General features: G+C 72.5%; 53 protein-coding genes (1 of these 53 running past the window's edge). 40 read left to right on the top strand and 13 right to left on the bottom strand.

What is annotated here, in order from left to right:
• On the bottom strand, nt 1-1432 hold the 5' portion of the coding sequence (locus ACTWLT_RS15490; RefSeq protein WP_445318993.1) for an alkaline phosphatase D family protein. The gene continues 278 nt to the left of window position 1, outside the view; the window shows 1432 of its 1710 coding nt (coding positions 1-1432); its start codon is at nt 1430-1432; the stop codon falls past the left edge of the window.
• Nucleotides 1433-1517: 85 nt separating this feature from the next.
• Here ACTWLT_RS15490 and ftsY point away from each other — a divergent pair, with 85 nt between their 5' ends.
• From ftsY to ACTWLT_RS15445, 9 genes are all read left to right on the top strand, one after another.
• A complete protein-coding gene (gene ftsY / locus ACTWLT_RS15485; RefSeq protein WP_445318992.1) occupies nt 1518-2708 on the top strand; it encodes a signal recognition particle-docking protein FtsY in 1191 nt (396 codons plus the stop codon).
• A 6-nt stretch (nt 2709-2714) separates the two neighbouring features.
• A complete protein-coding gene (locus ACTWLT_RS15480) occupies nt 2715-3578 on the top strand; it encodes an aminoglycoside phosphotransferase family protein (protein WP_252416721.1) in 864 nt (287 codons plus the stop codon).
• Between the two features lie 243 nt (nt 3579-3821).
• On the top strand, nt 3822-5234 hold the full coding sequence (locus ACTWLT_RS15475) for an ammonium transporter (RefSeq protein ID WP_445318991.1): 1413 nt from the start codon (nt 3822-3824) through the stop codon (nt 5232-5234).
• A 25-nt stretch (nt 5235-5259) separates the two neighbouring features.
• Nucleotides 5260-5598, top strand: a complete 339-nt coding sequence (locus ACTWLT_RS15470) for a P-II family nitrogen regulator (RefSeq protein WP_174537509.1) — start codon at nt 5260-5262, stop codon at nt 5596-5598.
• Between the two features lie 17 nt (nt 5599-5615).
• Nucleotides 5616-7946, top strand: coding sequence for a [protein-PII] uridylyltransferase (locus ACTWLT_RS15465; protein WP_445318990.1), 2331 nt, complete (start codon nt 5616-5618; stop codon nt 7944-7946).
• A 264-nt stretch (nt 7947-8210) separates the two neighbouring features.
• Entirely contained in the window at nt 8211-9377 is a 1167-nt protein-coding gene (locus ACTWLT_RS15460; protein WP_445318989.1) for a sensor histidine kinase, read from the top strand.
• Nucleotides 9374-10030 carry a response regulator transcription factor gene (locus tag ACTWLT_RS15455; RefSeq protein WP_252416717.1) on the top strand — a complete coding sequence of 219 codons (657 nt, stop codon included), beginning with the start codon at nt 9374-9376 and terminating at the stop codon, nt 10028-10030. The genes ACTWLT_RS15460 and ACTWLT_RS15455 overlap by 4 nt, the downstream gene beginning before the upstream one ends.
• A 159-nt stretch (nt 10031-10189) precedes the next feature.
• On the top strand, nt 10190-11749 hold the full coding sequence (ffh, locus tag ACTWLT_RS15450) for a signal recognition particle protein (RefSeq protein WP_252416716.1): 1560 nt from the start codon (nt 10190-10192) through the stop codon (nt 11747-11749).
• Nucleotides 11750-11808: 59 nt separating this feature from the next.
• Complete coding sequence (locus tag ACTWLT_RS15445) at nt 11809-12888, top strand: amidohydrolase family protein (RefSeq protein ID WP_445318988.1); 1080 nt, start codon at nt 11809-11811, stop codon at nt 12886-12888.
• Between the two features lie 136 nt (nt 12889-13024).
• Here ACTWLT_RS15445 and ACTWLT_RS15440 read toward each other — a convergent pair whose 3' ends face one another.
• Complete coding sequence (locus tag ACTWLT_RS15440) at nt 13025-13627, bottom strand: TetR/AcrR family transcriptional regulator (protein ID WP_445318987.1); 603 nt, start codon at nt 13625-13627, stop codon at nt 13025-13027.
• A gap of 131 nt (nt 13628-13758) precedes the next feature.
• Between ACTWLT_RS15440 and proS the strand changes: the two genes are divergently transcribed.
• From proS to ACTWLT_RS15380, 12 genes are all read left to right on the top strand, one after another.
• A complete protein-coding gene (gene proS / locus ACTWLT_RS15435; RefSeq protein WP_445318986.1) occupies nt 13759-15165 on the top strand; it encodes a proline--tRNA ligase in 1407 nt (468 codons plus the stop codon).
• 49 nt (nt 15166-15214) lie between these two features.
• Nucleotides 15215-15835, top strand: coding sequence for a DUF402 domain-containing protein (locus ACTWLT_RS15430; protein ID WP_445319095.1), 621 nt, complete (start codon nt 15215-15217; stop codon nt 15833-15835).
• Between the two features lie 242 nt (nt 15836-16077).
• Nucleotides 16078-16581 (top strand): 30S ribosomal protein S16, encoded by a 504-nt coding sequence (gene rpsP, locus ACTWLT_RS15425; RefSeq protein WP_445318985.1) that lies wholly within the window; start codon nt 16078-16080, stop codon nt 16579-16581.
• Entirely contained in the window at nt 16556-16816 is a 261-nt protein-coding gene (locus ACTWLT_RS15420; RefSeq protein ID WP_172862164.1) for an RNA-binding protein, read from the top strand. Before rpsP ends, ACTWLT_RS15420 begins: the two co-directional genes overlap by 26 nt.
• Complete coding sequence (gene rimM / locus ACTWLT_RS15415) at nt 16816-17376, top strand: ribosome maturation factor RimM (RefSeq protein ID WP_445318984.1); 561 nt, start codon at nt 16816-16818, stop codon at nt 17374-17376. The genes ACTWLT_RS15420 and rimM overlap by 1 nt, the downstream gene beginning before the upstream one ends.
• Before the next feature lie 19 nt (nt 17377-17395).
• Complete coding sequence (trmD, locus tag ACTWLT_RS15410; protein WP_252416710.1) at nt 17396-18169, top strand: tRNA (guanosine(37)-N1)-methyltransferase TrmD; 774 nt, start codon at nt 17396-17398, stop codon at nt 18167-18169.
• A 143-nt stretch (nt 18170-18312) separates the two neighbouring features.
• On the top strand, nt 18313-18669 hold the full coding sequence (rplS, locus tag ACTWLT_RS15405; protein WP_007456548.1) for a 50S ribosomal protein L19: 357 nt from the start codon (nt 18313-18315) through the stop codon (nt 18667-18669).
• A gap of 181 nt (nt 18670-18850) precedes the next feature.
• Nucleotides 18851-19720, top strand: a complete 870-nt coding sequence (lepB, locus tag ACTWLT_RS15400) for a signal peptidase I (protein WP_252416709.1) — start codon at nt 18851-18853, stop codon at nt 19718-19720.
• 10 nt (nt 19721-19730) lie between these two features.
• The gene (gene lepB / locus ACTWLT_RS15395) at nt 19731-20366 is read left to right on the top strand and encodes a signal peptidase I (RefSeq protein ID WP_252416708.1); all 636 of its coding nucleotides are present in this window, start codon (nt 19731-19733) and stop codon (nt 20364-20366) included.
• A gap of 48 nt (nt 20367-20414) precedes the next feature.
• Nucleotides 20415-20903 carry an NUDIX hydrolase gene (locus tag ACTWLT_RS15390; RefSeq protein ID WP_445318983.1) on the top strand — a complete coding sequence of 163 codons (489 nt, stop codon included), beginning with the start codon at nt 20415-20417 and terminating at the stop codon, nt 20901-20903.
• The gene (locus ACTWLT_RS15385; RefSeq protein WP_445318982.1) at nt 20897-21709 is read left to right on the top strand and encodes a ribonuclease HII; all 813 of its coding nucleotides are present in this window, start codon (nt 20897-20899) and stop codon (nt 21707-21709) included. The genes ACTWLT_RS15390 and ACTWLT_RS15385 overlap by 7 nt, the downstream gene beginning before the upstream one ends.
• Nucleotides 21706-22029, top strand: a complete 324-nt coding sequence (locus ACTWLT_RS15380; protein WP_007075222.1) for a DUF2469 domain-containing protein — start codon at nt 21706-21708, stop codon at nt 22027-22029. Before ACTWLT_RS15385 ends, ACTWLT_RS15380 begins: the two co-directional genes overlap by 4 nt.
• A gap of 54 nt (nt 22030-22083) precedes the next feature.
• Here the strand turns inward: ACTWLT_RS15380 and ACTWLT_RS15375 are convergent, their stop codons facing one another.
• Together ACTWLT_RS15375 and ACTWLT_RS15370 are read right to left on the bottom strand one after the other, a co-directional pair.
• On the bottom strand, nt 22084-23262 hold the full coding sequence (locus ACTWLT_RS15375; protein ID WP_445318981.1) for a sulfite oxidase: 1179 nt from the start codon (nt 23260-23262) through the stop codon (nt 22084-22086).
• 71 nt (nt 23263-23333) lie between these two features.
• Nucleotides 23334-23966 carry a class I SAM-dependent methyltransferase family protein gene (locus tag ACTWLT_RS15370; protein ID WP_445318980.1) on the bottom strand — a complete coding sequence of 211 codons (633 nt, stop codon included), beginning with the start codon at nt 23964-23966 and terminating at the stop codon, nt 23334-23336.
• A gap of 142 nt (nt 23967-24108) precedes the next feature.
• On the opposite strand from ACTWLT_RS15370, the gene ACTWLT_RS15365 reads away from it, so the two are divergent.
• Entirely contained in the window at nt 24109-24777 is a 669-nt protein-coding gene (locus ACTWLT_RS15365) for a murein hydrolase activator EnvC family protein (RefSeq protein ID WP_445318979.1), read from the top strand.
• Here the strand turns inward: ACTWLT_RS15365 and ACTWLT_RS15360 are convergent.
• The 5 genes from ACTWLT_RS15360 to ACTWLT_RS15340 form a co-directional block, all read right to left on the bottom strand.
• Nucleotides 24711-25892, bottom strand: coding sequence for an aminotransferase class V-fold PLP-dependent enzyme (locus ACTWLT_RS15360; protein ID WP_445318978.1), 1182 nt, complete (start codon nt 25890-25892; stop codon nt 24711-24713). The two genes, ACTWLT_RS15365 and ACTWLT_RS15360, sit on opposite strands and share 67 nt — an antisense overlap.
• Before the next feature lie 142 nt (nt 25893-26034).
• Complete coding sequence (locus tag ACTWLT_RS15355) at nt 26035-27090, bottom strand: tyrosine recombinase XerC (RefSeq protein ID WP_445318977.1); 1056 nt, start codon at nt 27088-27090, stop codon at nt 26035-26037.
• Between the two features lie 74 nt (nt 27091-27164).
• Nucleotides 27165-28508, bottom strand: a complete 1344-nt coding sequence (locus tag ACTWLT_RS15350) for a DNA-processing protein DprA (RefSeq protein ID WP_445319094.1) — start codon at nt 28506-28508, stop codon at nt 27165-27167.
• Nucleotides 28418-29938, bottom strand: coding sequence for a YifB family Mg chelatase-like AAA ATPase (locus tag ACTWLT_RS15345; protein ID WP_445318976.1), 1521 nt, complete (start codon nt 29936-29938; stop codon nt 28418-28420). Before ACTWLT_RS15345 ends, ACTWLT_RS15350 begins: the two co-directional genes overlap by 91 nt.
• Nucleotides 29939-29986: 48 nt before the next feature.
• Complete coding sequence (locus ACTWLT_RS15340; RefSeq protein ID WP_445318975.1) at nt 29987-30346, bottom strand: YraN family protein; 360 nt, start codon at nt 30344-30346, stop codon at nt 29987-29989.
• 295 nt (nt 30347-30641) lie between these two features.
• On the opposite strand from ACTWLT_RS15340, the gene ACTWLT_RS15335 reads away from it, so the two are divergent.
• The 8 genes from ACTWLT_RS15335 (at nt 30642) to ACTWLT_RS15300 (ending at nt 39779) form a co-directional block, all read left to right on the top strand.
• Nucleotides 30642-31835, top strand: coding sequence for a bile acid:sodium symporter family protein (locus ACTWLT_RS15335; protein WP_445318974.1), 1194 nt, complete (start codon nt 30642-30644; stop codon nt 31833-31835).
• Nucleotides 31836-32109: 274 nt separating this feature from the next.
• Complete coding sequence (gene rpsB, locus ACTWLT_RS15330) at nt 32110-33000, top strand: 30S ribosomal protein S2 (RefSeq protein ID WP_445318973.1); 891 nt, start codon at nt 32110-32112, stop codon at nt 32998-33000.
• A 135-nt stretch (nt 33001-33135) separates the two neighbouring features.
• Nucleotides 33136-33963, top strand: coding sequence for a translation elongation factor Ts (gene tsf, locus ACTWLT_RS15325; RefSeq protein ID WP_252416697.1), 828 nt, complete (start codon nt 33136-33138; stop codon nt 33961-33963).
• Between the two features lie 154 nt (nt 33964-34117).
• The gene (gene pyrH, locus ACTWLT_RS15320; protein ID WP_252416696.1) at nt 34118-34885 is read left to right on the top strand and encodes a UMP kinase; all 768 of its coding nucleotides are present in this window, start codon (nt 34118-34120) and stop codon (nt 34883-34885) included.
• Between the two features lie 88 nt (nt 34886-34973).
• On the top strand, nt 34974-35531 hold the full coding sequence (gene frr / locus ACTWLT_RS15315) for a ribosome recycling factor (RefSeq protein ID WP_088946658.1): 558 nt from the start codon (nt 34974-34976) through the stop codon (nt 35529-35531).
• A gap of 369 nt (nt 35532-35900) precedes the next feature.
• The gene (locus tag ACTWLT_RS15310; RefSeq protein WP_445318972.1) at nt 35901-37322 is read left to right on the top strand and encodes a phosphatidate cytidylyltransferase; all 1422 of its coding nucleotides are present in this window, start codon (nt 35901-35903) and stop codon (nt 37320-37322) included.
• 104 nt (nt 37323-37426) lie between these two features.
• Complete coding sequence (gene rlmN, locus ACTWLT_RS15305; protein ID WP_252416693.1) at nt 37427-38587, top strand: dual-specificity RNA methyltransferase RlmN; 1161 nt, start codon at nt 37427-37429, stop codon at nt 38585-38587.
• Nucleotides 38588-38618: 31 nt separating this feature from the next.
• Nucleotides 38619-39779: a DivIVA domain-containing protein gene (locus ACTWLT_RS15300; protein ID WP_252416692.1), complete on the top strand. Its 1161-nt coding sequence runs from the start codon at nt 38619-38621 to the stop codon at nt 39777-39779.
• Nucleotides 39780-39864: 85 nt separating this feature from the next.
• On the opposite strand, the gene ACTWLT_RS15295 is transcribed toward ACTWLT_RS15300, so the two are convergent.
• Entirely contained in the window at nt 39865-40086 is a 222-nt protein-coding gene (locus ACTWLT_RS15295) for a DUF2631 domain-containing protein (protein WP_252416691.1), read from the bottom strand.
• A gap of 198 nt (nt 40087-40284) precedes the next feature.
• On the opposite strand from ACTWLT_RS15295, the gene ACTWLT_RS15290 reads away from it, so the two are divergent.
• Nucleotides 40285-41865 (top strand): Rieske 2Fe-2S domain-containing protein, encoded by a 1581-nt coding sequence (locus ACTWLT_RS15290; protein WP_445318971.1) that lies wholly within the window; start codon nt 40285-40287, stop codon nt 41863-41865.
• 9 nt (nt 41866-41874) lie between these two features.
• Nucleotides 41875-42573 carry a TMEM175 family protein gene (locus ACTWLT_RS15285; RefSeq protein ID WP_445318970.1) on the top strand — a complete coding sequence of 233 codons (699 nt, stop codon included), beginning with the start codon at nt 41875-41877 and terminating at the stop codon, nt 42571-42573.
• Here ACTWLT_RS15285 and ACTWLT_RS15280 read toward each other — a convergent pair.
• A complete protein-coding gene (locus ACTWLT_RS15280) occupies nt 42562-44157 on the bottom strand; it encodes a phytoene desaturase family protein (protein ID WP_445318969.1) in 1596 nt (531 codons plus the stop codon). The two genes, ACTWLT_RS15285 and ACTWLT_RS15280, sit on opposite strands and share 12 nt — an antisense overlap.
• 111 nt (nt 44158-44268) lie before the next feature.
• Nucleotides 44269-45108, bottom strand: coding sequence for a YhjD/YihY/BrkB family envelope integrity protein (locus ACTWLT_RS15275; RefSeq protein ID WP_445318968.1), 840 nt, complete (start codon nt 45106-45108; stop codon nt 44269-44271).
• 51 nt (nt 45109-45159) lie between these two features.
• Here ACTWLT_RS15275 and ACTWLT_RS15270 point away from each other — a divergent pair, with 51 nt between their 5' ends.
• The 6 genes from ACTWLT_RS15270 (at nt 45160) to ispG (ending at nt 54656) form a co-directional block, all read left to right on the top strand.
• Complete coding sequence (locus ACTWLT_RS15270; RefSeq protein WP_252416686.1) at nt 45160-45711, top strand: GNAT family N-acetyltransferase; 552 nt, start codon at nt 45160-45162, stop codon at nt 45709-45711.
• 438 nt (nt 45712-46149) lie between these two features.
• Nucleotides 46150-50073 carry a CARDB domain-containing protein gene (locus tag ACTWLT_RS15265; protein WP_445318967.1) on the top strand — a complete coding sequence of 1308 codons (3924 nt, stop codon included), beginning with the start codon at nt 46150-46152 and terminating at the stop codon, nt 50071-50073.
• A gap of 251 nt (nt 50074-50324) precedes the next feature.
• Nucleotides 50325-50969, top strand: coding sequence for a Uma2 family endonuclease (locus ACTWLT_RS15260; protein WP_445318966.1), 645 nt, complete (start codon nt 50325-50327; stop codon nt 50967-50969).
• Between the two features lie 43 nt (nt 50970-51012).
• A complete protein-coding gene (gene dxr, locus ACTWLT_RS15255; RefSeq protein ID WP_445318965.1) occupies nt 51013-52224 on the top strand; it encodes a 1-deoxy-D-xylulose-5-phosphate reductoisomerase in 1212 nt (403 codons plus the stop codon).
• Complete coding sequence (locus ACTWLT_RS15250) at nt 52224-53474, top strand: M50 family metallopeptidase (protein WP_252416682.1); 1251 nt, start codon at nt 52224-52226, stop codon at nt 53472-53474. Before dxr ends, ACTWLT_RS15250 begins: the two co-directional genes overlap by 1 nt.
• 9 nt (nt 53475-53483) lie before the next feature.
• Nucleotides 53484-54656 (top strand): flavodoxin-dependent (E)-4-hydroxy-3-methylbut-2-enyl-diphosphate synthase, encoded by a 1173-nt coding sequence (gene ispG, locus ACTWLT_RS15245; protein WP_130408231.1) that lies wholly within the window; start codon nt 53484-53486, stop codon nt 54654-54656.
• Nucleotides 54657-54764: 108 nt separating this feature from the next.
• Here the strand turns inward: ispG and ACTWLT_RS15240 are convergent, their stop codons facing one another.
• The gene (locus ACTWLT_RS15240) at nt 54765-55340 is read right to left on the bottom strand and encodes a PadR family transcriptional regulator (protein ID WP_445318964.1); all 576 of its coding nucleotides are present in this window, start codon (nt 55338-55340) and stop codon (nt 54765-54767) included.
• A 109-nt stretch (nt 55341-55449) separates the two neighbouring features.
• Here ACTWLT_RS15240 and ACTWLT_RS15235 point away from each other — a divergent pair, with 109 nt between their 5' ends.
• Both ACTWLT_RS15235 and ACTWLT_RS15230 read left to right on the top strand, forming a co-directional pair.
• Nucleotides 55450-56673, top strand: a complete 1224-nt coding sequence (locus tag ACTWLT_RS15235) for an MFS transporter (protein WP_445318963.1) — start codon at nt 55450-55452, stop codon at nt 56671-56673.
• A 57-nt stretch (nt 56674-56730) separates the two neighbouring features.
• Nucleotides 56731-57570, top strand: coding sequence for a GNAT family N-acetyltransferase (locus tag ACTWLT_RS15230; RefSeq protein ID WP_252416679.1), 840 nt, complete (start codon nt 56731-56733; stop codon nt 57568-57570).
• Nucleotides 57571-57671 lie beyond the last annotated feature (101 nt).

The following is a 57671-nucleotide window of genomic DNA, read 5'->3' as shown; positions in this document are numbered from 1 at the left end:
TGAGCTGGTGCACCGGAGTGACCACCGCCGGGTCGGCGAACCGGGCCCTCGCCACGTACGAGTGGTGCACGTCGCCGGAGAGCACGCTGATCGACGCCGGAGGGGCGTACGCCGGCCCGGCGCCGACCCGTACGCCGGACCGCCCGGGTGTGCCGGTGCCGATCCGGGCGAAGGTCTCGGCGAGCGCCTCGAACGAGCGCCGGAAGGCCGCCCAGTGCTCCAGATCCAGCGCGCGACGCAGCTTCTCCGCCCCGCGGGCCACCCAGGGGCGGTGCGAGTCGGCGAGCTTCTCGTTCCACGCCTCGATGTGGTGGATGCCCTGCGGCAGCAGCCACGGCAGCGAGGCGCCGACCACCAGGTGGTCGTAGACCCCGTGCGCCTGGTCGAGGAACCAGGACCACTCGCCCGGCGGCAGCATCGCCCGATTGCCGGGGTCGAGCACCCGACTGCCCCGGTTGTCCAGCATGACCAGCCGGGTCCGGCCCAGGTCCAGCGCGTAGCTCCACTGGTACTGCACCGCCCGCCAGCGCTCGGTGTCGTGCGCGAGGTCGGACTCCTGGTCGACCCGGCGGCCGAAGTCGCGCAGCACGCCGGTGGCGTCCTCGGCGGCGGCGACCTTGGCGAAGAGCGGGTCGGCGGCGACCTCGTCCGGCGAGAGGTTGCCCAGGTGCTGGTAGACCCAGTAGGAGGCGAGCCCGCTGCCAATCCGCTCGGCCCACCACGGCTGCTCGCGCACCTCGGCCCGCCAGGCCGCCGACGTGTTCCAGTCGTCGATGATCTCGTGATCGTCGAAGATCATCACGCTCGGCACCGTGGAGAGCAGCCAGCGGATCTCCGGATCACGCCAGGACTCCAGGTAGAGCTTGGTGTACTCGTCGAAACTCACCACCTGGTCGGCCGGGGCGCCCTTCGGCCGCCGCCGTCGACGCTTCAGCAGCCGGCGCACCGTCGGCGACGTGACGTCGGCGTAGACCTGGTCGCCCAGCAGCACCAGCAGGTCGGGCAGCGCCTGCTCCGGGTCGGCCATCAACCGCCGGGCGTACGCGTCCAGCGCGTCCGGCGGGAGCTTGCGGGTGGTGGCGTGCTGGGTGGTCTCCCGGCACGAGCCGAAGATCAGGCTGACCGGCTGGTCCCGGTCGTCGGCGGCCCGGGTGCGGATCACGCTCGGCGGGAAGCCACTGCTCGGCACCGGCCAGACCACCTCGTCGTCGACCAGCACCTCGTAGGTCGTCGCGCTGTCCGGGGTGAGCCCCTCCACCACCACGAGCGCGTAGTGGTGGTCGTACGCCGAGAAGGTGGGTGCGGTGCCGGTGGCGCCGTCGGCGGTGCGGACGGTGACCACGGCGGGCGCCGCCGTCTCCACCCAGATGGTCGCCCGGGTGTCCACCACGCGCCGCAGAAGAGGGCCGATGAGCAGGTGTGCGGCGGGCATGCGGCCGAGCCTACCGCCGGTTACCGGACAGCGGCCGGGTGGCGGTGGCTGGGACGGCGTCGCCGGCATCTGGAAGGATTCCGGCATGGCCGAATATCTCGTCCTCGCCTTGGTCCTGCTCGGTGTGCTGATCGTCGGCACAGTCGGGCTGGTCGTGCCGCGCCTGCGGCGACGGCCCGAGCCTCCGCTACCGCGCACCGAGGTCGACACCCGGGCCGAGGAGGATCTCGCCGGCCCACCTGTCGAGGCACCGGAGTCCGATCTGTCCACCGGTGTCCTGGTCGAGCCGCCGCCGGTCATCGAGGTGCCCGCGCCGGCCGTGGAGGTGCCCGAGCCGACCGCCGGGCGGCTGGTCCGGCTCCGCTCCCGGCTGTCCCGCTCACAGAACGTCTTCGGCAAGGGTCTCCTCGGCCTGCTCGCCCGGGACCACCTCGACGAGGACGTCTGGGAGGAGATCGAGGACAGCCTGATCGGTGCCGACGTCGGCGTCGACGCCACCCGCGACATCGTCGACCGGCTGCGCGAGCGGACCCGCGTGCTGGGCACCCGCTCGGCCTCCGAGCTGCGCGCGCTGCTCGCCGCCGAGCTGGTCAACGCGCTCGACCCGAGCCTGGACCGGTCCCTGCGGACCGCGCCGAAGGACGGCACGCCGGCGGTGCTGCTGGTCGTCGGCGTCAACGGCGCCGGCAAGACCACCACCTGCGGCAAGATCGCCCGGGTGCTGGTGGCCGACGGCCGCACCGTGCTGCTCGGCGCGGCCGACACCTTCCGGGCCGCCGCCGCCGACCAGCTGGAGACCTGGGGCTCGCGGGTCGGCGCGGAGACCGTCCGCGGCCCGGAGGGCGCCGACCCGGCCAGCGTCGCCTTCGACGCGGTCAAGCGCGGCATCGACACCGGCGTGGACACCGTGCTCATCGACACCGCCGGCCGCCTGCAGAACAAGATCGGCCTGATGGACGAGCTGGGCAAGGTCAAGCGGGTGGTGGAGAAGCAGGGCCCGATCGACGAGACACTGCTCATCCTGGACGCCACGACGGGGCAGAACGGCCTGGAACAGGCCCGGGTCTTCACCGATGTCGTCAACGTGACCGGCGTGGTGCTGAGCAAGCTCGACGGCACCGCGAAGGGCGGCATCGTGATCGCCGTGCAGCGCAAGCTCGGCATCCCGGTGAAGCTCGTCGGCCTCGGCGAGGGCAAGGACGATCTGGCCCCGTTCGACCCGGCGCAGTTCGTCGACGCGTTGCTGGGGACCGAGGCCGCCGGACGGGACGCGTAGTCTCGGGTGACCACTGACGATCGCGCGTACGCGGGCTGGCGCGACCCCGGCCACCCCTCGCAGCGCCTCGGGAGACCGTACGTGACTTCGCAGGAGATCCCGCTGCACGGCGGCAACGTGAGCACCGTGGTCCGGGTCGGCGACACGGTCCGCCGCAACGCCGGGCCGTGGACCCCGTCCGTGCACGCCCTGCTGCGGCACCTGGAGTACGTCGGCTTCACCGGCGCCCCCAGGGCGCTCGGCATGGACGAGCGCAACCGCGAGGTGCTGTCGTACCTGGAGGGGGAGTGCGGGGAGTATCCGCTCGCCCCGCACTGGGTGACCGACGAGGCGCTGGTCACCGTCGCCACGATGCTGCGGATGTTCCACGACGCGCAGTACGGGTTCACGCCGCCGCCGCAGGCGGTGTGGCGCTCCTTCGGGCCACCGCCGCCGGACACCGAGGTGATCTGTCACCACGACGCCGCCCCGCACAACGTGATCTGGCGGCCGGACGGCACCCTCGGGCTGATCGACTTCGACCTCGCCTCGCCCGGCGCCCGGATCTACGACGTGGCGTACGCGGCCTGGACCTGGGTGCCGATCTTCGCCGACCGGGACTCGATCACCCTGGGCTGGAAGCGCCCGGACCGGCCGCGCCGGTTGCGGCTCTTCGCCGACGCGTACGGGCTGATCCCCCGGGACCGGCACCGGCTCATCCGGACCATCCGCAAGCGGATCGTGGACCACGTCGAGGGGATCCGCCGGATGGCCGCGGCCGGTGAGCCGGCGTTCGTCCGCATCGTGCACAAGGGGCACCTGCGCCGGCCGATGCGCGACCTGCGGCTGCTCGACTACGAGCGGCACGCCCTGGAGAACGCCCTCCGCTGAGCGCCCGTCGGTCGATGGGTCTGACCGGTCGGCCATCGACGAACGCCGTCCGGGTGATCCACCACCGTCCATGCCGCCGGCTGTGCGGACTTCGTGACACGTACGAAACAACCCGTCACGAAACGGAAACCGGCACGGGACCGTGGGTGAAACAGCCGGCCGCGAAGCTTCCGCGCAACCGGCCTACGGGCGACGCTGCCCCGGAAAGCCGCGAAGGAGGAAATTCACCTTTAGGAGGCCAGCGTGCCTGAAGCACCGACGATCGACGGCGCCAATACCGTTTGGCTGCTGGTTTCGACCGCGCTCGTGCTGCTCATGACCCCCGGACTGGCGCTGTTCTACGGCGGCCTCAACCGGGCCAAGGGCGTACTCAACATGATGATGATGAGCTTCTCCGCCATCGGGCTCATCTCTGTTCTGTGGTGGTTCTACGGCTTCAGCGTCGCCTTCGGGACCGACGTGAACGGATTCTGGGGCGACCCCGGCGCGTACCTCGGCACCAAGACCTTCCTCGCCGAGACCGACCTGTGGGGCGCGACGGCGGAGAACCCCAGCGGCATCGGTGTTCCGCTCTACGTCTTCATGGCCTTCCAGATGGTCTTCGCGGTGATCACCGTCGCGCTGATCAGTGGTGCCATCGCCGACCGGGCCAAGTTCGCCGGCTGGCTGCTGTTCGCCTTCGGCTGGGCCACCCTGGTCTACTTCCCGGTCGCCCACTGGGTCTGGGGCGGCGGGATCATCGGCGGTGACATCCACGCGCTGGACTTCGCCGGTGGCACCGCGGTGCACATCAACGCCGGTGCGGCCGCGCTGGCCGTGGCGCTGGTGCTCGGCAAGCGGCTCGGTTGGCCGCGCGAGGGCATGAAGCCGCACAACATCCCGCTGGTCGCGCTCGGTGCCGGCCTGCTGTGGTTCGGGTGGTTCGGCTTCAACGCCGGCTCGGAGCTGACCGTCGACTCGGTCGCCGGGCTCGCCTTCATCAACACGCAGCTCGCCACGGCGGCGGCGGTGCTCGGCTGGATCGCGGTCGAGTGGGTCAAGGACCGGAAGCCGACCATGGTCGGCGCCTCCTCCGGGGCCGTGGCCGGCCTCGTCGCCATCACCCCGGCCTGTGGCTTCGTCGCCCCCTGGGCGGCCGTCCTGCTCGGTATCGTCGCCGGGGTCGTGTGTGCGCTCGCCGTCAGCCTCAAGTACAAGCTCGGCTACGACGACTCCCTCGACGTGGTCGGTGTGCACTTCGTCGGCGGTTGGATCGGCTCGCTGTGGCTCGGTCTCTTCGCCACCAACTCGGTCAACGCCGCGATCACCGACGTGGTGGGTGCCTCGGACGGCCTCTTCTACGGCGGCGGCGCGACCCAGCTGGGGCGGCAGGCGCTCGCCGGCCTGATCGTCACCGTCTGGTCGTTCGGCATCGCCTGGGTGCTCGCCTTCGTCATCGAGAAGACGATCGGCTTCCGCGTCAGGGGCGAGGCCGAGGTCGAGGGCATCGACATCGCCGAGCACGCCGAGAGCAGCTACGACCTGTCCCCGGCGGGCGGCGGCACGGGCAGCGCGTTCGCGATGGCCGGCATCGGCACCCCCGGTGGCGGCGCGACGAGCGGTGCCAAGCCGGAGGCGGACTCCGCCGAGCCGGTCAGCGCGAAGGTCGCCGGTTAACGTTCCTGGGATGGAGGGGTTGGACATGAAGCTGGTGACCGCGGTCATCAAGCCGTACCAACTGGACGCGGTGAAGGAGGCTCTGCACGCCCTCGGGGTGGCCGGGCTGACCGTCAGCGAGGTGCAGGGGTACGGACGGCAGAAGGGGCACACCGAGGTCTACCGGGGTGCCGAGTACACGGTCGAGTTCCTGCCCAAGATCCGGGTCGAGGTGCTCACCGACGAGATCGACGTGGACAAGATCGTGGACGCCATCGTCGGTGCTGCCCGCACGGGCAAGATCGGCGACGGCAAGGTCTGGGTCACCGGTGTCGAGGAGGTCGTCCGGGTCCGTACCGGCGAGCGCGGCCTCGACGCCCTCTGACCAGGACGACGACCGACATGACCTCGTTGATCAGGGGGAACGCGTCAGGGAACGCCGGTGACGGCGACGCGCACCTCCTGATCAACGAGGTCGTCGGCGTTCCCGGGGGGATCGGCGAGCCGGCCCGGCTGGCCCGGGCGGCGGCGTACGACGAGTTCCTGCGGGGGTTGCTGCCCGCACGCGAGGGAGTGGCGCTGCTCGCCGTCGGCGGGCTGGGTCGACGGCAGTGCGCCCCGTACGGCGACCTCGACCTCGTGCTGCTGCACTCCGGGGTGCCCGGCAGGGACGAGCTGGCCGCCTCGGTCTGGTACCCGATCTGGGACGCCGGCCTGCGGCTGGACCACTCGGTGCGCACCGTCGCCGAGGCGCTCTCGGTGGCCCAGGACGACGTCAAGGTGGCCCTCGGTTTGCTCGACGCCCGGCTGGTCACCGGCGACCGGGCGCTGGCCGACGCGCTGATCCGTACCGCCGCCGACCACTGGCGGCGGACCGCCGTCCGCCAGTTGCCCGGCCTGCGGGAGGTCACGGCCGCCCGCTGGCAGGCCCACGGCGAGCTGGCCTTCCTGCTGGAGGGCGACCTCAAGGAGGCCGCCGGCGGGCTGCGCGACGTGGGGCTGCTGCGCGCGATCTCCGCGGCCGGGATCACCGACGCGCTCCGCCCCGCCGTGCGCGCCGCCCACCTGCGCCTGCTGGACACCCGCGACGCCCTGCACCAGCAGGTCGGCCGCCGCGTCGACCGGCTGGTGGCGCAGGAACGTGACGGGGTGGCCGCGCTTCTCGGCCTCCGGCAACTCCAGCTCGGCACGTCCGACGCCGGGCGGGGCCCGGGCGCCGTCGTCGAGGACGGCGACACTCTGCTGCGCCGCGTCGCCGGCGACGCGCGCACGGTCAGCCACGCACTGGACGACGCCTTCCGGGCGGCCGACCGGCTGCGCTCCGGCCGCTCCCGAGGCGGGAACGGCCACCCCGTGCGCCGCCCGGTGGCCCGCGACGTGGTCGAGCACGACGGCGAGCTGGTCCTCGCCCGCACGGCGATCGGCGCCCGCCCCGACCCGAGCCTGTCACTGCGGGTGGCCGCCGCAGCGGCGGCCACCCGACTGCCGATCGCCCGGGCCACCTGCGAGTGGCTGGCGGCGTACTGTCCGCCGCTGCCCGCGCCCTGGCCGGCCGAGGCCCGGGCCGCGCTGACCACCCTTCTCGGCGCCGGGCCGGGCCTGGTCCCGGCCTGGGAGACCTGCGACCGGTACGGGCTGATCGACGGCTGGCTGCCCGAGTGGACACGGCTGCGGAGCCTGCCCCAGCACAACCCGGTGCACCGGTACACCCTCGACCGGCACCTGGTGCAGACCGCCCACGAGGCCAGCCGGTACGCCCGCGAGGTGGAACGGCCGGACCTGCTGCTGCTGGGCGCCCTGCTGCACGACATCGGCAAGGGGTTGCCCGGCGACCACAGCACGGTCGGTGTGCCGGTGGCCGAGGCGGTGGCGACCCGGATCGGTCTGCCCGCCGGAGAGGCCGAACTGATCGGCACGCTGGTCCGGCTGCACCTGCTGCTGCCCGACGTGGCCACCCGCCGGGACCTGGCCGACCCGGTCACCATCGCCTCGGTGGCCGAGGCCGTCGGCGACACCGGCACCCTCGACCTGCTGCACGCTCTGGTCCGCGCGGACGCGGCGGCGACCGGGCCGGCGGCCTGGTCGGACTGGAAGGGCCGACTGGTCGCCGAGCTGGTCGCGCGGGTCCGCACCGCCCTGGACACCGGCGTGCTGCCCGAACCGCCGGCCCCGGACCCGGCGCTGCTGGCCGGGCCACTGCCGGTCGTCCACCTGACCGGGGACCGCGTGGCGGTGGCCGCGGCGGACCGGCGCGGCCTGCTCGCCACGGTGGCCGGCTGCCTGGCCCTGCACCGGCTGGAAGTGATCTCCGCGGACGCCTCCGCGGTCGACGGCCGTGCCCTGGTCGAGTGCCGGGTGCAGCCCCGCTACGGGCTGCCGCCGGACCCGGTCCCGCTCCGCGCCGACCTGCGCCGGGCGGTCGCCGGCGACGTGTCGGTCACCCAGCGGCTGCGCGGCCGTGCGCTCGCCGCCCGGGGCGGTGGCGCGGCCCCCCGGGTGGTCTGGCACCGCGAGGCGGCCACCGACGCCGTGCTGCTGGAGCTGCGCGCCGCCGACGCCGCCGGGCTGCTCTACCGGGTCGCCTGCGCGCTCGACGAGGCGGGCGCCCTGGTCCGCGCGGCCCGCATCTCCACGCTCGGAGCCGACGTGGTCGACGCCTTCTACCTGGTGGGCGGCTGGCCGGACGACGCCACCCGAGCCCGCCTGGAGGCCGCGGTCCTGGCCGCCGTGTGACCCACGCCGGAATATGGCTCGCCGCCGGATCCCGTCCCGCTGGGTCACCGACGCCCGTGCCGGCCGGTCACCACTGGGAGCGTGATACCTCACGGTCATATTTATGCCGCTGAGGTATCACGCTCGCGAGACCCACCGGGCCAGGAGGGCGGCGGCCGGCGGGATGCGCGGTCGACGCTCGGCGGCGGGTACGTCCGGGGGCGTAGTGGCGGTGCCGCCCGTGGACGCACGCCGGCCGGCCTCGACGCCGGCAGAATGGCGGCCATGCGGTGGTCACGTGGGCAACGGGTGCGGCAGGCGGCTCCCGACGCCGTGCTCGCCCTGGTGCTGCTCGCCTTCGGCCTGCTCGCCACCGGCCTGGCCGGGGACAACCAGCCGGGGTCGAGAGCGGTGGACGCCACCTGCCGGGTCCTGATCGCGCTGGCCGCGTTGGCCCTGCTGGCCCGGCGGCGTGCCCCGGTTGCCACCCTCGCCGTGGTCACCGTGGCGACGGCGACGTACCTGATGCTCGGTTACCCGTACGGGCCGATCCTGCTCACCTTCCTGGTGGCGGTCTACACGGTGGCGGTGCGGCTGCCGGTGCGCCCGGCGGCGCTCGCCACCGGTGGCGCGTTCCTGCTGCTGCTGGCCCACGTCTTCTGGTCCCGGGGCCCGGCGCCGGGCTGGGCCGGAGTGCTGCCCGCGTCGGCGTGGGTGGTCGTACCGTTCGCGGTGGGGGTGGTCGTGCGGGTCAACCGTGAGGCGGCCGAGCGCGGTCGCGCCGAGCAGGCCCGCAACCGCGCCGAGCAGGCCCGGCGACAGGCCGACGAGGAACGGCTGCGCATCGCGCAGGAGGTGCACGACGTGGTGGGACACGGCCTGGCGGCTATCAGCATGCAGGCGGAGATCGCCCTGCACCTGCTGCCGAAACGGCCCGAGCAGGCGGAGACCGCGTTGACCGCGATCAGTCGGACGAGCCGGGAGGCCCTCGACGAGCTGCGGGTGACCCTGGGCGCGGTACGGCGGGGCGCCGAGCGGGGACCGGTGCCCGGCCTGGCCCGGCTTCCGGCGCTGCGCGACCGGCTCGCCGGTGCCGGGCTCGCCGTCGACCTGCACGTGGACGGTGATCCCCGGGAGCTGCCCGCGGCGGTGGACCTGGCCGCGTACCGGGTGGTGCAGGAGGCGCTGACGAACGTGCTGCGGCACGCCGGCGTGCCCGACGCGGAGGTGACCGTCGGCTACCGCCCCGACGAGGTGACCGTCGAGGTCGCCGACCGGGGCACGGGTGCCTCCCGCACCGGGACCGATCCGGCCGGCGAGGACAGCGGCGGGCACGGGCTGGCCGGGATGCGGGAGCGGGTCGACGCGCTGGGCGGGCGGCTGGTCATCGGCCCACGACCCGGCGGTGGTTTCCGGGTGCACGCCCGGCTGCCGGTGGGGCCGACCCGATGATCCGGGTGCTGATCGCCGACGATCAGGACCTGGTCCGGCTCGGGCTGCGCGCGCTGGTGGAGAGCGAGGACGACCTGGCGCTCGCCGGGGAGGCGGCCGACGGGCTGCGCGCGGTGGAACTGGCCCGCCGGGAACGGCCGGACGTGGTGCTGATGGACATCCGGATGCCCGGCATCGACGGGATCGAGGCGACCCGACGGATCGTCGCCGACCCCGACCTGGTCGGTACGCGGGTGGTGGTGCTCACCACCTTCGAGCTGGACGAGTACGTCTTCGACGCGCTGCGGCACGGCGCCAGCGGCTTCCTCACCAAGGACACCCGACCCGCCGAGCTGCTGCGGGCGATCCGGCTGGTCGCCGAGGGGGAGGCGCTGCTGTCGCCGTCGGTGACGCGTCGGGTGGTGCGGGAGTTCGCCACCCGTCCGTCGCGGGTGCCCCGTCCGCACCCGCGACTGGACGCGCTCACCGACCGGGAGCGCCAGGTGGTCGGGTTGGTCGGTGAGGGGCTGAACAACGAGGAGATCGCCGCCGCTTTGGTGGTCAGCCCGGCGACCGCGCGGACGCACGTCAGCAGGGCGATGGGCAAGCTGGGAGCCCGGGACCGGGCCCAGCTCGTCGTGTTCGCGTACCAGTCGGGGCTGGTGTCGGGGTGAGGTCGTGCGGGCGCCGGCGGGGCACGGCCGGGGTGCCGGGTAGGCGGGCAGGGCCGGGCGACAGCGGCCGTGCGGCCGGCCGGCTACCCTTGCGGTGGCCGGACTCCGCATCACCGGCCGGGTTGTGCCCGCCGAAACACTGACAAACGGGATGTTCGCGTGTTTGACACCTTGAGTGACCGCCTGTCCGGGATCTTCACCAAGCTCCGTGGCAAGGGTCGGCTCACCGACGCCGACATCGACGCCACCGCGCGCGAGATCCGCCTCGCGCTGCTGGAGGCGGACGTCGCGCTGCCGGTGGTCAAGGGCTTCATCGCGAACGTCAAGGAGCGGGCGCGCAGCTCCGAGGTCTCCCAGGCGCTGAACCCGGCCCAGCAGATCATCAAGATCGTCAACGAAGAGCTGATCAACGTGCTCGGCGGTGAGGGCCGGCGGCTCCAGTTCGCCAAGCAGCCGCCGACGGTGATCATGCTGGCCGGTCTCCAGGGCTCCGGTAAGACCACCCTCGCCGGCAAGCTGGCCCGCTGGCTCAAGGGTCAGGGGCACCAGCCGCTGCTGGTCGCCGCCGACCTCCAGCGCCCCAACGCCGTCGGGCAGCTCCAGGTGCTCGGTGGCCGGGCCGGCGTCGAGGTGTACGCCCCGGAGCCCGGCAACGGCGTCGGTGACCCGGTGCAGGTGGCCCGCGCCTCGATCGAGCACGCGAAGCGGGCGGCCCGCGACATCGTCATCGTCGACACCGCCGGCCGACTCGGCATCGACACCGAGATGATGCAGCAGGCCGCCGACATCCGCGACGCCGTCGACCCGGACGAGGTCATCTTCGTCATCGACGCGATGGTCGGTCAGGACGCCGTCCGCACCGCCGAGGCGTTCCGCGACGGCGTCGGCATCACCGGCGTCGTGCTCTCCAAGCTCGACGGCGACGCCCGCGGTGGTGCCGCTCTGTCGGTGCGTGAGGTGACGGGTCAGCCGATCCTGTTCGCCTCCACCGGCGAGAAGCTGGAGGACTTCGACGTCTTCCACCCCGACCGGATGGCCAGCCGGATCCTCGGCATGGGCGACGTCCTCACTCTGATCGAGCAGGCCGAGCAGGCCTTCGACTCCGATCAGAAGGAGAAGATGACCGCCAAGCTGATGGGCGGCGAGCAGTTCACCCTGGAGGACTTCCTCGACCAGCTCATCGCGGTGCGGCGGATGGGCCCGATCGCCAACGTGCTGGCCATGATGCCCGGCATGGGGCAGATGAAGGACCAGCTCGCCGATCTGGACGACACCCACTTCGACCGGGTCACCGCGATCATCCGGTCGATGACCCCGGCCGAGCGCACCACCCCCAAGATCATCAACGGCTCCCGGCGGGCGCGCATCGCCAACGGCTCCGGGGTCACCGTGATGGACGTCAACCAGCTGCTCAACCGCTTCGCCGACGCGCAGAAGATGATGAAGCAGATGGGCGGCATGATGGGCCTGCCCGGTGGCGGCCGGCGCAAGGCGACCAAGAGCCCGAAGAACAAGCGCAAGGGCACCAAGGGTGGCGGTCGGCCGCGTACCGGGGCGGGCGCCGGGATGCCGGGCGGCTTCCCGGGCGGCATGCCGCAGCTCCCCCCGGGGATGGACCCGAACGACCTGGCCGGCGGTCAGGGCCTGCCGCCCGGCTTCAAGCTCCCGAAGATCGACTTCAACAAGCTCGGCAAGGGCGGCGACAACCGTCCCCGTTGACGGGTCGGTGACGGCGGGCGACGTCGCAGACGGCCGGATGATCCGGTAGGACTGTGCACATGGCTCTTCACGTGCGCGGTGTGCTGCTTCCCGACGACGAGGTCCGGGATCTCTGGCTGGTCGGCGACCGGGTGACCTTCACCCCGGTGCCCGGGGCGGAGACGGTCTCCGACGGTGGCTTCGTCCTGCCCGGGCTGGTCGACGCGCACTGCCACATCGGCATCGCCCGTGGCGGCGCCCCGATCACCTCCCTCGACCAGGCCCGCGAGCTGGCCCACGTCGACCGGGACGCCGGGGTGCTGGCGATCCGCGACGCCGGCTCGCCGTACCCGTATCCCGAGTTGGACGACGAGCCGGACCTGCCGCGGCTGGCCCGCGCCGGCCGGCACGTCGCCCCGCCGAAGCGCTACCTGCGCGACATCGGGGTGGAGGTCGGCGCCGCCGAGGTGGCCGCGACGGTGGCCGCGCAGGCGCGGGCTGGCAACGGCTGGGTCAAGCTGGTCGGCGACTGGATCGACCGCGGTGTGGGCGACCTGGCGCCGGCCTGGGACGCGGACACCCTCACCGCGGCCGTGCGGGCCGCGCACGACGCCGGGGTACGCGCGGCCGTGCACACCTTCTCCGAGTCGGCCGTGGAGATCATGGTGCGGGCCGGGGTGGACTCGGTGGAGCACGGCACGGGGTTGAGCCTCGACCTGATCGACGAGATGGCCCGCCAGGGCACCGCACTGGTCCCCACGATGATCAACATCGCCACGTTCGGCGGGATCGCCGAGCAGGCACGGGCCAAGTTCCCCGGGTACGCCGACCACATGCTCTCGTTGCGGGACCGCTTCCCCGAGGTCGTGCGAGCGGCGCACGAGGCGGGCGTGCCCATCTACGTGGGCACCGACGCGGGCGGCGGCATCAACCACGGGCTGGCCGCCGAGGAGATGCTGCTGCTGCATGAACAGGCCGGCCTGGCGCCGCTCGACGTGCTGGCCTCCGCCTCCTGGGCCGCCCGGGAATGGCTCGGCTTCCCCGGCCTGATCGAGGGCGGCCTCGCCGACCTGACCGTCTACCCCGAGGACCCCCGCCAGGACCTGCGCGTCGTCCGCGCCCCGTCCCGGACCATCCTCCGCGGCCGCGTCATCCGCTGAGGGGGCTGCGCGCCCGCCTCGCCTCGCCTCGCAAGATCGCGCTCGATCGTGGAAGTAGGGGCCTCGGGGTCACGCGGATACCACTACGTCCAGGAAGCAGCGCGATCTTGCGAGGCAGCCCTCGTGTGCCGGGTGGTCAGCGGGGCGGGCGGGCGGCCGCCGCGAAGAGGCGTACGGCCAGGTCGGCCAGGGCCGCGGCGGTCTGGTCGATCGGGTCGCGGGGGAGCACGATGTGGCTGACCACCAGGCGGACGATGGTGTCGGCGGCGAAGGCCAGTGCGGCCGGGTCGGCTCCCGGCAGGTGGTCGCCGACCCACTCGATCAGCGCACCGGACGCCTCGGTGAGCACCACCTCGGCCCGGGTGGTCAGGTACGGCAGCAGCTCGTCCGAGCCACCCCGGGCGCTCGTCAGGATCGCCTTGACCAGAGGGTTGTCCGCCGCCGCGGTGAGGGTGTGCGCGATCGCCGCGTACGCGCCGGCCCGGACGTCTGGACCGTGCGCCACCAGAGCGGCCCGGACGTCGCCGACGAACCGGTCGACCTCCTGCCGGGCGAGCGCCTCGGCCAGGCCGGCCTTGCTGCCGAACTCGTTGTAGACGGTCTGCCGGCTCACCCCGGCGGCGGTGGCGACCCCGCCCATCCGGACCGCGTCCCAGCCCGCGGCGATGGTCCGTGCGCGCGCCGCATCCACGATCGTGTCCCGCAGCCTCTGCCGCGACGAGGTCGTCGATTCAACCATGGTGGTCGAAGTCTACGGTCGTCCCGCGCGCCAGCCCAGGGGCCGCGATGGCGGCGGCGCAGGGGGAACCGACACGGCGCGACGCCTCCCGGGCGCGGCCGCACCCCGCACGACGCATAGGATGTGCGGTCATGGCACGCGTGCTCACTCCCCGTGCGGAGGACTTCCCCCGCTGGTACCAGGACCTGATCGCCAAAGCGAAGCTGGCCGACAACGGCCCGGTCCGCGGCACCATGGTCATCCGACCGGCCGGCTACGCCATCTGGGAGCGGATGCAGGCCGAGATGGACGCCCGGATCAAGGCGGCCGGGGCGGAGAACGCGTACTTCCCGCTGTTCATCCCGGAGAGCTATCTCAAGCGCGAGGCCGAGCACGTCGAGGGCTTCTCGCCGGAGCTGGCGGTGGTCACCCACGGTGGCGGCAAGCAGCTCGCCGAGCCGGTGGTGGTGCGCCCCACCAGCGAGACGGTCATCGGCGAGTTCATGGCCAAGTGGATCGACTCGTACCGGGACCTGCCGCTGCTGCTCAACCAGTGGGCCAACGTGGTCCGGTGGGAGCTGCGCCCGCGGATCTTCCTGCGTACCAGCGAGTTCCTCTGGCAGGAGGGGCACACCGCCCACGCCACCCGTGCGGACGCCCGCGCCTACGCCCGGCGGATCCTGCACGAGGCGTACGAGGACCTGATGGTCAACGTGATCGGCATCCCGGTGGTGGTGGGCCTGAAGACGGCCCGCGAGCGGTTCGCCGGCGCGACCGCCACGTACACCTGCGAAGGCATGATGGGCGACGGCAAGGCGCTGCAGCTGGGCACCAGCCACGAGCTGGGCCAGAACTTCGCCAAGGCGTTCGACATCAGCTACTCCTCGGCCGAGGGCGGCCGGGAGCACGCGTGGACCACCTCCTGGGGCACGTCGACCCGGATGCTCGGTGGCCTGATCATGACCCACGGCGACGACAACGGCCTGCGCGTGCCGCCGAAGCTGGCGCCGGTGCAGGCGTACGTCATGATCGTCAAGGACGGCGACGGCGTGGGTGCGGCGGCGGCCAAGCTGCGCGACGGCCTGCGCGACGCCGGTGTCCGGGTCGTCCTCGACGACCGGACCGACACCCCGTTCGGCCGCCGTGCCGTCGACGCCGAGCTGCGCGGCTATCCGGTACGCGTCGAGGTCGGCCCCCGCGACCTGGCCGCCGGCAACGCGGTGGTGGTGCGCCGGACCGACGGGTCGAAGACTCCGACGCCGGTGGCCGACGTGGTCGGCGCGGTGCTCGCCGCCCTGGAGACCGACCAGCAGGTGCTGCACGACCAGGCGCTGGCCAACCGCGAGTCGCGCACGGTGGAGGTGGCCACGCTCGCCGAGGCGATCGAGGCCGCCGCGACCGGCTGGGCGCGGGTGCCGTGGTCGGCGGTCGGCGTGGCCGGCGAGGCCGAGGCGAACGGTCAGGGCGTCACCGTGCGTTGCCTGTTGCGCGCCGACGGCTCGGTGCCGGATTCCGAGGACGAGCCCGACCTGGTCGCGATCCTCGCCCGCTCCTACTGAAGTGCGCCCGGGCGACCCCGTCGACCGGTTCGCGCCCGGTCGGCTGATCATGCACCGCAACGTGCGGCACGGCCGGATCGGATGGGTCCGGCCGGGCCGGGTGGTCAGCGACGACGAGCGCGGCCTGCTGGTCTGGATCGCCCGGGACTCGCCGGTCGCCCACGAGGTGACCGAGGCGGGGCTGGGGATGCGGGCCATGCCGTTCGCCGAGTGGATCTCGTCGGCGTACCGGCTGGCACACGGCCGATGGAACGGGCCGCCGCTGCTGAAGTTCCTGCCCACCGGGGCGGCGCACTCCGTCTGGTGGTTCCGCGACGAGCAGGACCGGTTCGCCCAGTGGTACGTCAACCTGGAGGAGCCCGGTGTCCGCTGGGACGACGGCACGGTGGCCGGCGTCGACGTGGTGGACCAGGACCTCGACGTGGTGGTTCGCCCGGATCGCAGCTGGCGGTGGAAGGACGAGGACGAGTTCGTCGAGCGTCTCGCCTTCGGAGACGACTACTGGGTGACCGACGAGAAGGCGGTCCGGGCCGAGGGGGAGCGGGTGATCGCGCTCGCCCAGGCGGGCGAGTTCCCGTTCGACGGCACCTGGTGTGACTTCACACCGCCCGCCGACTGGGACGCACCGGACGAACTTCCACCGGGCTGGGACCGCCCGCCGGTGCGCTGAGAGGTGTCGCCGGTCACCGCTCGGGGCGGGCCGGGGCGTGGTGTCCGGGTCCGGTGCGAGAGATCGGCTCCGGATCTGGCAGAATGGGTCGCTGGTATCCGGCACGCGTCCGGCGCCCTCTAACCCGGGCGCGTCGCCAGTCCACCGAGTAGTCTCCGGCCCAACCCCACTGTGCCGTCGGCGCTCACCCATACACACCGCCCGTGCCGGGCTGGTGAGATCGCAACAGGAGCGAAACAACTGTGGCCGTAAAGATCCGGCTCCTGCGGATGGGTAAGATCCGCAACCCGCAGTACCGCATCGTCATCGCCGACTCGCGCACCAAGCGTGACGGCCGGGCGATCGAGTTCGTCGGGGTGTACCAGCCGAAGGAGGACCCTTCGGTCATCGAGGTCAAGTCGGAGCGGGTCCAGTACTGGCTGTCCGTCGGCGCTCAGCCGAGCGAGGCGGTGCAGCGGCTGCTGGAGCTGACCGGTGACTGGCAGAAGTTCAAGGGCCTGCCGGCCCCGCCGCCGCTGCTGGTCGCGCCCGAGCGGGCCGACCGTAAGGCGGCGTACGAGGCTGAGGCGAAGGCTGCCGCCGGGCTCGCCCCGGAGACCCCGGCCAAGCCGGCGAAGAAGGCCGCCAAGGCCGCCGAGGCTCCGAAGACCGAGGCTCCGGCCGAGGCTCCGAAGACCGAGGCTCCGAAGACCGAGGCTCCGGCCGAGGCCCCGGCTGCCGCTGCCGACGCCGGTGAGCAGGCCTGACATGCCTCTGCGTCCGGCGTTGGAGCACCTGGTCAAGGGCATCGTCGACCACCCGGACGACGTCCGGGTGCGGATGGTTGATTCCCGTCGGGGCAAGCGGCTGGAAGTCCGCGTGCACCCCGAGGACCTCGGCACGGTGATCGGGCGGTCCGGTCGGACCGCCAAGGCGCTGCGCCAGGTGATCGGCTCCATCGGCGGGCGCGGGGTACGCGTCGACATCGTCGACTCGTACTGATGCAGCTCGTCGTCGGCAGGATCGGCAAGCCGCACGGTGTCCGCGGTGAGGTCACCGTGGAGGTGCGGACCGACGAGCCCGAAGCGCGGTTCGCCCCCGGCCTGGTGCTGCGCACCGAGCCGGGGGCGGTTCCGCCGCCCGAGCCGGCGGACGGGCGGCCCGGCGTGCCGTTCCGGGTTCCCCCGGAGCTGACCATCGAGGCGGCCCGCTTCCACCAGGGCCGGATGCTCGTCGCGTTCGAGGGCGTGCTGGACCGCGACGGCGCCGAGGCGCTGCGCGGCACCCTGCTCCTGGTGGACAGCGCGGACGTGGAGCCCCCGGAGGACCCGGAGGAGTTCCACGACCACCAGCTGGTCGGGCTCGCCGTGGTCACCCCGGCCGGTGAGCGGCTGGGCGAGGTGGCCCGGATCGACCACGCGCCCTCCTCCGACCTGCTGGTGCTGCGGCGCCCCGAGGGTCGTACCGCGCTGATCCCGTTCGTCCGGGCGATCGTTCCGGAGGTCGACCTGGCCGGTGGACGAGTGATCGTCGACCCGCCGGCCGGACTGCTCGATCTCTAGCCCGCTGGAGCACCCCCGCATGCGCGTCGACGTCGTGTCGATCTTTCCGGAGTACTTCGCCCCGCTGGACCTGTCGCTGATCGGGCGTGCCCGGGCCAACGGCGTACTCCAGTTGGCCGTGCACGACCTGCGGACCTGGACGCACGACGTGCACCGCACGGTCGACGACACCCCCTACGGCGGCGGGCCGGGAATGGTGATGCGCCCCGAGCCGTGGGGTGAGGCGCTGGACGCGCTCGCGCCGGCGCAGGCCCCGCCGCCCCGGCTGGTGGTGCCCTCGCCGGCCGGTGTCCCGTTCACCCAGGCCATGGCGTACGAGCTGGCCGCCGAGCCGCACCTGCTCTTCGCCTGCGGCCGGTACGAGGGGATCGACCAGCGGGTGCTGACGCACGCCGCGACCCGGATGCCGGTCACCGAGGTGTCGCTCGGTGACTACGTGCTCTTCGGCGGCGAGGTGGCCGTGCTGGTGATCCTGGAGGCGGTCACGCGACTGCTGCCCGGGGTGCTCGGCAACGCCGGTTCGCTGGACGAGGAGTCGCACGCCCACGGGCTGCTGGAGGCGCCGATCTACACCAAGCCGCCGAGCTGGCGCGGGCACGAGGTGCCGGAGGTGCTCCGCTCCGGCGACCACGGCAAGATCGCCCGCTGGCGGCGCGAGGAGGGGCTGCTGCGTACCGCCGCCCGGCGCCCGGACCTGCTCGCCGCGCTGCCCGCCGATCAGCTCGACAAACGGGACATCGCGGCACTGGACCGGGCCGGATTTCAGTCACCCCCGGGGGATGTGGCAAAGTAGGGGGGTTGCCGCATCTGCCCGCGCCCGCGGGTGGCTGCGAGGATCACCGACCGGGGTCGGCCCGCCGACCGCCACCCGGGGATCAGAATCACCCACCCGCGCACCGAGTGACGGTGCGCCGTGAGCCTTACGAGGACGCAGCGATGAACATCCTGGACGCCCTTGACGCCCAGTCGAAGCGGACCGACCTTCCCGACTTCCGGGCCGGTGACACCGTCAAGGTGCACGCCCGCGTCGTCGAGGGCAACCGGTCCCGTGTCCAGATCTTCCAGGGCGTCGTCATCCGCCGCCAGGGTGACGGGCTGCGCGAGACCTTCTCGGTCCGCAAGGTCAGCTTCGGTGTCGGCGTCGAGCGGACCTACCCGCTCAACGGTCCGGGCATCGACCGGATCGAGATCGTGACCCGCGGTGACGTGCGCCGCGCCAAGCTGTACTACCTGCGCGAGCTTCGCGGCAAGAAGGCCAAGATCAAGGAGAAGCGGGAGAAGCAGCCCAGCTGACTTCCCGCTCGCCACGCCGCCTGAGCTGCGCGTATGCCGTACCGACCGGACCGCACTACCCTGGTCGTACGGGCGCAGCGAGGCGGCGGCCCCGCCCACGTGGCGGGCAGCCGTCCACAACCGCCCGTGGAGCCTCGACGAGGCTCCCGGGCGGTGGTGTTTCTGCGGACCGGGGAGTGGCGTGGTGCAGACGCTTGACGAGGACGGCACCGTCGATCCGTGGCGCCGTCGAGCGCGCCGTGCGCGCCGGCAGATGCCCCTCTGGCAGGAACTCCCGCTGCTGCTGGTCGTCGCGTTCTGCCTCGCGGTGCTGATCCGCACCTTCCTGCTCCAGGCGTTCTTCATCCCGTCCGGCTCGATGGAGGACACCCTCCTGATCGGCGACCGGGTGCTGGTCAACAAGGTCGTCTACGACGTCCGTGACCCGCAGCGCGGCGAGGTGGTGGTCTTCCGGGGCACCGACCGCTGGGCGCCGCAGGTCGACGAGCAGCCGGAGCCGGGCTTCGTCGGCAAGCTCACCCGGACCGTCGGTGACCTGGTCGGGGTGAGCCGCCCCGGCGAGAAGGACTTCATCAAGCGGGTGATCGGCCTTCCCGGCGACCGGATCAAGTGCTGCGACAGCCAGGGCCGGGTCACCGTCAACGGCACCCCGCTCAACGAGTCGTACGTGCTGCGGGACTCCCCGCTCGACCTGCCGCCCAACCCGGGCGAGTGCCGCTCCCGGCGTTTCGACGAGGTGGTCGTGCCGCCCGGCCAGATCTTCGTGATGGGCGACCACCGTGAGGTCTCCCAGGACGCGCGCTGCCAGGGCCCGGTGCCGATCGACAACGTGGTCGGCAGGGCCTTCATGGTGGTCTGGCCGTCGTCCCGGTGGGACACGCTGCCGGTGCCGTCGACGTTCGACGACGTGTCCGCACCGGCCACCGCCGCCCCCGGTGCGCCTCCGGTCCGACCGACCCCGCAGGGCGGTGTGCTGCTGCTTCTCCCGTTGGTCGCCGCGCTGCGTGGTTCCCGCGCGTTCCGGACGGTGACGTCCGGTCCGGCAACGTAGGCTCCTTGGCGTGATTGACGAGCAGACCGACAAGCCCCGCAGCTCCTTCTGGAAGGAGCTGCCGATCCTGCTGGGTGTGGCGATCCTGGTCGCGGTGCTGGTCCGCGCCTTCGTGCTGCAGACCTTCTTCATCCCCTCCCCGTCCATGGAGAACACGCTCAAGATCGATGATCGGGTGCTGGTCAACAAGCTGGTCTACGACTTCCGGTCACCGCACCGCGGCGAGGTGATCGTGTTCAAGGCGCCGACGGAGTGGAGCGGCAACCCCGACGGCGAGGACTTCATCAAGCGGGTCATCGGCGTCGGCGGCGACCACGTGGTCTGCTGCGACCCGCAGGAGCGGCTGATGATCAACGGCAAGTCGCTCGACGAGCCGTACATCTTCTCGATGGACGGCGTCCGCGACAAGCCGGCCGACCAGGAGTTCGACATCACCGTGCCGAAGGGCCGGCTGTGGGTGATGGGCGACCACCGCTCCGCCTCCGGTGACTCACTGGAGCACTGGCAGCAGTCCGGGCAGAACATCACCGAGGCCACGATCCCGGAGGGCGAGGTCGTCGGGCGGGCGTTCACCGTCTTCTGGCCGGTCGACCGGGCCACCTGGCTGACCGTGCCGGAACAGTACGAGGGCATCCCGAAGCCGTAGTCCGACCGGGGCGTGGGCGATCCGCCGCCGGTCTGGCAGGCTGGGGCCGTGACCGTCTACACCCCTCGACGCGCGGCCCGCGTGCTGCTCGTCGACGCGGCCGGCCGGGTGCTGCTCTTCCACGGCTTCGACCCGGCCCGACCCGGGCACCACTACTGGTTCACGCCCGGGGGCGGACTGGACCCGGCGGAGGAGCCGGCGGCCGGCGCCGCCCGGGAGTTGGCCGAGGAGACCGGGTTGCGAGTCGACCCGGCCGAGCTGGGCGAACCGGTCTGGTCCGACACGACCGAGTTTCCGTTCGACGGCCGGTGGTACCGCCAGGAGCAGGACTTCTTTCTGCTCCGGGTGCCGTCCTGGCAGGTCGACACGGCGGGCTTCGACGACATCGAGCAGCGCAGCATCGCCGGTCACCGGTGGTGGCCGCTGGACGAGCTGGCGGCCAGCGGTGAGCGGTACTACCCGCCCGACCTGCCCGCCCTGCTGACCCGGCTCCTGCCCCCGACCGCCGACGCCGCCCGGGACGAGGCGTCGTGCTGACCCCGCCGCGCACCGTCGTGCGCCGGGAGGCCGGGCTGTACGCGCTGGAGCGGGCGCTGCAGCGGCGCGGGTTCCGGCAGGTGGCCGGCGCCGACGAGGCCGGACGGGGAGCGTGCGCCGGCCCCCTGGTGGCCGCCGCCGCGATCCTGCCCGAGGGGCGGCGCGGCGAGATCGAGGGGCTGGCCGACTCCAAGCTGCTGACCCCGGCCAGCCGGGAGCGGGTGTACGCGGAGGTCGTGGACCGGGCGCTGGCGTACGCCGTGGTGGTCATCCCTGCCGAGGAGGTCGACGCCCGGGGGCTGCACGTGTGCAACCTGGCCGCGATGCGCCGGGCGCTCGCCCTGCTCACGACCCGCCCTGAGTACGTGCTGACCGACGGCTTCGGCGTCGACGGCCTGGGCGTGCCGGGGCTGGCGGTGTGGAAGGGCGACCAGGTGGCCGCGTGCGTGGCGGCCGCCAGTGTGCTCGCCAAGGTCACCCGGGACCGGATCATGGTGGAGCTGGACGAGGTGTTCCCGGCGTACGGCTTCGCCGAGCACAAGGGCTACATCACCCCGGAGCACACCGCGGCGCTGCGGGAGCACGGGCCGTGCCGGGAGCACCGTTTCTCGTACGTCAATGTCGCGACGGTCTCCGGCCGTGACGGCCGGCCGCCGCGTGCCCGTCGGCCCGCCGGACCCGGCCCGGACGAGCCGATGGAGCGCTCCTCGGCGTCAGGGGGTACCGTCGGCGTGGCGTTGGGCGAGCAGCCTCGGCCTCCGGCGCCGGTGGGGGAAGATGTGGTCATGGAAGGCGGAGTGCGATGAGCGCGGAAGATCTCGAAAAGTACGAGACCGAGATGGAGCTGCAGCTCTACCGGGAGTACCGCGACATTGTCCGCCAGTTCTCCTACGTGGTGGAGACGGAACGCCGGTTCTACCTGGCCAACCAGGTCGACCTGCACGTGCGCAACTCCGACGGCGAGGTCTACTTCGAGGTCGAGATGCACGACGCCTGGGTGTGGGACATGTACCGTCCTGCCCGCTTCGTGAAGAACGTCCGAGTAATGACCTTCAAGGACGTCAACGTCGAAGAGCTGGAGAAGCCCGACATCTCGCTGCCCGCCGACTCCGGCTTCGGCGGCTGACCGCACCCGGCCGCGCCACCGGCCCCCCACCGGTGGCGTAGCCCACGCGGCCGGTCACTCGGCCGGCACCACGACCTCGACCCGCTGGACCAGGTTGTTGGCGAAGCCACCACGGTTCCACGGCTGCTCGACCGGCTGGGTCCGCCCGGACGCGTCGGTCGCCCGCGCGCCGAGGACGTACCGGCCCGGCGTCGCGGTCCACTCGTGCCGCCACCGCCGCCAGGCGAACTCGCCGCCCACCGCCGGGTCCAGCTCGGCCGGTGCCCAGCTCGCCCCGCCGTCGGTGGTCACCTCCACGGCGACCACCGGCGCGTGCCCCGACCACGCCCGACCGTCCAGAGTGCACGGCCCCGGGCGCAGCACCCGGCGGCGGGACATGAAATCGGGGAAGCCGGGTGGGCGGACCAGCGCGCGCGGCTCGATCCGGGTGACCGGTACGCCCGGGTCGTCGGCGTCGCGGCGCACCCGGTAGGCCACCGCGTTCTGGTAGCCCTCGAACGGCTCGGTCCGGACGTCCACCGAGTGGACCCACTTCACGTGCGCCATGCCGTACCAGCCCGGCACGATCAGCCGCAGCGGCGCACCGTGCTGCGGCAGCAGGGGAGCGCCGTTCATCTCGTACGCCAGCAGCACCTCCTCGCGCAGCGCGTCGGCGACCGGCAGCGCCCGCTGGTAGTCCTGCTCCACCCCACGCTCGACGCCGTGGTCGGCGCCGGTGAAGACCACGTCGACGGCGTCCGGCCCGAGGCCCGCCTCGCGCAACAGCGGCGCCAGCGGAGTGCCCGTCCACTCGGCGTTGCCGACCGCCTCGACCAGCCACGGCTGGCTGACCGGTCGCGGGTGCAGCAGAGCGCGACCGTTGCCGGCGCACTCCAGGGTGACCTGGTGGGTGACGCGGGGCCGCTCGCGCAGCTCGGCCAGGGTGACGGTCAGCGGCCGTTCCACGGCGCCGCCGATGCTCAGCGCGTGCGTGGCCGGGTCCAGCTCCGGGATGTCGTAGTGGATGAGCAGGTAGTGCAGCCCCGCCGGGGTGACGTCGTAGCGCAGCGCCTCCAGCGGGATGCCGTGGTTGCGGGCGGCGAGCTGCAACTCCTCGGCACTGATCGCCTCGTCCGGCTCGGCCAACCGCGACGGGCCGCTCACGTCGGCCACCGTCGGACCGCCGAGCGTCCCGCCGAACGGCGGACGATCGTCCTGATCCGGTCCCGGCGTCCGGTCATCGACAGTGGTCACAGTGGCCTCCCCGGTCCGAACGGCGGCGTCACGCCGTACGCGGCCCAGCCTAGGCCCTTGCCAACGCGGGGTCAGCGGGCCAGGAAGCGGAACATCGTCACACCGGGCGGCAGCGGCCGCGGCCGGCCGAGCTGACGGTGCACGCCCACGCCCACCCGGTCCGCCGGGGTGCCCACCGCGACCTGTGCGAACCCCTCCTGGGTGAACCAGTCACAGATGGTGGGTACCAGATCGGGCGCCCGTCGGTGCCTGGTCCAGATCACCGTGCCGCCACTCGCGCACAGCGCGGCGCTGTGCCCGACGATGGCACGCACGTCGGCGTCCGAGACGTTGCCGAACACGCCGCAGAGCAGCACCAGGTCGGCCGGAGCCAGATCGGCGTACGTGTCGGTCGCGGCCGCGTCGCCGACCACCACCTGAACGCCGGTGAGACCGGCCGCCTCGGCGGCGTCGACGGCAACCGTGACGTTGCGCGGGTCCAGCTCGACCAGGCGGGCGGTCACGTCCTCGCGGCGCGGGTGCGTGGCGAGCACCGGGATCAGGTCCCGGCCCTGGCCGGCACAGACGCTGATCACGCGCAGCGGCCCGGCCGGTGCCCGGTCCAGGGCCGCCCGCACCTGCCCCTGCACCTCGACCAGGCGGGCCGCCAACGCCGACCCCGGCCGGTCGTAGTCGTCGTGCCAGGCGAGCCAGTCCCGGTCCATCGGCCCAGCATAGGTAGCCTCGGGCGACCTCCGACATAGCAGATCATCGACGGCTCCAGGTGGTTGTCCACAGCACCGCTGGTCATCCACAGCTTCGGCGCTCGGGGTGGTGGACGGCCGGGCCCGGTCGGAGGCTGCCCTCATGCGACCGCCACCCGCCCCGCGTACCGGCGCGATCCGCCGCCCCCTGTTGCTCTGTGCCACGTTGCCGCTCACGCTCACCGTCCAGCTCTGCTGCCTCGCGGTGCTCGACGCGGCGCTGCTCGACCGTCCAGCGGCACCGGTCGTGCCGGTCGCGGTGGTCGCGCCGGTACCGGCGGATGACGGGCCGGGGCGGTTCCGGTGGCCGCTCGACGGGCCGCCACGGCCGGTGCGCCGGTTCGACCCGCCGCCCCGGCCGTGGCTGGCCGGGCACCGCGGAGTGGACCTGGCGGCGCCGGCCGGAGCGGTGGTCCGCAGCGCCGGGCCGGGCACGGTGCTCTTCGCGGGCCTCGTCGCCGGCCGACCGGTGGTCACCGTGGGGCACGCCGGCGGCCTGCGGACCACCCACGAGCCGGTGCGACCGGCGGTACGCGCCGGCCAGCCGGTCACCGCCGGCGCACCGCTGGGCGAGCTGCTGCCCGGTCACCCGGGTTGCCCGGCCGTGGCCTGCCTGCACTGGGGGCTGCTGCGGGGCACCGAATACCTCGACCCGCTGGCACTGCTCGGCCTCGGGCCGGTCCGACTGCTGCCCGTCGCCGGGGGTCAGCGCTGGGCGAGCAGCGGCGGCAGCCGTACGGCCAGCCGTTCGTACTCGTCAGCGGTGTTGTAGACCTGACCGGCGAGCCGCAACCACCCTCGCCCGTTCCAACTCATCACCGCCACCTCGGCGGCCAGCCGCTCGCCGATCCGCGTCTGCAGCGCCCGCGCCGCGTCGATGGTGGTGGCGGTGCCGTCCGGCAGCGGAATGAGACGCAGAGCAACCGCCGGCCCGCCCGGGTCGGGCAGGTGAGCGGGAGGCACCCCCAGGGCGTCGCCCACCACCCGCTGGCCGTACCCGGCGAGCGCGGCGTTGTGCGCCCGCACCCGGTCGACGCCGAGACTGCGCAACGTGAACAAGCCCGCCGGGGCGGCCAGCCAGGACGTGTAGTCGAGGGTGGCCTGCCACTCGACCCGAGCCGGGAAGCCGGCCTCCTGCTCCCAGGAGACCACCAGCGGCTCGATCCGGTCCCGCCACTGCGCGGCCACCGCCAGCAGGGCGGTCCCGCGCGGGGCGTACGCCCACTTGTGCAGGTTGCCCGCCCAGAAGTCGGCGCCGATGCTGCTCACCGGGGTGGGCAGCATGCCCGGCGCGTGCGCGGCGTCCACCAGGACCGGCACGCCGTGTTCATGGGCCACCCCGACGATGGCTGCGGTCGGGAAGAGTCTGGCGGTCGCCGAGGTGAGCTGGTCGACGACGAGCAGACGGGTCCGACCCGGGCGCAGGCCCGCGCGGATGATCTGCACGACCTGCTCGTCGGTCGCGGCCAACGGGACCGGCAGCACCCGGCTGACGGCTCCGGTGCGGCGGCACTCCCGCTGGATGGCCAGGCTCACCGCGCCGTACCCGTGGTCGGTGCTGAGCACCTCGTCGCCCGGTTGCAGACCCAGCGACTGGAGCACCACGGCGACGCCCGTGGTGGTGTTGCCGACCAGGGCGCTGCCGTCCGGGTCCGCACCCAGGAACCCGGCGAGGTGCCGGCGGGTGTGTGCGATCCGGTCGACCAGCCCCTGCGTGAAGAAGCGCAGCGGGTTGGCCTCCATCTCGTCGCGCAGCCGCTGCTGGGCCCGCTGCACGCCGATCGGCACCGCCCCGAACGAGCCGTGGTTGAGGTGGCTGACCGCCGGGTCGAGGGAGAAGAGCAGGCGGGCGCCCGGGATCGGCTCGGGGGGCTGCGGGACGCTCACCCGATGATCGTAACCGTCGGTCGATCAACGCCGACCGGTTCGCCGACTGGGTGCGCGGGGCGGCGACCAGCCCTTTGGCACAGTGGGCTTCGTGCGTGTCCCGCGCGTGCCGCCGCCTCGCGGCGGGCCGGCCCGCTCGGGGTCAGGCGCGGGGGTGGGCCTGGCGGTAGGCGGCGCGCAGCCGCTCGACCGAGACGTGCGTGTAGATCTGGGTGCTCGCCAGCGACGAGTGGCCCAGCAGCTCCTGCACGGCACGCAGGTCCGCACCGCCCTCCAGGAGGTGCGTGGCGGCGGAGTGGCGCAGCCCGTGTGGGCTGGTCGGGGGAAGACCGGTGGCTTCGGCGTACCCGCCGACGATCTGGCGGGCGGTGGTCGGGTTGAGCCGGCCACCCCGCGCGCCGAGCAGCAGGGCGTCAGCCGAGCGGGTGCCCGCCAGCGCCGGCCGCCCTCGACGCAGCCAGTCGTCCAGTGCCCGCTGTGCGGGCACCCCGTACGGCACCGAACGTTCCCGGCCGCCCTTGCCGAACACCCGGATCACCCGGCGGCCGTGGTCGACGTCCCCGACGTCCAACCCGCAGGCCTCGCTGATCCGCACGCCGGTGGCGTAGAGCAGCTCCAGCAGCACCCGGTCACGCAGTGGCACCGCCTCGGCCGCCGCCGCCTCCAGTGCGGTGCCCGGCCCCGCCGCGCTCGGCGTCGCCTCAGCCGGTGACGGCCCTGCCTGCGTCGGAGCAGTCGGTGGGTGACCCGTCGACACCGGGACCGGTAGCCGGCTCGGTGCTTCGACCAGGGCGGCGGCCTGATCGGCGCGCAGGACGGTGGGTAGCTCCCGGTGGGCACGAGGGCTGGCCAGCGCGGCGCCCACGTCGGCGGGGAGCAGGCCCGCCCGGTGCGCCCACGTACTGAACGCCCGCGCCGAAGCGGCTCGCCGTGCCAGTGACGTACGGGCGGCACCGGTGGTCCGCTGTCGGGCCAGCCAGCTACGCAGCACCGACAGGTCCAGCTCGGCCAGGTCGACGCGACCCATCCGGACGGCGTGGTCGAGCAGGGAGACCAGGTCGGTGACGTACGCGCGGACGGTGTGTGCCGACCGGTTGCGAACCCGGGACAGGTGTTCGGCGAAGTCGTCGACCGCGTCGCGCAGCGCGGGCGGCAGCTCCTGGTGGGTGACCCGGGTGCTCCGGGCAGGCCGGCTCATCGACGCCGGACCGGTGGCGTCCCGGCCCGTCGACCGGCCCGCGTAAACCCGCTGACAGCTGGCACGGCACCAGCCTACGGCTGGGCGCTGTCCATCGCCGGCCGCGCCGCTGCCGGTGTCGTCGGAGTCCGGGGCGCTGGTCCGGGCGTCCCGCGTTCCGGGCGGGCGGGCGGGACGAGGGCGTAGCCGTCCTCGCGGCGCACCACCAGGGACAGCTCCTCCAGAAGGGACAGCTTGCGCAACGCGGTCCGCACGTCGACCCCGGCCCGGGAGGCGAGCCCGTCCACGCCCAGCGTGCCCCGGCGGGGCAGCGCCTCCAACACCGACCGGGCGTCGTCGTCGAGCCCGTCGGCGGGCCGCTGCGGCCCCCGGGCCAACGGTGCCAGGTCGGCGCCGATCCGGCCCACCTCCTCGAGGACATGGCCCACCCCGGTGACCAGCCGGGCCTTGGGAAACTCGCGGAGCAGTTCGTGCGCGCCGACGGACATCGCCGACGTCACCGGCCCGGGCACCACCATGGCCGCCCGGCCGGTGTAGATGGCCCGTCGAGCCGTCTGTGTCGCGCCGCTGCGCGCCGACGCCTCGACCACGACGGTGCCCAGGGTGCCGCCGGCGATCACCCGGTTGCGGATCAGGAACCGGGGCCGCAGCGGCTCGGCGCCGGGTGGCCACTCGCTGACCAGCAGGCCGGTGTCGGCGATCCGGTCGAAGAGCGCGGTGTTGCCCACCGGGTACGGCCGGTCCAGCCCGCAGGCCAGCACCGCGACGGTCAGCCCGCCGGCGTTGAGAGCGCCCCGGTGCGCGGCCGCGTCGATGCCGAACGCGCCACCGGAGACCACCGTCCAGTCCCGCTCGGCCAGCCCGTATCCCAGCTCGGTGGCGACGTGCTGGCCGTAGCCGGTGGCCGCCCGCGCCCCGACGACGGCCACCGAGCGTTCCAGCGCCTCGCCCAGGGGCCAGCCTCCGCGCACCCAGAAGCACAGTGGCGGCGCCGTCTCGCCGTCCACCCGTCTGGTGGTGTCCGGCAGTTGCAGCGTGGCCAGGCCGGCCACCCGCGTCGGCCACTCCTCGTCGTCGGGTGTGACCAGCCGGGCGCCGAGACGGTCCGCCCGGGCCAGTGCCTCGGCCGCCACCGCCCGGGCGTCGCCGGCGGCGGAGCGGGCGGCCACCGTGGTGTGCAGCCAGCCGTCCGGGCTGCCGCCGTCGAGCAGCAGGTCCAGCGTCGCCACCGGGCCCAGCCGCTCGACCAGACGGTGCACCGCGCGGGTGCCCGGCTCGGCCAGCCAGGTCAGTGCGACCCGGGCCAGCCTGTGCTCCTCGTCGCTGCTCACGTCGCCTCTCCTGTCCGTAGTTGGATCGCCTCCCGCACGTCGTCCTGGTCCGGGCGGTCCCGGCCGTCCAGGTCGGCGATCGTCCAGGCCATCCGGATCACCCGATCGAAGCCGCGTGCGGACAGCGAGCCGGAGTCGAGCCGTCCGCGCAGCTCGGCGGTGTCCCGGTTGGGCAGCCGCCACGGCGGTCGGCGCAGGAGGGGACCGTCCACCTCGGCGTTGAGTCGCCGCCCGAGGCCGGCCCAGCGAGCGGCCGCCGCCTGCCGGGCCACCAATACCCGTGCCGCGACCGTGGCCGAGGACTCGGCGTCGCTCGCGGCCGCCATCAGCTCCGCCGCCCGTACCGGCATCAGCCGCACCTGGACGTCGATCCGGTCGAGCAGTGGCCCGGAGAGCCGGCCCAGGTAGCGGCGGCGGACCAGCGGCGTGCACTCGCAGTGCGCGTCGCCGGCTGGCTTCGCGCAGGGGCAGGGATTGGCGGCCAGCACCAGTTGTGTCCGGGCCGGATATTCGGTGGCACCCCCGCTGCGGGCCAGTCGGACGCGGCCGTTCTCCAGCGGCTGGCGCAGCGCCTCCAGCGCGCCCTTGCTGAACTCCGGTGCCTCGTCCAGAAAGAGCACCCCGCGGTGGGCCAGTGACACCGCGCCGGGCCGGGCCAGCCCTGAACCGCCACCGACCAGCGACGGCACTGTCGCCGTGTGGTGCGGTGCCTGCAGCGGTGGGCGGCGCAGCAGCCGGCCGCCCGGCGGCAGCAGCCCGGCGACCGAGTGCAGCGCGGTGACCTCCAGCGCGGCCTCGTCGTCCAGCTCCGGCAGGATCGACGGTAGTCGTTCGGCGAGCATCGTCTTGCCGGCGCCCGGCGGGCCGAGCAGCGCCACGTGGTGCCCGCCCGCAGCGGCCACCTCCAGGGCCCGTCGCCCCAACTGCTGCCCGGCGACCTCGGCCAGGTCCGGGCCACCGGTGACCGCGGTCGGGGTGTCCTGTGGGGGCTCGATCAGTGGGCTGCCGTCCCGGACGAAGGCGACCAGCCGGTGCAGCGTGTCGACCGCCCGCACCCGTACCCCGGGGATGACCGCGGCCTCGGCGGCGTTGCCGGCGGGGACGATCACCCGCCCGATGCCCGCCTGGGCGGCGGCGGCGACCATCGGCAGCACCCCGCGCACCGGCCGGACCGTCCCGTCCAGGCCCAGCTCGCCGAGGACCACCACCCCCTCCAGGGGAAGCAGCGGCAGCTCGCCCGACCCGCCCAGCAGCGCTGCCGCGATGGCCAAATCGAAGGCCGAGCCGAACTTCGGCAGCGTGGCCGGCAGCAGGTTGAGGGTGATCCGCCGGTTCGGCCAGCGCTGGCCGGAGTTGACCACGGCTGCCCGGACCCGGTCCCGGGCCTCGTGCAGGGCGGTGTCCGGCAGCCCGGAGATCACCACCGCCGGCAGGCCGGCGGCCAGGTCGGCCTCCACCTCGACAAGGTGACCGGTGACCCCGACCAGCCCCACGCAGAGCACCTTCGCGTAGCTCACGGCCGGTCACCGCCCGGCCTGCCCGTCCGACCTCGCGCGGCGCGCACCTCAGAAGGCGCCCTTCAGGTGGTCGACCCGGGCGGGGCCGGCGTCGGGCAGCCGGACCGACAGCACATCGAACCGCACCTCGTCGGCCGTCGTCCCGGTCTCGGCCAGCCAGCGGGCGGCGAGCCCTCGCAGCCGGCGAGCCTTGGTCGGCACGACCGCCTCGGCCGGGGTGCCGAAGCTGTCGCCCCGGCGGGTCTTCACCTCGCAGAAGGCGAGCACCGGCCCGTCCCAGGCGATGATGTCGATCTCCCCGTCCGGGCAGCGCCAGTTCCGGGCGATGGGCCGCAGCCCCGCGCCGATCAGGTGCCGGGTCGCACAGCGCTCGCCGTACGCGCCGACCGCCTGGTTCCGCTTCGTCATGCCCGGCACGGTGCCTTCCGAGGCACGAGAACCGCGACCCTGGCGTCGGTCCGCTGTGGACAACCGGGGTCCTGTGGACGACCGAACGATCTAGCCCGACGTGTGCTAGCCATGCGCGGCCACCCGGCCACGATCGCCCGTGGTCAGGTGGCGGAACTCTGCTCCACGCGGCGTCGTCCACCACCCCGCTCGCGTGACCTGCCACACCGCCGCACCCGTCTGCGGGTCGGCGGCGGCGGTGGCCAGCGCCGGGGTGAGATGGCGCGGGCGCAGCCGGTCGCATACGGTGCCGGACGTGGACGGACGACGGAGCTTTCCGGAAGATCAGGAGTCGCGCTGGTATCCCGACGAGCGGGGTCGCGGCTACGGCGAGTCGGAGTGGCGTGGCGCGGGTGAGCCGCGGTACCGGGACAACGACGTTCCCGAGCAGCGCGGTGCCGGCGACGACCGCTACGGCGAGGACAGCGCCGGCGGCAGGCGCCGGGAGTCGGCTCGGGCCGGCTCGACCGGGAGCGACCCGACGCCGCCGGAGAGCGACTCCGGCCGGTTCGCGGCCGTGCCCGACCGGCTCGGGGAGCCCGACTCCGGTCGCTTCGCCGCCGTGGACAGCGGTCGCTTCGGCGCCCCGGAGCCCGACTCCGGTCGCTTCGCCGCAGTCGACAACGCCCGCTTCGGCACCCGCGAGCCGGACTCCGGGCGCTTCGGCGCCGTCGACGCCCAGGCAGGCCGTTTCGGCACGCCCGAGGCTGACTCGGGACGGTTCGGTGCGGCCGACCCGTTGACCGACCGGCCGGAACCCGACGCCTACCGGGCCGTCCGCTCGCGGCGGGCCGACCGCGACCCGTCCGAGGTCTCCGGTGAGCTGCCCGGTCGTCGGGCCGCCCGCGAGGCGTCGGCGGGCTCGCCGCTGACCGCGGGCCGGGAGTCGACCCCGCAGGTCGCCGCCCGGGAGACGCCCCTGGCCGGTTCCCGCGAGGCGACGCCCGCCGGAGAGGTGCCGGCCGCCGTGCTCGCCGACCAGACCCGTCCCGCCCCGCTCGGCGGGTACCCGATCGTCGAACCCGCCCGGAGTGGCGACCAGCCGCACCCGCTGGAGATGCCCACCGGCCCGATGACGCCCATCGGCCCTTGGGGCGGCGAGCTGCCGGTGGCAGGGGAGCCCTCGGCGTACCCGCCGGTGGCCGACGGTGTCTACCGGACCCGCCGCCCGGCGCTCGCCGTGCTCTTCGCCCTGCTGGTGCTGATCTTCGAGGTGCCGGCGTTGCGGGTGCTGCTGGCCGGGGTGACGGGCGATCCGCTCTCCGCCGGGAACGTGGTGGTGGGCATCGCCCTGGTCGCCGGGCTGCCGATCTTCGCAACCGGGCTGTACGGGCTACGAACCGGCGGTCTCGCGCTCTCCGACAGCGGTCGGGGCTGGCTGCGCCCGCCGACGGCGTACCTGACCGTCGGCCTGGTGCTGTTCATCGCCGCCGCGCTCGCCGCCGGCTGACCCGCGCGGGTCACGTTCGCACGCAGTAGTGCGGATCATGGCGCCAGCAGCCCGCCGCGCACCCCGGGGCGGTGGGGCGGGTGAGGGGCGTACACTGGCCAACTGGCGACCGCCTTGCGCGGTCGACCTCGCGCGCCCTCTTCACGAATCGTCGTGAAGCGACGGCCTCCCTGGTCCCGATCTCGGTCGGGAACACCATGGCCGGCGACCAGGCGCCAGGACGCCCGGCCACCGGCCGGGCGTGACAACCAGGGATCTTGAGGAGTACCCCACCATGGCCGTCGTGACCATGCGTCAGCTGCTGGAGAGCGGTGTCCACTTCGGGCACCAGACCCGGCGCTGGAACCCGAAGATGAAGCGCTTCATCATGACCGAGCGCAACGGCATCTACATCATCGACCTGCGCCAGACCCTCGACTACATCGAGAAGGCGTACGAGTTCGTCCGTGGCACCGTCGCCGAGGGCGGCAGCATCCTGTTCGTCGGCACCAAGAAGCAGGCCCAGGAGGCTATCGCCGAGCAGGCGACCCGGGTCGGCCAGCCGTACGTCAACCACCGCTGGCTCGGTGGCATGCTGACCAACTTCCAGACGGTGTACAAGCGGCTCCAGCGGATGAAGGAGCTGGAGGGTCTGGGTGACCTCAGCGGCACCGCCGCCGGGTACACCAAGAAGGAGACGCTGCAGCTCTCCCGCGAGAAGATCAAGCTCACCCGCACGCTGGGTGGCCTGCGGGACATGCAGAAGCTGCCGGCCGCGGTCTGGATCGTCGACACCAAGAAGGAGCACATCGCCGTCGACGAGGCCCGCAAGCTGGGCATCCCGGTGATCGCGGTGCTGGACACCAACTGTGACCCGGACGAGGTCGACTTCCCGATCCCGGGCAACGACGACGCGATCCGCTCGGCCGAGCTGCTGACCAAGGTCGTCGCCGCCGCCGTCGCGGACGGTCTGATCGCGCGTTCCGGCCGTCGCCGGGGCACCGACGAGAAGCCCGAGCCGGGCGTCGCGAGCGACGAGCCGCTGACCGAGTGGGAGCGCGAGCTGCTCGAGCCGAAGAAGGCCGACGAGTCGGCCGTCCCGGCCGAGCAGGCCGCCCCCGCCGCCGTCGAGCAGCAGCCGGCGCAGGTCGCCACCGAGCAGCCGGCGGCCGCCACCGCGGAGTGACCGCACCGTCGCTGCCCCGCCGTCCGTTTTTGCGTACCCCGGGGCAGCGGCGGTACGCCGGGCACGATCGGCCCGGATCCGGGTAACCGGCACCTCTGACCATCCACACGCCGTCTCAACACCGAAGAGAGAGCCATGTCCCAATTCACCGCCGCGGACGTCAAGAAGCTCCGCGACCTCACCGGCGCCGGCATGATGGACAGCAAGAAGGCGCTGACCGAGGCCGAGGGCGACTTCGAGAAGGCCACCGAGATCCTGCGCGTCAAGGGCGCCAAGGACGTCGGCAAGCGGGCCGGCCGGACGGCCGCCAACGGCCTTGTCGCCCACTCGGGCCAGGCGCTGCTGGAGCTCAACTGCGAGACCGACTTCGTGGCCAAGACCGAGTCGTTCATCGCCCTGGCCCAGCAGTTGGTCGAGCACGGCGAGCGCTCCGGCGTGACCAACGCCGAGGAGCTGCTGGCCAGCGAGCTGAACGGCAAGCCGGTCGCCGACCTGATCCAGGAGCAGTCCGCCAAGATCGGCGAGAAGCTGGTGCTCAACCGCTTCGCGAAGCTGGACGGCACCACCGCCGTCTACCTGCACCGCAAGGCCCAGGACCTGCCCCCGGCGGTCGGCGTGCTGGTGCAGTACGCGGGCAAGTCGGACGAGGCCGGTGACGCCGACGCTCGTGGCGTCGCCATGCAGATCGCCGCGATGCGGCCGAAGTACCTCACCCGTGACGAGGTGCCGGCCGAGGTCGTCGAGTCCGAGCGGCGCATCGCCGAGCAGACCGCCCGCGAGGAGAACAAGCCCGAGGCGGCGCTGCCGAAGATCGTCGACGGCCGGGTCAACGCCTTCTTCAAGGACTACGTCCTGATCGAGCAGGCGTCGGTCACCGACAACAAGAAGTCGGTGAAGCAGGTGCTGGCCGAGGCCGGCATCGAGGTCACCCGCTTCGTGCGGTTCGAGGTCGGCCAGGCCTGAGCCGCCACCGGGCGCCGCACGCGCCCGTGGGCAGGAAACGTCGACGAGGAGGCCGCCGGTGTACGTGACAGGCACCGCGGCCTCCTTGTCACATAGGGTCGGCAGCGGCAGGTTCGCGGCGCGCGGGGCGTACGCGTGGGGAAGGGCGGGGCGGATGACGCAGGTTGTGAGTGACCGGACGCTGGCGGTGGACGATCCGACGGCGCCGCCGCCCGGTCGGGCCCGCCGGGTGGTGCTGAAGCTCTCCGGTGAGGTGTTCGGTGGCGGCGCGATCGGCGTCGACCCGGACGTCGTCCAGGCCATCGCCCGCCAGATCGCCACCGTGGTCCGTCGCGGCGTGCAGGTCTCCGTGGTGGTCGGCGGGGGCAACTTCTTCCGCGGCGCGGAGCTGCAGAAGCGGGGGATGGACCGGGCCCGCGCCGACTACATGGGCATGCTCGGCACCGTGATGAACTGCCTCGCCCTGCAGGACTTCCTGGAGAAGGAAGGCATCGAGACCCGGGTGCAGAGCGCCATCACGATGGCTCAGGTCGCCGAGCCGTACATTCCGCTGCGGGCGATCCGGCACCTGGAGAAGGGCCGCGTGGTCATCTTCGGCGCCGGGGCGGGCATGCCGTACTTCTCCACCGACACCGTTGCCGCTCAGCGGGCGCTGGAGATCCGGGCTGACGTGGTGCTGATGAGCAAGAACGGGGTGGACGGCGTGTACACCGCCGACCCCCGGCTCGACCCGACCGCCAGCAAGTTCGACTCGATCACCTTCTCCGAGGTGCTGCGCCGCAACCTGCGGGTTGCCGACGCGGCGGCGTTCAGCCTCTGCATGGAGAACGGCCTGCCGATGCTGGTCTTCGGCGCGCAGGGTGACGACACCATCATCCGCGCGGTGGGTGGCGACAAGATCGGCACCCTGATCACCGCCTGAGCCCCGCCCCGCCCGCGGCGACGGCAGCGGCGGTCCCGGCGACTTTCAGCAGAGCCCACGACGAGCACAGAAGGAGGCGAGGAGACCGGTGATCGACGACACCCTCCTCGAGGCCGAGGAGAAGATGGAGCGTGCGGTCGAGCACGCCAAGGAGGAGTTCGGCGCCATCCGTACCGGTCGCGCCAACGCCGCCATGTTTTCCAAGGTCATCATCGACTACTACGGCACGCCCACGCCGCTGACCCAGATGGCGTCCATCGCCGTCCCCGAGCCGCGGATGGCCATCATCAAGCCGTACGACAACTCGCAGATCAACGCGATGGAGAAGGCGATCCGCGACTCGGACCTCGGGGTGAACCCGAACAACGAGGGCAACCAGCTGCGCATCCTGCTCCCGCAGATGACCGAGGAACGCCGCCGCGACATGATCAAGGTGGCTCGGCACAAGGGTGAGGAGGCCAAGGTGGCGATCCGCAACGTCCGCCGCCGTGGCAAGGAGGAGCTGGACCGGATCGTCAAGGACGGCGAGGCCGGCGAGGACGACGGCCGCCGCGCCGAGAAGGAGCTGGACGACCTGACCCAGCGTTACGTGGCGAGCATCGACGACCTGGTCAAGCACAAGGAGACCGAGCTGCTGGAGGTCTGACCCCCGGCCCGGGTGTCCGCCCCGGCAGGCAGTCGACGTGAGGCCCGACCCCGCTTTCGGGGACGGGCCTCGTGCCGTTTGCCAGCTCGGGATCCGGACGGTCCGGGTGGTCTCGGGTCAGGGTCGTTCCGAGGTACGCGTGGACGCCGTCGTCCCGCTCGCCGCCCGGGTGGGAGGCCGGGGCCGATCGTCCACCTCGCCCCGGCGGCGGGTGCAGTAGGCTCGGCAGGATTCCCGGCCACCGGGCGGTGAACACCGGGGATCGACCGACCGTAGGGGCGGTCGACCGGAGGAACAAAAGTCACGCGTGTAGGGGATGCTTGTGGTCTTGCGTCATGTGGTGGTACTCGTGCCGCGTCGCGGTGCGTGATGTCCCACCCCGACCCCTACGGTGGCGAGCCTCGCGGCTGGGAGCGGCCGGAGCGCCCGACGGCCCTGCCCTGGCCAGAGCCGGAACTCGAACCGGGCCAGTGGAGCCGCCGTCCGGCCGCCGGCGCTGAGCTGTACGCCGAGCCGCGTACCCGCCCGCCCGCCGACCCGTACCCCGCGGATCCCTACGACGACCGTGGGCGGCCGGCCCGCCCGGACGACCGGGACCGGTACCAGGACGACCGCAACCAGCCCGACCGGTACGACGAGCGGGGCCGGGGCGGCCGGTACGACGCCCGCCCGCCCGCCGGCGGCGACGGCCCGTCCCGCTTCGACGGCCCGCCCGGTCATGCCGGCGCCGAGCGGTACGACGAGCCCGGCCGGTACGACGGTCACCCGATGCGCCACGACGACCCGATGCGCCACCACGACCCGGTCCGCTACGACGACGATGCCGGTTATCCGACCGCGCAGCTCGCGCCGATCGGCGCCGACGTCGGCCCGGACGAGGACCTGATGTCCGAGCCGGAGCCTCCGGCCGGCCGACGGTCGAAGGGCCGACGCCGGGCGAGCGCCGACCGACCGGCCACCCAGCAGGTGGGCTCCGGGCGCGCCGGCCGTAACCTGCCGGCGGCGATCGGGGTGGGTCTGGGGCTCGGCGCGCTGATCGTGGTGCCGCTGGTCTTCTACCCGCTGGCGTTCCTCGTGGTGATCGCCGCGGCGATCGGCGTCGGCATCTGGGAGATGGCCCGGGCGGTCCGGCGCAGCGGCGCCCACCCACCGCTGGTGCCGCTGGTCGCCGGCGGCGTGCTGACCGTGGGTCTGGCCTGGTTCGCCGGCCCGGACGCGCTCAGCCTGGGGCTGCTGGTCACCGTCCTGGGCACGATGATCTGGCGGTTGGGCGACGGCCCGGGCGGCTTCCAGCGGGATCTCACCGCCGCCACCCTGATCGCCGTCTACGTGCCCTTCCTCGGCGGGTTCGCGGCGCTGCTGGCGGCGGCCCCCGACGACGGCCCGCTGCGCATCCTGGCCACACTCATCGCGGTGGTCCTCTCCGACACCGGCGGGTACGCCGCGGGCGTCTCGTTCGGTCGGCACCCGATGGCGCCGTCGGTGAGCCCGAAGAAGTCGTGGGAGGGCTTCGCCGGCTCGGTCACGGCGGCGGCCCTGGGCAGTGCCCTGCTGCTGTGGCTGATGTTCGACCTGGCGCCGTGGTGGGGTGCGGTGTTCGGGGTGGCCGTCGCCTGCGCGGCGGTCCTCGGCGACCTCGCCGAGTCGATGATCAAGCGCGACCTCGGCATCAAGGACATGAGCAACCTGCTGCCGGGCCACGGTGGCCTGATGGACCGGCTGGACTCGATCCTGTTCGCGGTGCCGACCGCGTACCTGTTGCTGGCGATCTTCGTGCCGATGGTGAAGTGAGGCATGGATCACGCCGGCACGGTGAACCCGATCCCGCGGTCGGGGCCGGTTCGACACCTCCGGACAGGTACGTGTCGCCGAGAGCGTGACACACTGGACCAGCCATGACGAGCCTGCCGTTGATCCCCGTTACCTCGGACGCCCCCGCCGCACGCCGGGCCTCCATGCCACCTCAGCACCTCGCCGACCTGGACCTGGCCGGCCGCCAGGCGCTGGTCGCCGGGCTGGGCGAGCCGGCCTTCCGCGCCAAGCAGGTCTCCAACCACTACTTCGGGCGGCTGGTCCGCGACCCGCAGGCGATGACCGACCTGCCCGCGGCGACCCGGGAGCGGCTGGCCGACCAACTGCTGCCGAAGCTGCTCACTCCGGTGCGCGAGCTGGCCTGTGACGACGGCGCCACCCGCAAGGCGCTCTGGCGGCTGCACGACGGCTCGCTGGTGGAGAGCGTGCTGATGGGCTACCCGGACCGGGTCACCGTCTGCATCTCCAGCCAGGCCGGCTGCGGCATGGCGTGTCCGTTCTGCGCCACCGGCCAGGCCGGGCTGACCCGCAACCTGTCCACCGCCGAGATCGTCGACCAGGCCGTGTACCTGGCCGGGGTGGCGGCCTCCGGTGCGGTCGCCGGCTCCCCACCGCGGCTGTCGCACGTCGTCTTCATGGGCATGGGCGAGCCACTGGCCAACTACTCCCGGGTGATCGGCGCGATCCGTCGCCTGGTCAGCCCGGCTCCCGAGGGGCTCGGCCTGTCCCAGCGGCACATCACCGTTTCCACGGTCGGCCTGGTTCCTGCCATCCGCCGACTGGCCAGCGAAGACCTCTCAGTGACCCTTGCGCTGTCGTTGCACGCCCCCGATGATGATCTGCGCGACGAACTCGTGCCGGTAAACCAGCGCTGGAAGGTTTCCGAGGTGCTGGACGCAGCGTGGGACTACGCCGCCCGGACGGGCCGTCGCGTGTCGATCGAGTACGCGATGATCAAGGACGTGAACGACCAGCCGTGGCGGGCCGACCTGCTCGGGCGGCTGCTGGCCGGCAAGTTGGCGCACGTGAACCTCATTCCACTCAATCCGACGCCGGGCAGTCGCTGGGACGCGAGCCCGAAGCCGGTTGAGCGGGAGTTCGTCCGGCGGTTGCGCGACGCCGGGGTGTCCACCACCGTACGGGACACCCGGGGTCGCGAGATCGACGGCGCGTGTGGCCAGCTCGCCGCCGCCGAGGACGACAACGACACCAACACCGACCGCGCCGGAGAGGCACCGGCGTGACCGGGCGTGGCGAACGAGACCAGGAGACATAGTGGCGAGTCAGGGTCAGCGTTTCCGGCGCAAGGCGCTCCGCCGGGGATACAAGGTCGACGAGGTGGATGCCTTCCTCGACCGGGTCGAGGCGACGCTCGACGGCCGACAGGTCGGCGCGCCGGTGGCCTCCCAGGAGGTCCACGACGTCGTCTTCCGGGTCCGGTTCAACGGTTACGACGAGTGGCAGGTCGACCTGCACCTGGACCGGGTCGAGCGGCAGCTGGCCGAGCTGGAGGAGCGCAACGCCGCCGGGCGCGGTGGCGACCCCCGCATGGGTGACCGGATGGGCCCACCGGACCGGCTGGGTCCGCCGATGCGCGACGAGCGCGGCATGGTTCCGCAGCCCATGCCGCCCCGGCCGATGCCGGCGCAGGCCGGCCCGCCCGCCGACCGCTACGGCCGCTACGACGAGCCGACCGGCGCCTTCGCCGGTGGGTACGACGCCCCCCGCGGCGGTTACGACGCGCCGCGCGGCCCGGGTGGTCCCGGCCCGATGGGTCCGGGCGGCCCGATGGGTGGGCACGGTGCCCCGCCGCGTGGCCTGCCCGCCGGCCCGGGTGGCTACGGCCAGGACGACCAGCGGATGCCCGGTGGTTACGGTCCCCCCGACGATCAGCGCATGCCCGGTGGCTACGGCCCCCCGGACGACCAGCGCTCGCCGGGCGGCTACCCGCCGGAGGAGCCGCGCTTCGACGGCTTCGAGGCCGGTCGGCACGGCCGTGCCGACATGACCGCCGAGATCCGGATGCCCGAGCGGGACCTGCGCGACATGCGCCGTGGCCCGGCCGGCCCGCCCCCGATGCCGCAGCAGGGCATCGGCGGCCCGCCGATGGCCGGTCCGCCCGCCGTCGCCGGTCCGCCGGTCGGGGGTCCGCCGATGGGTGGCCCGCCGATGGCCGGCCCGCCCGGCAGCGACCTGTACCGGGTCGACCAGATCCGGCGCAGCTTCCAGGTGCGCCGGTTCGGCAGCGGGTACGACCCGGACCAGGTCGACCGCTTCTTCGACACCCTGCTCGGCGGCATGCAGGGCCGCAACCCGATGCCGGTCAACCCGAAGGACCTGGACACGCTCCGGTTCGGCCTGGTTCCCGGCGGCTACTTCGAGGCCGAGGTCGACGCCGCGCTCAAGGACGTGCAGGACATCCTCTTCGGGCGCTGAGCCCGACGCGTACGGACGAGGGCCCGTCCCCGGGTGGGGGCGGGCCCTCGGCGTACGTCGGCCGGTCGTCCGGCGGCCGGTCGGGTCAGGAGCGCAGACCGTTGCGCCGCAGCACGGCGTCGCCGATCACGATGATCAGCAGCAGCGCGGCCAGGCCGACCAGCCAGATGTCCTCGACCCTGCCCTCGTGGTTGCCGCAGATCATCGCCAGCAGCGCCAGCGCCGTGAGCACCGCGCCGATCCGCCCGGACTTGCGGTGCCCGGGCTTGTGCTGGTCTGGCGACGTTACCGGCTCGCTTCCTGCCACTGTCGGTCCTTCCCTCGCGATCGGATCTCCGGTTAGTCTGGCACGCCTCCTGCCCGGGTCGGCGCGGTGGGGGTTTCCCCGGCCCAGGGTCCCGCCCGGCGGGGCCGGACGGCACTACCGGCGTCGCGGGGCGGCGGTCAGACTCCCTCCGGTAGCGTTTGGCGTACACCTGATTGTCTGTTTGAGGGGGACTGTGCGGTGCGAGTGACCGGAACCGGGCACGCCAGCATGCGGATCGACACGGCCGCGGGCAGTATCCTGTGCGACCCGTGGGTCAATCCTGCCTACTTCGCCTCGTGGTTTCCGTTTCCGGACAATTCCCTGCTCGACTGGGAGAGCCTGGGCCAGGTCGACTACCTGTACGTCTCCCACCTGCACCGGGACCACTTCGACGCCAAGCACCTGCGGGACTTCGTCTCCAAGGACGCCACGGTCCTGCTCCCCGAGTTCCCCACCTCCGAGATGGAGGACGAGTTCCGGGCGCTGGGCTTCACGAAGTTCCTGAAGGCGCCGAACGAGCAGGTCGTGGAGCTGCCCGGCGGCCTCAAGATCATGATCCAGGCGCTGACCAGCCCCACGGACGGCCCGATCGGCGACTCGTCGCTCTGGGTGGAGTACGACGGGGTGCGGCTGCTCAACCAGAACGACGCCCGACCCACCGACCTGAGCGTCTTCGCCGAGCTGGGGCACGTGCACGCCCACCTGCTGCAGTTCTCCGGCGCGATCTGGTACCCGATGGTCTACGAGCTGCCGCAGGCGGCGAAGACCGCGTTCGGCAAGCAGAAGCGCGACCGGCAGTTCGACCGGACCTGGCGCTACATCGACGACCTGAAGGCGTCGCACGTCTTCCCGATCGCCGGCCCGCCATGCTTCCTCGACGACGCGCTGTGGCAGTTCAACGACATCCACGGCGACGAGGGCAACATCTTCCCCGACCAGTCGGTCTTCCTGGCCGAGTACGCGAAGGTCGGCGGCACCAACGGGATCGTGCTGCTGCCCGGCAGCGTCGCGGAGGTCACCACCGAGGGCGCGACCACGACCCACCCGGTGCCGGTCGAGGAGTTCTTCGCGAACAAGGTCGCCCACCTGGAGGAGATGCGGGAGCGCAAGCGCCCGATCATCGAGGCCGAGAAGGCGTCCTGGCGGCATCCCGAGGTGGACGTGCTCGCTCAGATGAAGAGCCGGATCGAGCCGCTGCTCGACGAGTCGATCTACCTGGCCAAGGGTGTCGGCGGCCCGGTCCGCTTCGACCTGGTGGGCTACGACGGGGAGAGCGTCGAGTCGATCGTGGTGGACTTCCCCGGCAAGGAGGTCCGGCCGTACGCCGACGAGAAGGTCCGCTACCGGTTCCGTACCGAGCGGGCGCTGATCGAGCACCTGCTGTACATCGACGAGGTGGACTGGGTCAACTCGCTCTTCCTCTCCTGCCGGTTCTCGGCGGCCCGGATCGGCCAGTACAACGAGTTCGTCTACGCGTTCTTCAAGTGCCTCTCCGAGGAGCGGCTCCAGTACGCCGAGGGCTGGTACGACGAGCACGAGCGGAGCACCGACGCCGAGGACATCACCCTGGGTGACTGGGTGGTGCAGCGGCGCTGCCCGCACCTGAAGGCCGACCTGACCCGGTTCGGCATCGTCGAGGGCGACCAGCTCACCTGCCAGCTGCACGGCTGGCGCTTCGACCTGGCCAGCGGCCGCTGCCTCACCAGCGTCGGCCACAAGGTTCGGGCCCACCGGGTCGACGCCGAGGCTCCCGCCCCGGCCGGCGAAGCCGTCATCTGACGAGCGGACGTGGCGGGGGCCGGCGCTGAGGAGGACGGGTACCGGTACGGGCGCGGCCGGGAGAAGGCCCGCGACGCCGCCCGGGTGGAGACGTTCAGCGACGGGGTCTTCGGCGTCGTGCTGACGGTGATGGCCGTCGAACTGCTCCAGACCGGACCGGCCCGGGAGAGCGGGCGGGAGCTTCCGGACGCCCTCGCCCACGCCTGGCCGTCCTACCTGGCGTACGTGATCACCTTCGCGATCGCCGGGCAGGTCTGGATCGCCCACCACAACCTGTGGCGGTACATCGTGCGGGTCGACCAGTTGCTGCTGGTCTTCAACCTGTTCGTGCTGCTCTTCATCGCCACGATCCCGTTCACCGCCGACCTGCTGTCGGACAACCTGCGCGGTAGTGCGACCGAGCAGCGGCTGACGGCCGCCCTCTACGTCGGCACCGTGCTCGGTGAGGCGCTCTTCGTCAACCTGAGCTGGTGGTGGGCCCGCCGGCGCGGGCTGCTCCACCCCGACCTGGATCCGCGGCTCGCCCGCGCGGTCGCACGGCGGATCCTGCTGAAGCCCCTGCTCTACCTGCTCGCCTTCGCCGTCGTCTTCGTCGACCCCATCCTCAGCCTCTGCGCGTACCTCCTGCTGGTCGCCTTCTACCTGATCGGAGGCCCCGGCGACCTCCGGCCGTCGGCCCGCCCGTCCGGGGGCGGGTCAGCGGCCTAGGTCGGCGAGGATGCGGCGGGCGGCGTTGTGGCCGGCCGCGCCGATCACGCTGCCCGCCGGGTGGCAGCCGGCGCTGCCGGCGTACACGCCGTCGACACCGGTGGCGTAGGGCATCCGGTCGGTGAACGACACGGTGTTGTCCACGTGGTGGATGTGCCCTCCGGTGATCCCGAAGTGGGCCTCGATGCCCGGCGGGGGCAGGGGCACCGCGTCGGCGATCAGGTCGCCGGTGCCGGGGGCGTAGCGCTCGACGATCGCGATCAGCCGGTCGACGTAGCCGGGCAGCGCCGCGTCCCACGTGGTGCCGGCCAGGTCGTAGGGGACCGACTGCACGAAGAGCGCCGACGAGTGGTGCCCGGCGGCGTCGGAGAGCGACGGGTCGACGGTGGTGTGCAGGTACCACTCGATGGTCGGTTCGGCCGGTAGCCGACCGGCCTGCACGTCCGCCCACATGGCGCGCAGCGCGGTCATGGGCGAGGTGGCCTCCCCGCCGACCAGCGACGCGGAGCCGGGCAGCAGGTGGATGGTCGAGCCGAACGGGCTAGGCGCGTCGGCCGGCAGGCAGGAGAACCGGGGCAGCCCGGTCAACGCCAGGTTGAGCTTCAGCGTCGTGCCGGGGCGGCGGACCGCCGCCATCCGCTCGCCGAGCGGCGCCGGGAGCGCGCCGTCGGGCAACAGGTCCATCAGCCGGTACGGGTCACACGCGCCGAGGACCACCCGGGCGGCGACCTGCCGGCCGTCGGCGAGCACGACACCGCTCGCCGCGCCGCCGTCCAGGGTCACCGCGGTCACCGGCGTACCGGCCAGGATGGTCGCACCGGCGGCGCGGGCGGCGTCGGCGAACGTGCGCGACACGGTGCCCATCCCGCCCTCGGCGATCATCCAGGTGCCGCCGGAGCCGGGCAGCCGGCACATGTTGTGGACCAGGAAGTTGTGGCCGGTGCCGGGGTCGTCCGGGCCGGCGTTGAGCCCGGAGAGCCCGTCGGTGACCGCGTACATGCTGACCAGCAGCTCGGAGCGGAACTCGAAACGGGCCAGGTAGTCGGCGACCGAGCCCTGGACCAGGTCGACGAAGACCTGTCGCAGCGCCGGACGGACGTGCCGCTCGGCAGTTTCCTGAGCCGTCAGCGGCTCGGCCAGCCAGGCCGGCGCGAGATCCTCGCGCAGGGCGGCCAGCTCGGCCTGCATGGCGTCGTCGGCGGCGACGTCGGCGGGGGAGAAGAACTCGGCGAGCTGGGCGCGGGTGGCGGCGGTGTCGCTGCCGAAGAGCAGGTACGGCGAGCCGAGGCCGCCCGGCGTGGGCAGGAAGTAGTGCGGGTCGCGGCGCAGCACCGGGATCCGCACGTCGAGCGTGGCGAGCAACTCCGGTGGCATCAGCCCGAGCAGGTACGAGCCGGTGGAGTGCCGCAGCTCGGGCACCTTCGGGAACGGGTTCTCGGTGCGGGTCGCGCCGCCGATCACGTCGGCGGCCTCCAGCACCAGGACCTCCAGGCCGGCGCGGGCCAGCAGGATGGCGGAGACCAGGCCGTTGTGCCCGGCACCGACGATCACGACGTCGGCGCGAGCGGGAAGTTCACTGCTCATGCCGCCGCAGCCTAGCCCTCATCCCCACCCCAGGTCAGCCCCTCGACCCCACCGCCGTTGATCAAGAGGTTCGGGTCAGCGGAACGGCGCTTGGTGACGGAAACCTCTTGATCAAGTCGGTTGGGAGGTGCGTTGGGCGCGCCAGCGGGAGAGGACCAGGGTGGCGGAGTAGCCCGAGAGGACGATGACGTGGAACAGGTAGAGCCAGAGGAGTACGGCCACGCCGGCGCCGATCTCGTCGAAGCCGCCGAACGGCACGCCCAGGTCCAGTGGGAGCGAGGCGAAGAGCACGAAGCCGTGCAGGAAGCCGGAGAGGTTCGCCGCGGTGAACGACCCGAGCCCGAGGGTGGACAGCCAGTCCGGTGAGGCCGGCCCGACCACCCGGAACACCCACACCAGCACCGGCGTGAGCACCAGCCAGACCGCCAGGAAGGACAGCACCACACCCAGCGCACCGACCCAGCCGCCCTGGCGGACGAGGCCGGTGGTGAGCGGCAGCGCGAGCAGGATCGACAGCAGCAGCGCGGGGGCCGGCGCGAGCAGCGGCAGCAGGAGCACCCGGCCCCGCCAGCCGACCAGGTGCTCGTCGGACCGGGGTGCGGCCACCGAGACGAACGCCCGTCGCAGGCCCTCGCCGTACAGCGACGCGGGCAGCAGCGAGGCCAGCGCCAGCAGCGGGGTCAACTCCACCCCGGCGTCGACCAGGGCGGCCACCGCCCGGGGCGTGCCGATGGCGGTGGGGAGCGCTTCGACGGCGTACGAGGTGAGCCGGCGTACCCGGTCGGCCCCGGCGATCAGCGAGGTGAGCCAGATCGCCAGCAGGGCCACCGGCACCACCGCGATCGCTCCGTAGAAGGTGATGGCGGCGGCGTGCAGCGACAGGTCCCGGCCACGGACAGGGCGGAACGCGGCACTGATGATCCGCTTCGTCCGCCGCCAGCCGCCGTCCATCGCGATCCTTTTCCCCGTCGTCGCGTCCGCCACTCATTAAGATCGCCCGCCATGACCGTCCTCACCACCGAACGCCTGATCCTGCGCGACTGGACCGCCGACCCGGCCGACCTGGCCCGGATCTACGACATCTACTCCCGTTCGGAGATCGCCCGGTGGCTGGGTGTGGCATCCGGGCTGCCGTTGACCGACCCGGCGCAGGCCCTCGACCGGCTGCGTTACTGGCAGGACCGCCACGCTGCCGACCACGGCCGGTACGGCACCTGGGCGATCGAGGTGCGGGACACCGGCGCGGTGGTGGGCACGTTGCTGCTCAAGCCGCTGCCGGGCCGGGACGAGGCGCTGCGTACCGAGGACATCGAGGTGGGCTGGCACCTGCACCCGGACGCGTGGGGTCACGGCTACGCGACCGAGGCGGCTCGTGCGGCCGTGGCACGGGAGTTCGCCGCCGGCACGTCGGAGATCTACGCGGTGGTCGCGCCGGGAAACGAGCCGTCGATGGCGGTCTGCCGGCGACTGGGCATGACTCACGTGGGTCGGCGCACCGACTGGTACGGCGGCGAGGACCTGGAGACGTTCGTCCTGTCCGCCCCGAGCGGCTGAACGGCCACGCCCGCCGAGACGAAGGAAGGGCCCCTCATCAACGCCAGGCGTCGGTGAGGGGCCCTTTCGTTGCGCCGTCGAACCGCATGCGTGGCTGTCAATAGTGACGATGGTCGAACTGTTGACGCCCTCGTAGCACCTCAGTAACATTTGGTCAACGTCATGCAAGATCTCGACAAAGGCGTGTTTGATTCGTTGCATGGCCCCGCAAATTGTCGCGGGCCCCCTTCTACGGCGGCGCTTCCCCCAGCCCGCCACCACCACCTCGCCTCTTCGGCACCTCAGCCACCAGCCACGCGCGTTCACCGCGTCGGCTGGCGATGCGCCGACTCACGCTCCACGCCGTGGTCCAGCCATCCGCGGCACCGTCCCCCCAACGACAGGACAGTGATGAGACGAACGAACCGGTTCAGGATGGTGGCGGCGACAGTCGCCGCCATGATGATCGCGACGGCAGGGTCGACGGCTGTCGCGAACCCCGCAGGCGCCGCCAGCCCCGCCGACACGACTGCCGCGACGAGCACCGCCTTCGCCCCGGCGGCCACCAACCTCGCCCAGGGGCGCCCGACCCAGGAGAGCGGCCACGCCGACGTCTACGACTCGTCGAAGGTCGTCGACGGCAACGCCGGCAGCTACTGGGAGAGCACCAACAACTCGTTCCCCGAGTGGGTGCAGGTCGATCTCGGCTCGTCGCAGGCCGTCAACCAGGTCGTGCTGAAGCTGCCGACCTCCGGTTGGGCGACGCGCACGCAGACGCTGAGCGTGCAGGGCAGCACCACCGGATCGTCGTTCAGCGACCTGGTCGGGTCGCAGACCTACACCTTCAACCCGGCGACCGGCAGCACGGCCACGATCAACTTCAGCCAGACCTCCACCCGCTACGTGCGGATCACCATCACGGCCAACAGCGGCTGGCCGGCTGGGCAGCTCTCCGAACTGGAGGTCTACGGCAGCGGCGGTACCGTCCTGGACACCACCGCGCCGAGCGTGCCGGGAAACCTCTCGTACACCCAGTCCGGCACGACGATCACCCTCAACTGGGTCGCGTCGACCGACAACCCGGGCGGCAGCGGCATCGCCGGCTACGACGTCTACCGCAACGGTGCGTTCCTCCAGTCCATCGGGAACGTGACCACCTTCAACGACACGCAGCCGACGACGGCCACCGTGTCCTACCACGTCCGGGCGCGCGACGCCGCTGGCAACCTGTCGGGCAACAGCAACACGGTGACCCGCACCGGCGGCGGTGACACCACCGCGCCGAGCGTTCCCGGGACGCTGTCGCAGAGCACGTCGGGCAGCACGATCACGCTCAACTGGGGGGCCTCCACCGACTCCGGCGGCAGCGGCCTGGCCGGCTACAACGTCTACCGCGGTGGCACCCTGATCGCCACGCTGGGCACCGTCCTCAGCTACCAGGACACCCAACCGGCGACGGCGACCGTCTCGTACCACGTCCGCGCCCGTGACGGCGCGGGCAACCTGTCCGGCAACAGCAACACCGTCACCCGGACCGGCAGCAATCCGCCTGCCTGTACCAACGTGGCGCAGGGCAAGAGCATGACGGCGAGCGGCTCCACCTTCACCTTCACCCCCGAGAAGGCGAACGACGGGCAGCTCACCACCTACTGGGAGGGCGCGGCGAGCTACCCGCAGAACCTGACCGTGGCGCTGGGCGCGAACCACTCCATCTCGTCCGTCACCGTCAGACTGAACCCGGACCCGGCCTGGGGCACCCGTAGCCAGACCATCCAGGTCCTCGGCCGCGACCAGGCGGCGTCCGCGTACACCAGTCTGGTGTCGGCGGCGAGCTACCAGTTCGTCCAGGGCGCCAACGTGGTGAGCATCCCGGTCACCGCGACCACCGCCGACGTGCAACTGCGGTTCACCGCCAACAGCGGTGCGCCGTCGGGCCAGGTGGCCGAGCTTGAGGTGTGCGGTACGCCGGCACCCAACCCGGACCTGGTCGTCAACTCGGCGACCTGGTCCCCGGCGTCGCCCAGCGAGGCCAGCCCGGTCACCCTCTCGGCCGTCGTGCAGAACATCGGGTCGGCGGCGGCCGCCGCCACCACGGTGAACTTCAGCCTGGCCGGCGCGGTCGTCGGCAGCGCCGCCGTGGGGGCGCTCGCCGCGGGCGGCTCGACCACCGTCTCGTTCACCGCCGGCACCCGCCCGATGGGCAGCTACAGCGTCTCGGCGGTGGTCGACCCGACGAACACGATCGTCGAGCAGAACAACGGCAACAACAGCTTCACGGCACCCACTCCGCTGGTGGTCACGCAGGCGCCAGGGCCTGACCTGCAGGTCCTCAGCATCAGCTCCAACCCGCCGAACCCGGCCGTCGGGGCCTCCGTCACGTTCACCGTGGCGGTCCGCAACCGCGGCACCACCGCGACCGGCGCGACCACGGTCACCCGGTTGACCGCGGGCAGCACCACGCTCAACACCAACACCGCCTCGATCACCGCCGGGGCGACGGTCACCGTGGCCGTCGCCGGAAGCTGGACCGCCACCAGCGGCGGAGCCACCATCACCGCCACGGCCGACGCGACCAACACCGTCGCCGAGACGAACGAGACCAACAACTCGTTCAGCCAGTCGATCGTGGTCGGGCGTGGGGCGGCGGTCCCGTACGTCTCCTACGAGGCGGAGGCCGCCCAGTACCAGGGCACGCTGCTGGAGACCGACCCGCTGCGTACGTTCGGCCACACCAACTTCGCCACCGAGTCCTCGGGCCGCAAGTCGGTGCGTCTGAACAGCACCGGGCAGTTCGTCCAGTTCACCTCGGCCAACCCGGCCAACGCGATCGTGGTGCGCAACTCCATCCCGGACGCGCCGGGCGGTGGCGGCATCGAGGCGACGATCAGCCTGTACATCAACGACGTCTTCTCCCGGAAGCTGACCCTCTCGTCGCGGCACAGTTGGCTCTACGGCAACACGGACGGACCGGAGGCACTGACCAACACGCCGCAGGCCGACGCCCGGCGGCTGTTCGACGAGTCGAACGCGCTGCTGGCGCAGTCGTACCCGGCCGGCACCCGTTTCAAGTTGCAGCGCGACGCCGGTGACAACGCCTCGTTCTACGTCATCGACATGATCGACCTGGAGCAGGTGGCGCCAGCGGCGAGCCAGCCGGCCGGGTGCACCTCGATCACGTCGTACGGTGCGGTCCCCAACGACGGGCTCGACGACACCGCCGCCATCCAGCGGGCGGTGACCGACGACCAGAACGGGGTCATCGGCTGCGTCTGGATCCCCGCCGGCCAGTGGCGGCAGGAGCAGAAGATCCTGACCGACGACCCGCTGAACCGGGGTACGCACAACCAGGTCGGCATCAGCAACGTCACCATCCGGGGCGCCGGTATGTGGCACTCGCAGCTCTACACGCTGACCGAGCCGCAGAACGTGGTGGGCGGAATCAACCACCCGCACGAGGGCAACTTCGGCTTCGACATCGACAAGAACACCCAGATCTCCGACATCGCCATCTTCGGCTCGGGCCGGATCCGCGGCGGCGACGGCAATGCAGAGGGCGGCGTCGGTCTGAACGGTCGCTTCGGCACCGGCACCAGAATCAGCAACGTCTGGATCGAACACGCCAACGTGGGTGTCTGGGTGGGTCGCGACTACGACAACATCCCCGACCTGTGGGGGCCGGCCGACGGGCTGGAGTTCACCGGCATGCGGATCCGCAACACCTACGCCGACGGCATCAACTTCAGCAACGGCACGCGGAACTCGCGGGTGTTCAACTCGTCCTTCCGCACCACGGGCGACGACGCCCTCGCCGTCTGGGCCAACCCGTACGTCAAGGACCGCACCGTCGACATCGCCCACGACAACCACTTCGTCAACAACACCATCCAGCTGCCCTGGCGGGCGAACGGCATCGCCATCTACGGCGGCTACGACAACTCGATCGAGAACAACCTGATCTACGACACCGCGAACTACCCGGGCATCATGCTGGCGACCGACCACGACCCGCTGCCCTTCTCCGGGACGACGCTGATCGCCAACAACGGGCTCTACCGGACCGGTGGCGCGTTCTGGAACGAGGACCAGGAGTTCGGTGCCATCACCCTCTTCCCCGCCACGAGGGACATCGTCGGGGTGACGATCCGGGACACCGACATCATCGACTCGACCTACGACGGCATCCAGTTCAAGAACGGCGGCGGCAACATGCCGAACGTCGCGATCACCAACGTGCGGATCGACAAGTCCAACAACGGTGCCGGCATCCTCGCGATGGGCGGCGCGCGCGGCAACGCCAACCTGACCAACGTGACCATCACCAACTCGGCCGACGGCAACATCGTCATCCAGCCGGGCTCGCAGTTCGTCATCAACGGCGGCTGATCCCGACCGGGGGCCGCTCCGGCGGCCCCCGGTCAACCCTTGATCAACACGGTTTCGGCGAAATCGGGGTGTCCAGCTACCGCGGACACCCCGATTTCCATGAGCCCGAGTCGATCATCGTCGGGTGCCGTCGTGGCAGCGGCCCGCGCCGTCGAGCTGGACCAGCGGACACCGCGTGCGACGTGTCGGTAGCCGGGGCTGCGGGATTAGGCTGGTCTGAGCAGGATGGTCCGCTGAGGGGGTGAGCCCGGATGGCCCAGGCAGCGTTCGCGCCGGAGCCGGCGCCGCAGCACACCGAGCCGTCGTTCGACGTGCTGCGGTGGCACGACGAGCCGTGGACGGCGCAGCTCGCCCTCGACCTGTTGCCGGAGACCAACGGCCCCAAGGTTGAGGTCCTGAGCGGAAGCGTGATCGTGACACCACACGCGGGAATCGATCATCAGTCGGTCGAGCGAGAGTTGCCCTACGTGCTGCACCGCGCCGCACGAAAGGCCGGGTTCTGGGTCTACCCGGAGATCAACGTGCTGTCTGAGGATGATCTCTTCATCCCGGACATTGCTGTTCTGCGTAACTCGGGCGGTGGCCGCACGACGGTTCCCATCGCCGAGGCGGTGCTGCTGGGGGAGATCGTTTCACCGGGTAATCGGCGCAAGGACGTGATCGACCGCCCCCGGGAGTACGGGGCTGTCGGGGTGCCTTTCTTCCTCCGGGTGGACCTGCGCAACCGGGTGCCGACCATGGCCCTGTTCGAGTTGGTCGACGGTGAATACCGACCGTTGGCCGCCGCTGAGGCGGGAAGCACCTTCGCCATGCGGGAGCCGTTCGAGTTCGCCATCGATCCGGCGGAGCTGTTGGACGAGGAGGCGCCAACGGAGCAGGTGGACGGGGAGGGCTGAGGCTCCCAGTGGGCGTTCAGCGACGGTGGGAGAGAATGGCCCAGTGACCTCCCCCCGCGACCTCGTCCTGCTCGGGTCCACCGGTTCGATCGGCACCCAGGCCATCGACATCGTCCGGCGCAACCCGGACCGCTTCCGGGTGGTGGCGCTCGGCGCCGGTGGCGGCAACGTCGCGCTGCTCGCCGCCCAGGCCCTGGAACTCGGCGTCGAGGCGGTCGGGGTGGCCAAGGCATCCGCCGCACAGGACCTCCAGCTCGCGTTCTACGCCGAGGCGAGCCGGCGCGGCTGGGCCACCGGCGACTTCAAGCTCCCCAAGATCGTGGCCGGCCCGGACGCGATGACCGAGCTGGCGCAGTGGCCGTGCGACATCGTGCTCAACGGGGTGGTCGGCTCGCTGGGCCTCGCTCCTACGCTGGCCGCGCTGCGGAGTGGTCGTACCCTCGCGTTGGCCAACAAGGAGTCGCTCGTGGCCGGCGGCCCGCTGGTCAGGGCCGCGGTGACGCGGCCGGGGCAGATCGTGCCGGTCGACTCGGAGCACACGGCGTTGGCTCAGTGCCTGCGCTCCGGCTCGCGCCCGGAGGTGCGTCGGCTGATCGTCACGGCCAGTGGCGGCCCGTTCCGGGGCCGGAGCCGCGACGAGTTGACGCAGGTCACACCCGAGCAGGCCCTCGCCCACCCGACCTGGAACATGGGAAAGGTCATCACGATCAACTCGGCCACCATGGTCAACAAGGCGCTTGAGGTGATCGAGGCGCACGAGCTGTTCGACGTGCCCTACGCCGACATCACCGTGATGGTGCACCCGACCTCGGTGATCCACTCGATGGTCGAGTTCGTCGACGGGTCGACGATCGCCCAGGCCAGCCCACCGGACATGCGGTTGCCCATCGCGGTCGCGCTCGGCTGGCCGGACCGGGTGCCCGGAGCCGCCGCCGCCGTGGACTGGACGGCCTCGCACACCTGGGAGTTCGCGCCGCTCGACGACGAGGCGTTCCCGGCCGTCGCCCTGGCCAAGGCCGCCGGGGAGGCCGGGCGCTCCCGCCCGGCGATCTACAACGCGGCGAACGAGGAGTGCGTCGAGGCGTTCGTGGGGGGCCGGCTGCCGTTCCTCGGCATCGTCGACACCCTGGAGCGCGTGTTGGAGGACGCTCCGGACTTCGACGAACCAGGTACCGTCGAGGACGTGCTCGCGGCCGAGTCGTGGGCACGCGCCCACGCGCAGAAGATCATCGCGGGTTCGGTGGAAGGAGCTTGATGTCGTACCTGCTCGGGGTGGTCCTCTTCGCCCTGGCCATCCTCATCTCGGTGAGTCTGCACGAGGCGGGGCACCTGCTGACCGCCAAGATGTTCGGGATGAAGGTCACCAAGTACTTCGTCGGATTCGGCCCCACCCTCTGGTCGTTCAAGCGGGGCGAGACCGAGTACGGCGTCAAGGGGATCCCGCTCGGCGGCTTCTGCAAGATCGTGGGGATGACCCCGCAGGACGACGACGTCGAGCCGGGTGACGAGTCGCGGGTGATGTGGCGCTACCCGGTCTGGAAGCGGACGATCGTGATGGCCGCCGGGTCGATCACGCACTTCGCGCTCGCCCTGATCACGATCTGGATCCTCGCCGTCTCCGCCGGCCTGCCCAACCCCGACTTCCCGACCACCGACGCGCAGGCCCGCCAGGAGCCGGCGGTCATCCAGCTCAGCGAGTGTGTGGTGCCGGAGAACGCGGTGCGGGCGTGCACGCCCGCCGACGCGGCCAGCCCCGCCGCCCAGGCGCAACTGCGCGACGGTGACCGGATCACCTCGGTCAACGGCACCCCGATCGGCAACTACGGCGACCTGCTCACCACGCTGCGCAGCCTCAAGCCGGGGGACACCGCGCAGATCCAGTACGTCCGCGACGGGCAGCCGGGCAGCACCAGCACGGTGCTGGCCCAGACCGAGCGTCCGCCGCTGGACGACCCGAACGGCGCCGCCGCACCCGTGGCCGCCCTCGGCGTGGGCCTCGTCCCCAGCACCCCCACCCGGGTGACGTACGGGCCGGTCGGTGCCTTCGGCGCGACCGCCGACTTCACCGGCGAGCTGGCCGTCGGCACCGCGCAGGCGCTGCAGCGGCTCCCGCAGAAGGTCCCCGCCCTGTGGACCGCCCTCACCGGCGGCGAGCGGGACGTGGACACCCCGATCAGCGTGGTGGGCGCCAGCCGGCTCGGCGGCGAGGCCGTGGAGAACAACGCCTGGCTGGTCTTCTTCATGCTCTTCGTGTCGCTGAACTTCTTCATCGGCGTGTTCAACCTGCTGCCGCTGCTCCCCGTGGACGGCGGCCACATCGCCATCGCCTGGTTCGAACGGGCCCGCTCCTGGGTCTACGCGCGGATCGGCCGGGCCGACCCCGGCCGGGTGGACTACCTCAAACTGATGCCCTTCACGTACGTGGTGATCCTGATCGGTGGCGCGTTCACGCTGCTGACCATCGCCGCGGACGTCGTCAACCCGATCACGCTCTTCTCAAGGTGAGTGCCTGAAGTGACCGCAATCAGTCTCGGTATGCCCGCCGTGCCGCCGCCGCCGCTCGCTCCCCGCCGGGCCAGCCGCCAGATCATGGTCGGTTCGGTCCCCGTCGGTGGCGGTGCGCCGGTGTCCGTGCAGTCGATGACCACCACCCTCACCTCTGACGTCAACGCCACCCTCCAGCAGATCGCCGAGCTGACCGCGTCCGGCTGCCAGATCGTCCGGGTGGCGGTGCCGTCCCAGGACGACGTCGAGGCCCTGCCGGCGATCGCCAAGAAGTCGCAGATCCCGGTGATCGCCGACATCCACTTCCAGCCCAAGTACGTCTTCGCCGCGATCGACGCGGGCTGCGCGGCCGTCCGGGTCAACCCGGGCAACATCCGCCAGTTCGACGACAAGGTCAAGGAGATCGCCAGGGCCGCCGGCGACGCCGGCGTGCCGATCCGGATCGGCGTCAACGCCGGCTCGCTGGACAAGCGGCTGCTCAGCAAGTACGGCAAGGCCACCGCCGAGGCGCTGGTCGAGTCGGCGCTCTGGGAGTGCTCGCTGTTCGAGGAGCACGGCTTCCGCGACATCAAGATTTCGGTCAAGCACAACGACCCCGTCGTGATGATCCGTGCATACCGGCAGCTGGCCGAGCAGTGCGACTACCCGCTGCACCTGGGCGTCACCGAGGCCGGCCCGGCCTTCCAGGGCACCATCAAGTCGGCGGTCGCGTTCGGCGCCCTGCTCGCCGAGGGGATCGGCGACACCATCCGGGTGTCGCTCTCCGCCCCGCCGGTCGAGGAGATCAAGGTCGGCAACCAGATCCTGGAGTCGCTGGGCCTGCGCGAGCGGGGCCTGGAGATCGTCTCCTGCCCGTCCTGCGGGCGGGCCCAGGTGGACGTCTACAAGCTCGCCGAGGAGGTCACCGCCGGCCTGGAAGGGCTGCCGGTGCCGCTGCGGGTCGCCGTCATGGGCTGCGTCGTCAACGGCCCCGGCGAGGCCCGCGAGGCCGACCTCGGTGTCGCCTCCGGCAACGGCAAGGGCCAGATCTTCGTCAAGGGGCAGGTCGTCAAGACGGTGCCCGAGGCGCAGATCGTGGAGACGCTCATCGAGGAGGCGCTGCGGATCGCCGACGAGATGGGCGCCGAGCTTCCCGAGGAGCTGCGCGGGCTGGTCACCGGCCCGACCGTCACCGTGCACTGATCCACCCGCCGGCGCGCTCTGTCGCGCCGACGACGCTCAGCGAAGAGAGCGGCCGTCTCCCGTGGGGAAACGGCCGCTCTCTCGGTGTTCCGGTGGTGCTGCATCGTGTCACTCGGATTCGGCGAGGATCGCGTACAGCTTGCGCCGGGTCTCGTCGAGGACCTTGGCGGCCCGCTCACGCTGGTCGTCGGTGCCGTTCATCATCACCTGGCGCAGCGCGCTCATCGCCTGCGTACCGGCGTCACGGATGTCGTGCCAGCTGTTCACCGTGTCCTCGGCGAACTCCGCCCACGGTGGGGTCTGCGCGGCCTCGGTGGCCTCGGCCTGACCGGCCTCGGTGACCGTGAACCGCTTCCGTCCGCCGCCGGACTCCTCCGTGCTGGCGACGATCACGCCCTCGTCCTCCAGCAGTTGGAGGGTGGGGTAGATCGAGCCCGGGCTCGGGCGCCAGGCACCGCCGGTGCGGGAGTCGATCTCCTGGATCATCTCGTAGCCGTGCATCGGCCGCTCGGTGAGCAGGGCCAACACGGCGCCCCGGACGTTGGGGCGTCGGCCCCGACCCCGTCCGCGGCCGCGCCCACCCCAGGGGCCGCCGTGGCCGTGGGGGCCGGGCGGGACCGGCGGGAAGCCGAAGCCGCGCATCCGGGCCTCGTGCATCGGGTGCTGCTGTCGATGGAATCTCATTGCTGTTCCTCTCTAGACTGTCGCTGATGCATCAACGATATATCGGCAACGCATCGCCAACAAGTCCCGGATTTACAAACCGTACGTACGTCTTGCTATGGTGTCGGTCATGCGGCTGCTTCCCCCGCCGGGCCCGGCCCGGACCCTCACCCTCGGCACCCTGGTCAAGACCGTCGGGCGGGGCCTCTGGCTGGTCTCCAGCGCGCTCTTCCTCACCCGGTCCGTCGGCCTCTCGCCAACCCAGGTCGGCATCGGGCTCACCATCTCGGCGTTGGCCGGCGTGCTCGCCAGCGCACCCAGCGGCTACCTCGCCGACCGCATCGGGCCGCGCGGCGCCCAGGTCGGCGGGCTGATCGTCGCCGGCACCCTGACCGCCGGCCTGATCACCGTCCGCTCGTTCGCCGCATTCCTGGTGGTGGGCGCCGCCACGGCACTCGCCGACGCGGTCGAGCGCGGCGCCCGGGGCGCGCTGATCGCCGGCGCGATCCCCGCCGACCAACGGGTGCACACCCGCGCCTACCTGAGGGCCACCACCAACGTCGGCATCTCCGTCGGCGCCGTCCTCGGCGGCTTCGCCATCGCCGCCGACACCCGCACCGGGTACGTCGCGCTGATCCTGACCGCGGCGGCCGCGTCGCTGGGCGCGGCGGCGGTCTTCCTCCGGCTGCCCACCGTCGCGCCGGTCGCCGCCCCGACCCACGGACCCCGGCTGGTCGCCCTCCGGGACCGCCCGTTCCTCGTCTTCACCCTGCTCGACGGGCTGATGTCCATGCACTTCAGCCTGCTCACCATCGCCCTGCCGCTGTGGATCGCCGGGCACACCCGGGCGCCAGCCTGGATGATCTCCGCGTTGACGCTGGTCAACACGGTGCTGGTGGTGCTCCTGCAGGTACGCGCCGCGCGCAGCGCCGTCACCCTGCCCGGGGCCGCCCGCGCCTCCCGTCGGGCGGGGGTGGCCATCGCCCTGGCCTGCGTACTCTTCGCCGCCAGCGGGGCGCTGCCCACGGCCGCCGCCATCGGCCTTCTCTGCTGCGGGTCGCTGGTGCACGTGATCGGGGAGCTGTGGCACTCCGCGGCCGGCTGGGGGATCTCCTTCGGCCTGGCGCCGGCCGACGCGCAGGGGCAGTACCAGGGCACGTACGGCATGGGCTACGAACTGGGCAAGATGCTCGCACCGGTGGTCGTGACCAGCCTCGCGCTCGGCTGGGGCGTACCGGGCTGGCTTCTGCTGGGTGGGCTGTTCCTCCTGCTCGGTGCCCTCGTGCCCCCGGTCGTCCGGTGGGCCGGCCGCACCCGGTCGACCAGCCTGGAAGCCGAGCCGGTGACCGTCTGAGGCCGGGCTCGTCACTCGGCCGGCGGGGTGGGGGGACCATCTGGCAGGCTGGTACACGTGCTGACGGTGCCGGTACGGCAACTGGGGGAATCGGAGCGCCGCGCGGTCGAGCGACTGCTCGACCTGGACCCGTTCGCGGGCGCGCAGGTCGCCGAGCGTGTCGCCGCGCGCGGACTCTCCTGGTGGCGGGCCGAGGGCAGAATCCTGGGGTACGGCTCGCGCCGCAACCTCGAGTCGCTCTGCTGGCTCGGCGGCAACCTGACCCCGGTGCTCGCCACCGAACCAGCCATCGCGGCCTTTGCCGACCTGCTCGCCGGCGAGGAGCGGATCTGCTCCTCCATCGTCGGCCGTGCGGACGCCGTCCTCGGCCTGTGGGACCGCCTCTCCGACACCTGGGGTCCGGCCCGGGACGTCCGCCCCAACCAGCCGCTGCTCGCCACCGACGCGCTGCCGCCCGTGCCAACCGACCCGGAGGTACGCCGCGTCCGCGCCGGTGAGGTCGACCGGCTCTTCCCGGCCGCCGTGGCCATGTACACCGAGGAGGTCGGCGTCTCCCCGCTGGCCGAGGACGCCGGGCGCAGCTACCGCCGACGGGTCAACGACCTGGTCCGCGCCGGTCGGGCGTACGCCCGGTTCGTCGACGGCAAGGTCGTGTTCAAGGCCGAACTGGCCGTGGTGACCAAGCGGACCGCGCAGGTCCAGGGCGTCTGGGTGGCACCGGAGTGGCGGGGCCGAGGCATCGCCACCGCCGCGATGGCGGCCGTCGTCCGCGACGCGCTGCTGCGGGTCGCCCCGACGGTCAGCCTGTACGTCAACGACTTCAACCAGCCGGCCCGCCGGGTCTACGAGCGCTGTGGCTTCCAGCCGATCGGCACGCTCGCCACGGTCCTCTTCTGACCGTCGGTCCTGGCTCCTGCCAGGATTCGCCACCGGGTCCAGACATGCCGCTGGCCGGCACCCGTGTCGGGTGCCGGCCAGCGGTCAAGGTTGCTCTCTGT

The sequence above is a fragment of the Micromonospora yongxingensis genome (assembly GCF_052601155.1).
This window is presented reverse-complemented; position numbering and strand designations above follow the sequence as displayed.

Coding starts and splice junctions, on each gene's coding strand:
- ftsY (WP_445318992.1), top strand. CDS start 1,518: ATGGCCGAATATCTCGTCCTCGCCTTGGTCCTGCTCGGTGTGCTGATC.
- ACTWLT_RS15470 (WP_174537509.1), top strand. CDS start 5,260: ATGAAGCTGGTGACCGCGGTCATCAAGCCGTACCAACTGGACGCGGTG.
- ACTWLT_RS15465 (WP_445318990.1), top strand. CDS start 5,616: ATGACCTCGTTGATCAGGGGGAACGCGTCAGGGAACGCCGGTGACGGC.
- ACTWLT_RS15460 (WP_445318989.1), top strand. CDS start 8,211: ATGCGGTGGTCACGTGGGCAACGGGTGCGGCAGGCGGCTCCCGACGCC.
- ACTWLT_RS15455 (WP_252416717.1), top strand. CDS start 9,374: ATGATCCGGGTGCTGATCGCCGACGATCAGGACCTGGTCCGGCTCGGG.
- ACTWLT_RS15445 (WP_445318988.1), top strand. CDS start 11,809: ATGGCTCTTCACGTGCGCGGTGTGCTGCTTCCCGACGACGAGGTCCGG.
- ACTWLT_RS15440 (WP_445318987.1), bottom strand. CDS start 13,627: ATGGTTGAATCGACGACCTCGTCGCGGCAGAGGCTGCGGGACACGATC.
- proS (WP_445318986.1), top strand. CDS start 13,759: ATGGCACGCGTGCTCACTCCCCGTGCGGAGGACTTCCCCCGCTGGTAC.
- ACTWLT_RS15430 (WP_445319095.1), top strand. CDS start 15,215: ATGCACCGCAACGTGCGGCACGGCCGGATCGGATGGGTCCGGCCGGGC.
- rimM (WP_445318984.1), top strand. CDS start 16,816: ATGCAGCTCGTCGTCGGCAGGATCGGCAAGCCGCACGGTGTCCGCGGT.
- trmD (WP_252416710.1), top strand. CDS start 17,396: ATGCGCGTCGACGTCGTGTCGATCTTTCCGGAGTACTTCGCCCCGCTG.
- rplS (WP_007456548.1), top strand. CDS start 18,313: ATGAACATCCTGGACGCCCTTGACGCCCAGTCGAAGCGGACCGACCTT.
- ACTWLT_RS15380 (WP_007075222.1), top strand. CDS start 21,706: ATGAGCGCGGAAGATCTCGAAAAGTACGAGACCGAGATGGAGCTGCAG.
- ACTWLT_RS15370 (WP_445318980.1), bottom strand. CDS start 23,966: ATGGACCGGGACTGGCTCGCCTGGCACGACGACTACGACCGGCCGGGG.
- ACTWLT_RS15365 (WP_445318979.1), top strand. CDS start 24,109: ATGCGACCGCCACCCGCCCCGCGTACCGGCGCGATCCGCCGCCCCCTG.
- ACTWLT_RS15355 (WP_445318977.1), bottom strand. CDS start 27,090: ATGAGCCGGCCTGCCCGGAGCACCCGGGTCACCCACCAGGAGCTGCCG.
- ACTWLT_RS15340 (WP_445318975.1), bottom strand. CDS start 30,346: ATGACGAAGCGGAACCAGGCGGTCGGCGCGTACGGCGAGCGCTGTGCG.
- rpsB (WP_445318973.1), top strand. CDS start 32,110: ATGGCCGTCGTGACCATGCGTCAGCTGCTGGAGAGCGGTGTCCACTTC.
- tsf (WP_252416697.1), top strand. CDS start 33,136: ATGTCCCAATTCACCGCCGCGGACGTCAAGAAGCTCCGCGACCTCACC.
- pyrH (WP_252416696.1), top strand. CDS start 34,118: ATGACGCAGGTTGTGAGTGACCGGACGCTGGCGGTGGACGATCCGACG.
- ACTWLT_RS15310 (WP_445318972.1), top strand. CDS start 35,901: ATGTCCCACCCCGACCCCTACGGTGGCGAGCCTCGCGGCTGGGAGCGG.
- rlmN (WP_252416693.1), top strand. CDS start 37,427: ATGACGAGCCTGCCGTTGATCCCCGTTACCTCGGACGCCCCCGCCGCA.
- ACTWLT_RS15280 (WP_445318969.1), bottom strand. CDS start 44,157: ATGAGCAGTGAACTTCCCGCTCGCGCCGACGTCGTGATCGTCGGTGCC.
- ACTWLT_RS15275 (WP_445318968.1), bottom strand. CDS start 45,108: ATGGACGGCGGCTGGCGGCGGACGAAGCGGATCATCAGTGCCGCGTTC.
- ACTWLT_RS15270 (WP_252416686.1), top strand. CDS start 45,160: ATGACCGTCCTCACCACCGAACGCCTGATCCTGCGCGACTGGACCGCC.
- ACTWLT_RS15265 (WP_445318967.1), top strand. CDS start 46,150: ATGATGATCGCGACGGCAGGGTCGACGGCTGTCGCGAACCCCGCAGGC.
- ACTWLT_RS15260 (WP_445318966.1), top strand. CDS start 50,325: ATGGCCCAGGCAGCGTTCGCGCCGGAGCCGGCGCCGCAGCACACCGAG.
- ACTWLT_RS15250 (WP_252416682.1), top strand. CDS start 52,224: ATGTCGTACCTGCTCGGGGTGGTCCTCTTCGCCCTGGCCATCCTCATC.
- ACTWLT_RS15240 (WP_445318964.1), bottom strand. CDS start 55,340: ATGAGATTCCATCGACAGCAGCACCCGATGCACGAGGCCCGGATGCGC.
- ACTWLT_RS15235 (WP_445318963.1), top strand. CDS start 55,450: ATGCGGCTGCTTCCCCCGCCGGGCCCGGCCCGGACCCTCACCCTCGGC.